Origin of the sequence: Streptomyces sp. NBC_00576 (genome assembly GCF_036345175.1) — a bacterium.
Lineage (GTDB): Bacteria > Actinomycetota > Actinomycetes > Streptomycetales > Streptomycetaceae > Streptomyces.
In genome coordinates this window covers 1,494,731-1,550,647 of the sequence record NZ_CP107780.1, presented here as the reverse complement: position 1 = coordinate 1,550,647, position 55,917 = coordinate 1,494,731, and the positions used below count along the sequence as shown (strand labels likewise).

General features: G+C 70.0%; 51 protein-coding genes and 2 pseudogenes (2 of these 53 only partly in view). 23 read left to right on the top strand and 30 right to left on the bottom strand.

The genetic code is table 11. From position 1 onward, the window contains the following. The 3 genes in view from OG734_RS06550 to modA are tightly spaced (at most 5 nt apart) and all read right to left on the bottom strand, a layout consistent with a single transcriptional unit that may run on beyond the window. Positions 1-674 carry the 5' portion of an ABC transporter ATP-binding protein gene (locus tag OG734_RS06550; protein WP_330286509.1) on the bottom strand. Its footprint begins 415 nt before the window's first position, so only the first 674 of its 1,089 coding nucleotides appear in the window; the start codon lies at positions 672-674; its stop codon lies off the left edge, out of view. Positions 675-679: 5 nt separating this feature from the next. Further along, positions 680-1,552 (bottom strand): molybdate ABC transporter permease subunit, encoded by an 873-nt coding sequence (gene modB / locus OG734_RS06545; protein WP_330286508.1) that lies wholly within the window; start codon positions 1,550-1,552, stop codon positions 680-682. Next, entirely contained in the window at positions 1,549-2,373 is an 825-nt protein-coding gene (modA, locus tag OG734_RS06540) for a molybdate ABC transporter substrate-binding protein (protein ID WP_330293587.1), read from the bottom strand. The genes modB and modA overlap by 4 nt, the downstream gene beginning before the upstream one ends. Positions 2,374-2,585: 212 nt before the next feature. On the opposite strand from modA, the gene OG734_RS06535 reads away from it, so the two are divergent. Then, positions 2,586-3,068, top strand: coding sequence for a molybdopterin-dependent oxidoreductase (locus OG734_RS06535; protein WP_443064833.1), 483 nt, complete (start codon positions 2,586-2,588; stop codon positions 3,066-3,068). Positions 3,069-3,113: 45 nt separating this feature from the next. Here OG734_RS06535 and OG734_RS06530 read toward each other — a convergent pair whose 3' ends face one another. Together OG734_RS06530 and OG734_RS06525 are read right to left on the bottom strand one after the other, a co-directional pair. Continuing rightward, entirely contained in the window at positions 3,114-3,980 is an 867-nt protein-coding gene (locus OG734_RS06530) for a sugar phosphate isomerase/epimerase family protein (protein WP_330286506.1), read from the bottom strand. Next, positions 3,977-4,993 (bottom strand): Gfo/Idh/MocA family oxidoreductase, encoded by a 1,017-nt coding sequence (locus tag OG734_RS06525; protein WP_330286505.1) that lies wholly within the window; start codon positions 4,991-4,993, stop codon positions 3,977-3,979. Before OG734_RS06525 ends, OG734_RS06530 begins: the two co-directional genes overlap by 4 nt. A gap of 185 nt (positions 4,994-5,178) precedes the next feature. Here OG734_RS06525 and OG734_RS06520 point away from each other — a divergent pair, with 185 nt between their 5' ends. Then, on the top strand, positions 5,179-6,180 hold the full coding sequence (locus OG734_RS06520; RefSeq protein ID WP_330286504.1) for a LacI family DNA-binding transcriptional regulator: 1,002 nt from the start codon (positions 5,179-5,181) through the stop codon (positions 6,178-6,180). 5 nt (positions 6,181-6,185) lie between these two features. Here OG734_RS06520 and OG734_RS06515 read toward each other — a convergent pair whose 3' ends face one another. Continuing rightward, positions 6,186-7,190 carry a sugar ABC transporter substrate-binding protein gene (locus tag OG734_RS06515; RefSeq protein WP_330286503.1) on the bottom strand — a complete coding sequence of 335 codons (1,005 nt, stop codon included), beginning with the start codon at positions 7,188-7,190 and terminating at the stop codon, positions 6,186-6,188. A 355-nt stretch (positions 7,191-7,545) separates the two neighbouring features. Between OG734_RS06515 and OG734_RS06510 the strand changes: the two genes are divergently transcribed. Continuing rightward, the gene (locus OG734_RS06510) at positions 7,546-9,600 is read left to right on the top strand and encodes a phosphocholine-specific phospholipase C (RefSeq protein ID WP_330286502.1); all 2,055 of its coding nucleotides are present in this window, start codon (positions 7,546-7,548) and stop codon (positions 9,598-9,600) included. Positions 9,601-9,676: 76 nt separating this feature from the next. Then, a complete protein-coding gene (locus OG734_RS06505) occupies positions 9,677-10,570 on the top strand; it encodes a phospholipid scramblase-related protein (protein WP_330286501.1) in 894 nt (297 codons plus the stop codon). Between the two features lie 28 nt (positions 10,571-10,598). On the opposite strand, the gene OG734_RS06500 is transcribed toward OG734_RS06505, so the two are convergent. Then, entirely contained in the window at positions 10,599-11,633 is a 1,035-nt protein-coding gene (locus OG734_RS06500) for a DMT family transporter (RefSeq protein ID WP_330286500.1), read from the bottom strand. Next, positions 11,630-12,427 carry a phosphatase PAP2 family protein gene (locus OG734_RS06495; protein WP_330286499.1) on the bottom strand — a complete coding sequence of 266 codons (798 nt, stop codon included), beginning with the start codon at positions 12,425-12,427 and terminating at the stop codon, positions 11,630-11,632. Before OG734_RS06495 ends, OG734_RS06500 begins: the two co-directional genes overlap by 4 nt. Positions 12,428-12,677: 250 nt before the next feature. Between OG734_RS06495 and OG734_RS06490 the strand changes: the two genes are divergently transcribed. Continuing rightward, the gene (locus OG734_RS06490; RefSeq protein ID WP_330286498.1) at positions 12,678-13,292 is read left to right on the top strand and encodes a TetR/AcrR family transcriptional regulator; all 615 of its coding nucleotides are present in this window, start codon (positions 12,678-12,680) and stop codon (positions 13,290-13,292) included. Positions 13,293-13,455: 163 nt separating this feature from the next. Here the strand turns inward: OG734_RS06490 and OG734_RS06485 are convergent, their stop codons facing one another. Then, positions 13,456-14,448 (bottom strand): DUF2510 domain-containing protein, encoded by a 993-nt coding sequence (locus OG734_RS06485; protein WP_330286497.1) that lies wholly within the window; start codon positions 14,446-14,448, stop codon positions 13,456-13,458. Between the two features lie 376 nt (positions 14,449-14,824). On the opposite strand from OG734_RS06485, the gene OG734_RS06480 reads away from it, so the two are divergent. Then, entirely contained in the window at positions 14,825-17,506 is a 2,682-nt protein-coding gene (locus OG734_RS06480) for an ATP-binding protein (protein WP_330286496.1), read from the top strand. Between the two features lie 233 nt (positions 17,507-17,739). Here OG734_RS06480 and pcaDC read toward each other — a convergent pair whose 3' ends face one another. Genes pcaDC through OG734_RS06445 form a run of 7 tightly spaced genes read right to left on the bottom strand, consistent with a single transcriptional unit; the run spans position 17,740 to position 24,202 of the window. Then, the gene (pcaDC, locus tag OG734_RS06475; RefSeq protein WP_330286495.1) at positions 17,740-18,882 is read right to left on the bottom strand and encodes a bifunctional 3-oxoadipate enol-lactonase/4-carboxymuconolactone decarboxylase PcaDC; all 1,143 of its coding nucleotides are present in this window, start codon (positions 18,880-18,882) and stop codon (positions 17,740-17,742) included. Continuing rightward, positions 18,879-20,240, bottom strand: a complete 1,362-nt coding sequence (gene pcaB / locus OG734_RS06470; protein ID WP_330286494.1) for a 3-carboxy-cis,cis-muconate cycloisomerase — start codon at positions 20,238-20,240, stop codon at positions 18,879-18,881. Before pcaB ends, pcaDC begins: the two co-directional genes overlap by 4 nt. Further along, the gene (gene pcaG / locus OG734_RS06465; RefSeq protein WP_330286493.1) at positions 20,237-20,809 is read right to left on the bottom strand and encodes a protocatechuate 3,4-dioxygenase subunit alpha; all 573 of its coding nucleotides are present in this window, start codon (positions 20,807-20,809) and stop codon (positions 20,237-20,239) included. The genes pcaB and pcaG overlap by 4 nt, the downstream gene beginning before the upstream one ends. After that, positions 20,809-21,582 (bottom strand): protocatechuate 3,4-dioxygenase subunit beta, encoded by a 774-nt coding sequence (gene pcaH, locus OG734_RS06460; protein ID WP_330286492.1) that lies wholly within the window; start codon positions 21,580-21,582, stop codon positions 20,809-20,811. Before pcaH ends, pcaG begins: the two co-directional genes overlap by 1 nt. Before the next feature lie 9 nt (positions 21,583-21,591). After that, positions 21,592-22,794, bottom strand: a complete 1,203-nt coding sequence (locus tag OG734_RS06455; RefSeq protein WP_330293586.1) for a thiolase family protein — start codon at positions 22,792-22,794, stop codon at positions 21,592-21,594. A 5-nt stretch (positions 22,795-22,799) separates the two neighbouring features. Continuing rightward, positions 22,800-23,447, bottom strand: coding sequence for a CoA transferase subunit B (locus OG734_RS06450; RefSeq protein WP_330286491.1), 648 nt, complete (start codon positions 23,445-23,447; stop codon positions 22,800-22,802). Then, positions 23,447-24,202, bottom strand: coding sequence for a CoA transferase subunit A (locus OG734_RS06445; RefSeq protein ID WP_330286490.1), 756 nt, complete (start codon positions 24,200-24,202; stop codon positions 23,447-23,449). Before OG734_RS06445 ends, OG734_RS06450 begins: the two co-directional genes overlap by 1 nt. A gap of 229 nt (positions 24,203-24,431) precedes the next feature. Between OG734_RS06445 and OG734_RS06440 the strand changes: the two genes are divergently transcribed. Then, positions 24,432-24,896 (top strand): MarR family winged helix-turn-helix transcriptional regulator, encoded by a 465-nt coding sequence (locus tag OG734_RS06440; RefSeq protein ID WP_330286489.1) that lies wholly within the window; start codon positions 24,432-24,434, stop codon positions 24,894-24,896. Between the two features lie 169 nt (positions 24,897-25,065). Then, positions 25,066-25,797 carry an IclR family transcriptional regulator gene (locus OG734_RS06435; protein WP_330286488.1) on the top strand — a complete coding sequence of 244 codons (732 nt, stop codon included), beginning with the start codon at positions 25,066-25,068 and terminating at the stop codon, positions 25,795-25,797. Between the two features lie 494 nt (positions 25,798-26,291). Here OG734_RS06435 and OG734_RS06430 read toward each other — a convergent pair whose 3' ends face one another. After that, positions 26,292-27,311, bottom strand: a complete 1,020-nt coding sequence (locus OG734_RS06430; RefSeq protein ID WP_330286487.1) for a DUF3048 domain-containing protein — start codon at positions 27,309-27,311, stop codon at positions 26,292-26,294. A gap of 202 nt (positions 27,312-27,513) precedes the next feature. Here OG734_RS06430 and OG734_RS06425 point away from each other — a divergent pair, with 202 nt between their 5' ends. The 4 genes from OG734_RS06425 to OG734_RS06410 are packed head-to-tail and all read left to right on the top strand — an operon-like array spanning position 27,514 to position 33,015. Further along, a complete protein-coding gene (locus tag OG734_RS06425; protein ID WP_330286486.1) occupies positions 27,514-29,043 on the top strand; it encodes an integrase in 1,530 nt (509 codons plus the stop codon). Further along, positions 29,040-30,773, top strand: coding sequence for a hypothetical protein (locus OG734_RS06420; RefSeq protein ID WP_330286485.1), 1,734 nt, complete (start codon positions 29,040-29,042; stop codon positions 30,771-30,773). The genes OG734_RS06425 and OG734_RS06420 overlap by 4 nt, the downstream gene beginning before the upstream one ends. After that, the gene (locus OG734_RS06415) at positions 30,770-32,608 is read left to right on the top strand and encodes an integrase (RefSeq protein WP_330286484.1); all 1,839 of its coding nucleotides are present in this window, start codon (positions 30,770-30,772) and stop codon (positions 32,606-32,608) included. Before OG734_RS06420 ends, OG734_RS06415 begins: the two co-directional genes overlap by 4 nt. After that, complete coding sequence (locus OG734_RS06410) at positions 32,605-33,015, top strand: hypothetical protein (protein WP_330286483.1); 411 nt, start codon at positions 32,605-32,607, stop codon at positions 33,013-33,015. The genes OG734_RS06415 and OG734_RS06410 overlap by 4 nt, the downstream gene beginning before the upstream one ends. A 234-nt stretch (positions 33,016-33,249) precedes the next feature. Here OG734_RS06410 and OG734_RS06405 read toward each other — a convergent pair whose 3' ends face one another. Further along, complete coding sequence (locus OG734_RS06405; RefSeq protein ID WP_330286482.1) at positions 33,250-33,540, bottom strand: hypothetical protein; 291 nt, start codon at positions 33,538-33,540, stop codon at positions 33,250-33,252. Between the two features lie 74 nt (positions 33,541-33,614). Here OG734_RS06405 and OG734_RS06400 point away from each other — a divergent pair. Then, positions 33,615-33,757, top strand: a pseudogene (locus OG734_RS06400) (IS21-like element helper ATPase IstB); the annotation flags it as partial. A gap of 313 nt (positions 33,758-34,070) precedes the next feature. Next, the gene (locus tag OG734_RS06395) at positions 34,071-35,090 is read left to right on the top strand and encodes a GNAT family N-acetyltransferase (protein WP_330286481.1); all 1,020 of its coding nucleotides are present in this window, start codon (positions 34,071-34,073) and stop codon (positions 35,088-35,090) included. A gap of 67 nt (positions 35,091-35,157) precedes the next feature. Here the strand turns inward: OG734_RS06395 and OG734_RS06390 are convergent, their stop codons facing one another. The 4 genes and pseudogenes from OG734_RS06390 to OG734_RS06380 form a co-directional block, all read right to left on the bottom strand. Then, a complete protein-coding gene (locus tag OG734_RS06390; protein WP_330286480.1) occupies positions 35,158-36,075 on the bottom strand; it encodes an aminoglycoside phosphotransferase family protein in 918 nt (305 codons plus the stop codon). A 213-nt stretch (positions 36,076-36,288) separates the two neighbouring features. Next, positions 36,289-36,363, bottom strand: a pseudogene (locus tag OG734_RS47895) (integrase); the annotation flags it as partial. A gap of 142 nt (positions 36,364-36,505) precedes the next feature. Further along, the gene (locus OG734_RS06385; protein ID WP_330286479.1) at positions 36,506-37,105 is read right to left on the bottom strand and encodes a DinB family protein; all 600 of its coding nucleotides are present in this window, start codon (positions 37,103-37,105) and stop codon (positions 36,506-36,508) included. Between the two features lie 113 nt (positions 37,106-37,218). Beyond that, the gene (locus OG734_RS06380) at positions 37,219-38,286 is read right to left on the bottom strand and encodes an ATP-dependent DNA ligase (RefSeq protein ID WP_330286478.1); all 1,068 of its coding nucleotides are present in this window, start codon (positions 38,284-38,286) and stop codon (positions 37,219-37,221) included. Positions 38,287-38,360: 74 nt separating this feature from the next. On the opposite strand from OG734_RS06380, the gene ligD reads away from it, so the two are divergent. After that, entirely contained in the window at positions 38,361-39,371 is a 1,011-nt protein-coding gene (gene ligD / locus OG734_RS06375) for a non-homologous end-joining DNA ligase (RefSeq protein WP_330286477.1), read from the top strand. A 135-nt stretch (positions 39,372-39,506) separates the two neighbouring features. On the opposite strand, the gene OG734_RS06370 is transcribed toward ligD, so the two are convergent. Then, entirely contained in the window at positions 39,507-41,666 is a 2,160-nt protein-coding gene (locus OG734_RS06370; RefSeq protein ID WP_330293585.1) for an OmpL47-type beta-barrel domain-containing protein, read from the bottom strand. Positions 41,667-41,722: 56 nt separating this feature from the next. Then, positions 41,723-44,227: a ThuA domain-containing protein gene (locus OG734_RS06365; RefSeq protein ID WP_330293584.1), complete on the bottom strand. Its 2,505-nt coding sequence runs from the start codon at positions 44,225-44,227 to the stop codon at positions 41,723-41,725. Between the two features lie 221 nt (positions 44,228-44,448). On the opposite strand from OG734_RS06365, the gene OG734_RS06360 reads away from it, so the two are divergent. Together OG734_RS06360 and OG734_RS06355 are read left to right on the top strand one after the other, a co-directional pair. After that, positions 44,449-45,462: a multicopper oxidase domain-containing protein gene (locus OG734_RS06360; protein ID WP_330286476.1), complete on the top strand. Its 1,014-nt coding sequence runs from the start codon at positions 44,449-44,451 to the stop codon at positions 45,460-45,462. A 76-nt stretch (positions 45,463-45,538) separates the two neighbouring features. Next, positions 45,539-46,573, top strand: a complete 1,035-nt coding sequence (locus OG734_RS06355; RefSeq protein WP_330286475.1) for a LacI family DNA-binding transcriptional regulator — start codon at positions 45,539-45,541, stop codon at positions 46,571-46,573. Positions 46,574-46,727: 154 nt separating this feature from the next. Here OG734_RS06355 and OG734_RS06350 read toward each other — a convergent pair whose 3' ends face one another. Next, positions 46,728-47,522, bottom strand: a complete 795-nt coding sequence (locus OG734_RS06350; protein ID WP_330286474.1) for a VOC family protein — start codon at positions 47,520-47,522, stop codon at positions 46,728-46,730. A 313-nt stretch (positions 47,523-47,835) separates the two neighbouring features. Between OG734_RS06350 and OG734_RS06345 the strand changes: the two genes are divergently transcribed. Together OG734_RS06345 and OG734_RS06340 are read left to right on the top strand one after the other, a co-directional pair. Beyond that, entirely contained in the window at positions 47,836-48,090 is a 255-nt protein-coding gene (locus tag OG734_RS06345; protein ID WP_330286473.1) for a WhiB family transcriptional regulator, read from the top strand. Between the two features lie 87 nt (positions 48,091-48,177). Beyond that, positions 48,178-48,336, top strand: coding sequence for a hypothetical protein (locus tag OG734_RS06340; protein WP_330286472.1), 159 nt, complete (start codon positions 48,178-48,180; stop codon positions 48,334-48,336). An 18-nt stretch (positions 48,337-48,354) separates the two neighbouring features. Here the strand turns inward: OG734_RS06340 and OG734_RS06335 are convergent, their stop codons facing one another. The 4 genes from OG734_RS06335 to OG734_RS06320 all read right to left on the bottom strand — a co-directional run bounded on the left by OG734_RS06335 (position 48,355) and on the right by OG734_RS06320 (position 52,746). Then, the gene (locus tag OG734_RS06335) at positions 48,355-49,332 is read right to left on the bottom strand and encodes an acyl-ACP desaturase (RefSeq protein ID WP_330286471.1); all 978 of its coding nucleotides are present in this window, start codon (positions 49,330-49,332) and stop codon (positions 48,355-48,357) included. A 200-nt stretch (positions 49,333-49,532) separates the two neighbouring features. Next, complete coding sequence (gene ddaH / locus OG734_RS06330) at positions 49,533-50,309, bottom strand: dimethylargininase (RefSeq protein WP_330286470.1); 777 nt, start codon at positions 50,307-50,309, stop codon at positions 49,533-49,535. 105 nt (positions 50,310-50,414) lie between these two features. Beyond that, a complete protein-coding gene (locus tag OG734_RS06325; RefSeq protein WP_330286469.1) occupies positions 50,415-52,031 on the bottom strand; it encodes an ABC-F family ATP-binding cassette domain-containing protein in 1,617 nt (538 codons plus the stop codon). Between the two features lie 298 nt (positions 52,032-52,329). Continuing rightward, a complete protein-coding gene (locus OG734_RS06320) occupies positions 52,330-52,746 on the bottom strand; it encodes an SsgA family sporulation/cell division regulator (RefSeq protein WP_330286468.1) in 417 nt (138 codons plus the stop codon). Between the two features lie 198 nt (positions 52,747-52,944). Between OG734_RS06320 and OG734_RS06315 the strand changes: the two genes are divergently transcribed. The 4 genes from OG734_RS06315 (at position 52,945) to mmpA (ending at position 55,622) form a co-directional block, all read left to right on the top strand. Continuing rightward, positions 52,945-54,030, top strand: a complete 1,086-nt coding sequence (locus OG734_RS06315) for a WD40/YVTN/BNR-like repeat-containing protein (protein WP_330286467.1) — start codon at positions 52,945-52,947, stop codon at positions 54,028-54,030. A gap of 64 nt (positions 54,031-54,094) precedes the next feature. Further along, on the top strand, positions 54,095-54,421 hold the full coding sequence (locus OG734_RS06310) for a plasmid stabilization protein (RefSeq protein ID WP_330286466.1): 327 nt from the start codon (positions 54,095-54,097) through the stop codon (positions 54,419-54,421). Positions 54,422-54,648: 227 nt separating this feature from the next. Continuing rightward, the gene (locus OG734_RS06305; protein ID WP_330293583.1) at positions 54,649-55,344 is read left to right on the top strand and encodes an endonuclease V; all 696 of its coding nucleotides are present in this window, start codon (positions 54,649-54,651) and stop codon (positions 55,342-55,344) included. Positions 55,345-55,475: 131 nt separating this feature from the next. After that, complete coding sequence (gene mmpA / locus OG734_RS06300; protein ID WP_203690270.1) at positions 55,476-55,622, top strand: morphogenic membrane protein MmpA; 147 nt, start codon at positions 55,476-55,478, stop codon at positions 55,620-55,622. A 40-nt stretch (positions 55,623-55,662) separates the two neighbouring features. Here mmpA and OG734_RS06295 read toward each other — a convergent pair whose 3' ends face one another. Next, positions 55,663-55,917, bottom strand: the final stretch of a protein-coding gene (locus OG734_RS06295) for a saccharopine dehydrogenase family protein (RefSeq protein WP_330286465.1). 933 nt of this gene lie beyond the right edge of the window; the window shows 255 of its 1,188 coding nt (coding positions 934-1,188); its start codon lies beyond the right edge, outside the window; its stop codon occupies positions 55,663-55,665.

Below are 55,917 nucleotides of genomic sequence, written 5' to 3'. Positions count from 1 at the left end.
ACCCGGCCGTGTTCGACGACCACCAGCCGGTCCGCGAGCACCATCGCGTCCAGCGGATCGTGCGTGACCAGGACCGCCACGGCCTCGAAGTCGGCCAGGTGACGCCGTAGTTGGGCGCGGATGCCGAGGCGGGTACGGGCGTCCAGCGCGGCCAGTGGCTCGTCGAGGAGCAGTAGCCGGGGCCGGGTGGCCAGGGCGCGGGCGAGGGCGACGCGTTGGGCCTGGCCGCCGGAGAGCCTGCGCGGCTTGGCGCCCGCCTGTTCGGTGAGCCCCATCCGCTCCAGCCACTCGGCGGCCGTCGCCCGGGCCTCCGCTTTGCTCGCCCCCTGGCAGCGCGGTCCGAAGGCGACGTTGTCGAGGGCGGTGAGGTGCGGAAAGAGCAGGTAGTCCTGGAAGACGACGCCCACGGGTCGGGACTCCGGCGGCGTACGGTCCAACTCCACCCCGTCCAGCCGCAGATGGCCGCCGTCGAGCGGAGTCAGCCCGGCCAGCGCGCGCAGCGCGGTGGTCTTGCCTGCGCCGTTGGGCCCGAGCAGCGCCACGACGTCCCCGGGCGCCGCCGTCAACCGGACGTCGAGCCGGAAGGAGTCCCGGTCGACGACGACACGGGCGTCGAGCCCCCCGCCGGACGCGCTGCCGGAACCGGAGGCGAGGCCGGACTTCGATTCGTCCATGGAGGTCATGATGCGGTCATCCAACGGTCGCGCAGGCCCGCCAGGACCGCGATCGAGACGGCGAGCAGGACCAGGCTCAGGGCGATGGCCGCGGCCGGGTCGCTCTGCAGCGCCAGATAGACCGCCAGGGGCATCGTCTGCGTACGGCCGGGAAAGTTGCCCGCGAAGGTGATCGTCGCCCCGAACTCGCCCAGCGCCCGCGCCCAGGCCAGTACCGCGCCGGCCGCGACCCCGGGGGCGATGAGCGGCAGCGTGACCCGCCGGAACGCGGTGAAGCGGGAGGCGCCCAGCGTCATGGCGGCCTCCTCGTAGCGCGGGTCGGCGGCCCGAAGCGTGCCCTCCACGCTGATGACCAGGAACGGCATCGCCACAAACGCCTCCGCGACCACGACGCCCGCCGTGGTGAACGGCAGCGTGATGCCGAACCACGAGTCCAGCCACTGCCCGACGACCCCGTTGCGCCCGAGGGCGAGAAGCAGCGCCACACCACCGACGACCGGCGGCAGCACCAGCGGCAGCGTCACCAGGGCCCGGACGAAACCGCGGCCGGGGAACTCGGTGCGGGCCAGCAGCCAGGCCAGCGGGACGCCCAGCACCACACTCACCACCGTCGCCGCGGTGGCGCAGAGCAGGGACAGCCGCAGGGCCTGCCACACCTCGGGGCTGGTCAGCTGATCGGGCAGACTGCGCCACGGCGTCCGTACCAGCAGCGCGAGCAGCGGCAGCAGCAGGAACACCAGTCCCACGAGCGCGGGGACAAGGAGCGGAATCGGAACGGCAGACCGACGACCCCGGCCGCGGCCCCGGACGTGCCCGCGCCGCGGTCCACCACCGGTCAGGGTGTCGGCCGCGGCGCCGGACCTGTCGCGTTCGGTCACGGCTTGAGGAATCCGGCCCCGGTCAGGACCTGCCGGCCCTCGGCGGACCGGACCAGCTCGATGAACGCGTTCGCCGCGTCCGCGTTCGGCGCGTCCTTGAGCAGGACGATCGGATAGTCGTTGACGGCGTCGGCCGACTCGGGGAACTCCACGCCCTCCACCCTGTCACCCGCCGCGTTCACATCGGTCCTGTAGACGACGGCGGCGTCGGCCTCTTTCAGCTCGACCTTCGTCAGGGCGCTCTTGACGTCCTGCTCGTACGACACCGGGGTGAGCTTCAGGCCGCTCGCGTCGAGGGCCTTCTGCGCGGCGGCCCCGCACGGCACCTCCTTGTCACAGAGGACGACTTTCAGCCCCGACCCGGTCAGGTCCTTCAGGGAGGCGATCTTGTCGGGGTTGCCCGGCAGGGTCGCGATCTCCAGCTGGTTGCGGACGAAGGTGGCCGGGGTACCGGCGGCGTCCTTCGCGTCGGTGACGATCTTCATCGTCTTGGGGCTGGCGGAGGCGAACACATCGGCGGGAGCGCCGCCGGTGATGCTCGCGGCGAGAGAGTCGCTGCCGCCGAAGCTGAAGGTGACCTTCGTACCCGGGTACTTCTCCTCGAACTCCTTGCCCAGCGACGTGAAGCTCTCCTTGAGGGAGGCGGCGGCGAACACGGTCACCGTGCCGGACAGCTTCGGGGAGGAGGACGCCGGCGCGGAGGAGTCCGGCTTTGCCGGCGAGTCGTCGGAGGAGGAGCAGGCGCTCAGGGCCAGCAGCGCGGCGACGCTCGCGCCGGCCACCCGAAGGGTCCGGCGGGTCCGGCGTGCGGAACGGGTTATCACGGGGCTACTCCCTCTGCTTCTCACGGACATCCCATCAGAACGGTTGCTTCCCCGGTCCGACAGGAAGGCATGCGCCGATGATACTTCCGCAAATGCGAGGGGCAGGCCTCCTGTCACATCGCATGATCCGGGGAGATGCCGAAGTTTCCTTGCATGTGCGTTTGCGCGGGACCGGTGCGCGGGTACGGTCATCCGGGAGGTGGTGGCCAGTGAGTGGGTCCCTCGTGGAACGTGGACGTGCCGCTCATCCCGTCGCGGAACTCACGCTGACCGGCGACCTCGCACGCCCGGCCCGGCTGACGGTGCCCGACCTGCTGGCCTGGCCCCAGCACCGGGTGCGCGTCAGCTTCGAGTGCGTCACCAGCGGCGTACAGCACCACGGCTTCGAAGGGCCGCTGCTGTACGACGTCCTGTCGGCCGCCGGACCCGCCTTCGATCCCGCCCGACGCAAGGACCGCCTGCGCTTCCTGATCGCAGTGACGGGAGCGGACGGGCACCACGCGCTGCTGTCGTGGGCGGAGATCGACCCGGACTTCGCAGGCGCCCCCGTCCTGCTCGCGACCGGCATCGACGACACCCCGCTCGACCACGCCGGCCCGCAGCTCGTCCTGCCCCAGGACCGCTGCGGCGCCCGGCACATCAGCGGCATCAGCGCCATCCGGGTGGGCGGCGGCTACCCGTCATGGATGTGACGCTCGGCCCGCCCCATCGTCAACTCCCGCCGATGGGGCGGACGTTCACGCCCCGAACTCCTTGCGGATGCGGTCGAGCATGAACGCCGAGGACTCGTGGGCCCGTTCCTCCCAGGCGAAGACGCAGGCCGTGGCGACGCCGTCGAAGTCGAGCTCACGCAGGGTGCCGAAGAAGGCGTTCCAGTCGACCTCGCCCTGCCCGATGTCCAGATGCTGGTGAACACGGGCCGTGGTGCCCGGCGGGTTGAGGATGTAGCGCAGGCCCGATGAGCCCTTGTGGTTGAAGGAGTCGGCGATGTGCACATGCTGGAGTCTGTCGCCCGCGTAGCGCATCATCGCCGCGATGTCGGCCGTCGGATCGGCTCCGGACAGATGAAAGGAGTGCGGAGCGCAGTAAAGGTAGTTCACCCAGGGCTTGTTGACGGCGCGGACCAGGTCGACCGCCGGGGCGTTCTCCTCGCAGAAGTCGTCCGGGTGGGCCTCCAGGTTCAGCGCGATGCCCTCCCGCTCGAACAATGGCAGCAGTTCCTCCAGCGAGCGCCAGAACGCGGCCTCGCTCTCGGCGGCGCGGTCGGGTCTGCCGTTGAACTCCGAGTTCATCAGCGGGCATTCGAGGTCGGCGGTGATCTCGATCATCCGCTTCCAGTAGCGGACGGCGGCCTGCCGCTCGGTCTCGTCCGGCGAGGACCACTTGTAGAGGGGGAGTACCGAGGAGAGCCGTACGCCGTGTGTGCGCAGGGAGTTCTTCAGCCCGGCGATGCGTTCGTCGTCGGCCCGCGGATGCAGGAAGAACGGCATGAAGTCGTCGCGTGGCGACAACTCGATGTATTCGTAGCCGAGTTCGGCCACCGTACGCACCATGTCGTCGATCGGCAGCGCGCGGAACATGTACGGGTCGAGGGCGATCTTCACGCGGTACCTCCGTAGAGGGCGGGCCGGGGCTTGAGGTCGGTGGCGACGACGCGGCCCGACTCCAGGGCCTCGACGGTCGCGCTGGTGATGACGGTGGCGGCATAGCCGTCCCAGGCGGACGGACCGGTGGGCCCCGTACCCGCCGCGACGCCGGAGATCCACTCGCGGAACTCGGTGTCGAAGGCATCCGCGAAACGGACCGTCCAGTCCGCAAGGACCTCCGTGCTGTGCTGCCCGGCGGTGCGCACCCCGACCGAGGCGGGGTCGGGCAGCCGGACGAGGCCCTCCTCGCCGACCGCCTCGCACTGGATGTCGTAGCCGTACCGGCAGTTGACGAAGACCTCCAGATCGATGCGGACGCCCTTGGCGGTCTCGAAGAGCATGATCTGCGGGTCCCTGAGGTGGGCGAACCGCTTGCCTGTGGCGCGCGGGGTGACCACCTGGGTGGAGACGATCTCGTCGTCGAGCAGCCAGCGCAGTACGTCGACCTCGTGCACGGCTGTGTCGAGGGCGGCCATGGCCGAGGTGTACGACGCGGGGACGGTCGGGTTGCGGTGGGCGCAGTGCACGATCAGCGGTTCGCCGATCCGGCCGGCGCCGATGACCTGCTTCATCTGCCGGTAGCCGGCGTCGTAGCGGCGCATGAAGCCGACCTGGACCAGTCGGCGGCCGAGTGCCGTCTCGGCCTCGACGATCCGCAGACAGTCCTCGGCGGTGGTGGCGAGTGGCTTCTCGCAGAACACCGGTTTCCCGGCGGCCACCGCGTTCAGTACGTGCTCGGCGTGGGTCGGGCCCCAGGACGTCACGAGGACCGCGTCCACGTCGTCCGCCCCGATCACGGCCGCGCCGTCGGGCAGCACCCGGGCCCCGGCCGGCGCCGCCGCCTCCTCGGCGCGGGCGGCGTCGAGGTCGGTGACCGCGGTGACGCGTGCGCCGGTGACGGTGTCGGTGAGGCGTCGGATGTGTTCCTTGCCGATCCAGCCGGCGCCGATGACGCCTACACGCACAGGCATGGGTGGTGTTCCTTTCCGAGAGGACAGGTCCGAGGGACAGGCAGGGTTTCTTCATCGCTCTGTCGCGCTCTACTAGCGCGCTCCAGTTCGCTGCTGCGAGTACGATGACCCCTGTTCAAATGTCATGTCAATGGCTTCAGAGGGTTGGTTCACAGGTGGATGCATCGGGCAGGCAGCGGCCCACGATGGCGGACGTCGCCGAGAGGGCGGGCGTCTCCCGGGCACTCGTCTCGATCATCTTCCGCAACCAGCCGGGAGCCAGCGAGGAGACCCGGGAACGGGTGCTGCGGGTCGCGGACGAGATCGGCTACCGCCCCGACAGCGCGGCTCGGCTGCTGGCCCGGGGCCGCAGCCGCACCCTCGGCGTGATGTTCACCGTCCACCAGGCCTTCCACGCCGACCTCATCGAGGGCATCTACCCGGCCGCCGAACGCCTCGGCTACGACGTGCTGCTCTCCGCCGCCGCCCAGGGCCGCAGCGAGGCCAAGGCGGTCGAGGCACTGCTCAGTCACCGCTGCGAGGCGCTGATCGTGCTGGGGTCCGACGCCGAGGCGGACTACCTCGACGTACTCGGCCACCAGGCGGTCGTCGTCTCGGTCGGCCGCCGAGTCCCCGGCGCCCGCATGGACTTCGTGCACAGCGCCGAGGGCAAGGGCGTACGGCAGGCCATGGACCACCTCGTCGAACTCGGGCACCGCCGGATCACGCACATCGACGGCGGACGCGGCCCCGGCTCGCCCGACAGGCGGCGCGCCTACCGGGCCGCGATGCGCCGCCACGGGCTGGAGTCCGAGGCCCGGGTGATCCCCGGCGATCACACGGAGCAGTCGGGCATCGAGGCCGGGCGGCTGCTCCTGGCGGAACGCGACCGGGGGCAGCCACTGCCGACCGCGGTCCTCGCGGGCAACGACCGCAGTGCGCTGGGCCTATTGCTGCCCCTGACGCGGGCCGGCGTCGAGGTCCCGCGCGACCTGTCCGTCGTCGGCTACGACGACAGTCACCTCTCCCACCTGATGCCGGTCGGCCTGACCACCGTCCGCCAGGACGCGGTGCTCATGGCCGAGCATGCGGTGGAGTTCGCCGTCCGGCGACTGGAGCATCCGGAGCTGGAGCCCCAAGAGGCGGTCCTGGACCCGAAGTTGGTGGTACGCGGCACCAGCGGACCACCTCCGGAGCAAGCCTCCTGAGGCAGTCAGCGCGTTCCCTTCGCCGCGAACTCTTCGACGGAGTCCGCGTTCTCCTTGGTGATGAAGGCGGGCCCGGTGAGGACCGGCGCCGTCCCGCCGCCACTGAAGTTGCCGTTGGCCCTGTACAGCCACAGGGCGTCGACGGCCAGGTAGCCCTGCAGGTACGGCTGCTGGTCGACCGCGAACTCCACGGTCCCGTCCTGGACGGCTTTCACCAGCTCCTTGTTGAGGTCGAAGGTGGCGAGCCTGGCCTTGCTCCCGGCGTCGGACAGTGACTGGACGGCGGTCAGCGCGATCGGGGCGCCGAGGGTGACCACCTGGTCGATCGAGGAGTCCTGCGTGAGTTTCGCGGTGATCGTCGACTTCACGGACGGCATGTCCGTGCCGTTGACGTAGAGGGTGTCCGTCTTGCCGCTGAAACCCTTCTTCAGGCCGGCGCAGCGGGCCTCCAGAGCGACCTGGCCCTGCTCCTGGACGACGCACAGGGCGTGCTTGGCGCCCAGCTCGTTCAGTCGCTCGCCGAAGGCCCGCCCGGCGATGTTCTCGTCCTGGCCGAAGTACTCCAGCATGCCGAGCTGCTTCCAGTCGTCCACACCGGAGTTGAAGCCGACGACCGGGATGCCGGCCGCTGTTGCCTTGGCGACGACGTCCTTCATGGCGTCGGGCTTGGCGGCGGTGAGGGCGATGCCGTCGACCTTCTGGTCGATCGCGTTCTGGACGAGGTTGGCCTGGTTTCCGGCGCTGGGGTCGCTGGAGTAGACGAGCTTGATGTTGTCCTTGGCCGCGGCGGCCTGGGCGCCCTTGCGGATCAGGTCCCAGAAGGTGTCGCCGGGGGCGGCGTGGGTGACCATCGCGACTGTCATACGCGGGGTGGTCGCCTTCCCTGCCGACGCGGCGTCCGCGTCCTCTTCGGACTTCTTGCCGCCGGAGCTGCTGGAGCAGCCGGCGGCGAACAGGACGCCCGCCAGGACGGTGGCGGTCAGGCCGGCGGCTCGGTGGTTTCTGCGCATGTCCCGTGCACCTCGCTGTGCTGGTCAGGGTGGGATTGGAGCCCTGGAAGGGTGTACTAGAGCGCTTTATTAGCGCGCTCTAGTGGCACGTACTATGTAGCCGCCCCAGGGCGATGTCAACGGGTATGTCAGGACGTCCCAACAAAAGGCCCGGGAGTTGGGTGCGGAAGGCCGTGGGGGTTCGTGGGGGTTTCTTGGGCAGGGCTTGGCCTGCCCCTCATCTCACGTACCGATGACCTTCACTCCGATGCCACCGGACCCTTCCGTGCCGTTCGGTACCCCTGGGAAACTCCAGACGCGCGCACTCCGTCACGTTCCGCTCATCGCCGTCCTCAGGACGAGAGGTCCTTCACCCATGCCCGATGTCAACCGGCGCCGCTTCCTCCAACTCGCGGGCGCGACCACGGCGTTCACCGCGCTCTCCAGCAGCATCGAGCGCGCCGCCGCCCTCCCCGCGCACCACCGCACCGGGACGATCGAGGACGTCGAGCACATCGTCGTCCTCATGCAGGAGAACCGGTCCTTCGACCACTACTTCGGTTCGCTGCGTGGCGTCCGTGGCTTCGGGGACCCGCACCCGGTCGCCCAGGTGAACGGCAAGTCGGTCTGGCACCAGTCGGACGACACCTTGGATGTGCTGCCCTTCCGCCCGGACGCCGACGACCTGGGGCTGGCCTTCATCCAGGACCTCCCGCACGGCTGGAGCGACGGGCACGTCGCCTTCAACAACGGCAAGTACGACAAGTGGATCCAGGCCAAGTCGTCGACGACCATGGCCTATCTGAACCGCAAGGACATCCCGTTCCACTACGCGCTGGCCGACTCCTTCACCATCTGCGACGCGTACCACTGCTCGTTCATCGGCTCCACCGACCCGAACCGCTACTACATGTGGACGGGCTACACGGGCAACGACGAGCTGGGCGGCGGCCCCGTCCTCGGCAACGACGAGGTGGGGTACAGCTGGACGACGTACCCGGAGCGCCTCGAAAAGGCGGGCGTGTCCTGGAAGATCTACCAGGACGTCGGTGACGGGCTCGACGCGGCCGGCTCCTGGGGCTGGATCCAGGACGCCTACCGGGGCAACTACGGCGACAACTCGCTCCTCTACTTCAATCAGTACCGTGATGCCAAGCCCGGCGACCCCCTCTACGACAAGGCCCGCACCGGCACCGACGCCCGCAAGGGCGAGGGCTTCTTCGACCAGCTCAAGGCCGACGTGTCAGGGGGCAGGCTGCCGCAGGTCTCCTGGATCGTCGCCCCCGAGGCCTTCACCGAGCACCCCAACTGGCCCGCGAACTACGGCGCCTGGTACATCGCCCAGGTCCTGGACGCACTCACCTCCGACCCCGAGGTGTGGGCGAAGACGGCCCTTTTCATCACGTACGACGAGAACGACGGCTTCTTCGACCACCTCGTGCCGCCGTTCCCGCCCCAGTCCGCCGCACAGGGCAAATCGACGGTCGACGTCGGCCCGGACCTGTTCAAGGGCGACAGCAGCCACGCGGCCGGCACCTACGGGCTCGGGCAGCGGGTGCCGATGCTGGTCGTCTCGCCCTGGAGCAAGGGCGGGTTCGTCTGCTCCGAGACGCTCGACCACACGTCGATCATCCGGTTCATGGAGAGCCGCTTCGGCGTGCACGAGCCCAACATCTCGCCCTGGCGGCGCGCGGTCTGCGGCGACCTGACGGCCGCTTTCGACTTCTCCCACAAGGACACCAGGCCGGTGGCCCTCCCCGACACCGACGGCTACCGGCCGCCGGACAAGGACCGCCACCCGGACTACGTCCCGACCCCGCCCGTCCACCCGGTCCTGCCCCGGCAGGAGCGCGGCCTGCGCCCGGCCCGCCCGCTCAAGTACGCCCCGTACGTGGACGGTTCGGCCGACCCGGCGGCCGGAAGATTCACGCTCGCCTTCGCCTCCGGCACCCACGCCGGCGCCGCCTTCCTCGTCACCTCCGGCAACCGCACCGACGGTCCGTGGGCGTACACCACCGGAGCCGGCAAGTCCGTCTCCGACATCTGGAACTCGGCGTACTCGAAGGACGCCTACGACCTGACGGTGCACGGCCCGAACGGCTTCCTGCGGGTCTTCAAGGGGCGGGGCAAGGGCGCCGTCGGACCGGAGGTGACCGCACGGCACGTCGGTGACGACCTGGAGCTGACCCTCGCCAACAAGGGCTCCAAGACAGTGGGGTTGAAGCTGAGCAGCGGCTACGGGGGACACACGCGCACGATCAGGGTGCCGGCCGGGGCGACCGTGCGGCACCGGGTGGGCCTGGGGGCCAGCAAGCGCTGGTACGACCTGACCGTCACCTCCGAGGCGGACGCGTCGTTCCTGCGCCGGTTCGCCGGGCACGTGGAGAACGGCCGGGCGGGTGTGAGCGACCCCGCGATCGCGACCTGCTGAGGGGACGGAGAAGCGAACCGGGGCACCTTGACCGGGACATGGTTGCGACTCGGCCACGCCACGGTAGTGTGCCCCGGTGACCACGCAATCGAACATACCTGCAGGTTGGTACCCGGACCCCCACGGAGCGCCCCAGACGCTCCGGTACTGGGACGGTTCCCAGTGGACCGACCACACCAACACCGACCAGCAGCAGGCGCAGCAGCCCCAGGCCCAGCAGCCGCAGGCGGCGCCGGTTCAGCCGTCGCAGCAGGGATTCGCCCAGCCCCAGAAGGGGTTCGGGTCGGCGCAGCCGACCGCCGGTGGCGACCAGCGGGTGCAGCGGCAGGTGCAGCAGCAGGCCGGGGTGGTGGCGGGCGGGGCCGGCGGCGGCACGTTGTTCAGTGAGCCGGTGCTGGTGGTGAACCAGAAGGCCAAGCTGATCGAGCTGACCAACGAGTACAAGGTCATGGACCAGCAGGGCCGGGACCTCGGCTCGGTCGTCCAGGTCGGACAGAGCGCACTGAAGAAGATCCTGCGCTTCGTCTCCAGCCTCGACCAGTTCATGACGCACAAGCTGGAGATCCGGGACGCCCACGGGCAGCCGGTGCTGCTGCTGACGCGCCCCCGGAAGTTCATGAAGTCGCGGGTGATCGTGCAGCGTCCGGACGGTTCGCCGGTCGGTGAGATCGTCCAGCAGAACATGATCGGGAAGATCAACTTCGCGATCAACGCGGGCGGTCAGCAGGTCGGTGCGATCAAGGCGGAGAACTGGCGGGCCTGGAACTTCGCGATCGTCGACCACGCGGAGAACGAGGTCGCCCGTATCACCAAGACCTGGGAAGGTCTGGCGAAGACGATGTTCACGACCTCGGACAACTACGTCCTGCAGATCCACTACCAGCTGCCCGAGCCCCTGCTGAGTCTCGTGGTGGCGACGGCGCTGACCGTCGACACGGCACTGAAGCAGGATTCACGGGGCCTGGGCTGACGGGTCGGTTCACAGCCGACCCGTCGGTTCAAAGTGACGTGAGGTGCCCCGGCTCCGACGGCTGCCGGGGCATCAACGACGGTTCGACGGGCGCCGAACGGGCCTCCAGTGCGAGAACCCACGCCACCGGATGTTCCTCGCCGTCCAGAACCGAAGCCGCGGCCGAAGCCGCCGCCGAAGCCGAAGACGGAATCACGACGCGCTCCGGAGAGACCGGCACGGGAACAGGGTCGGAAACCTGGTCCGGCGTCGACCGCGACAGCGTCACCACACCCCATCCCGCCAGCCCCGCACCCACCAGCGCCAGGAGCAGACCCGCGGCGCCGCCCTGGAGCCGCTCACCGAGCAGCGTCAGGCCGATCACCGCCGCGGCGACCGGATTGGCCAGCGTCACCAGGGCCAGCGGACCGCCGAGACCGCCCCGGTAGGCGGTCTGGGACAGGATCAGGCCGCCCGCCGCGAAGGCCGCGACCAGCAGCGCCACCCCGATCACCTGCCAGCTCAGCAGCGGACCCGAGCTGTCCGTCGCCGCGACCGTGACGGTCTGGGTGAGCGCCGAGGCCACCCCGGACGCCATGCCGGACGCGCTCGCGTGCCGCAGGCCGGGCCGGGCGCCGGGGCGGGCCAGCACCCCGATCAGGACCATCGTCGTACCCGCGACCGCGACGGCCGCCGGGAAGCTGAGAATGTCGTCCGGCGCCGGACCGGACGCCGTGACCAGGATCGCCGCCAGGCCGAGCAGCGTCAGTGCCGTACCGCGCCACTCCACCGCGCTGACCCGGCGCCCGGCGACCCGCGCGCCCAGCGGCACCGCGGCGACCAGCGTGAGCGCGCCCAGCGGCTGCACCACCGTGAGCGGACCGTACTTGAGGGCGACCACGTGCAGCAGCGCGCCCGCAGCGTTGAGCAGCACCGAGCCCCACCATGCGCCGGTCGCCAGCAGCCGCCCTATCCCCGCGTCGGCGTTGCGGGAGGCAAGCCGTTCCTGGGCGACGGCCGCGGCGGCGTAGGCGACGGCGGAGAAGAGGGAGAGGACGACGGCGGCGAGCGTGGCGGCGTTCATCGGCCCGCTCCCACGAGGACGGGCTCGTCGACCGGGGCGAGCCGGCTGCCCTGACCCGCGGTCGACTCGGTGCGGTGCGGCAGGTGGACGACCGCGAGGGCGATGCCCAGCAGGGCCGAGGCCACGATCGCGTCGAGCCAGTAGTGGTTCGCCGTACCGACGATCACCAGCAGCGTCACCAGCGGGTGCAGCAGCCACAGCCAGCGCCAGCGGGAGCGGGTCGCGACGATCAGGCCGACCGCCACCATCAGGGCCCAGCCGAAGTGCAGCGACGGCATGGCCGCGAACTGGTTGGACAGGGTGTCGGCCTCGGGTGAGGCGCCGTAGACCGTCGGCCCGAACACCTGGCCGGTATCGATGAGGCCCGCCTCGCCCAGCAGCCGCGGCGGGGCCAGCGGGAAGGTGAGGTGGATCACCAGGGCCGCCCCGGTGACCAGGGCGAGGACCCGGCGGGCCCAGACGTAGTGGGTGGGGCGCCGCAGATAGAGCCAGACCAGGAAGGCGACGGTGGCCGGGAAGTGCACGGTCGCGTAGTAGGTGTTCGCGAAGTGGATCGCGGTGTCGCTGTGCACCAGCGCCGACTGCACGGCTCCCTCGCCGGGGAGGTGCAGGGCCCGCTCCCAGTCCCAGACGTGACGCGCGTTCTGGAAGGCCTCGGCGGAGTGCCCGGTCGCCAGCTGCCGGCCGAGTTTGTAGACCAGGAACAGCCCTGCGACCAGCAGGAGTTCACGGACGAGCGGCGGCCGTCGTATACCGGCGGGTTCCGCCTTGGCAGGCTCGGTGCGGGCTTCCATCCCCCGACCCCTTCGGTAGTGCGTTATGGGCGTGAACTCGTCTGGACGGGCGCTCAGCTCATCGATACGTTGGTGTACCGATACGAGAGTGTACCGAAACGAACCCGTTCCGGTACACTAGCGTTTCGATGGACTTACGACACACTGGAATCGGGAATAAGCCACCGGGTCGCCCGACAGGAACGACAACCGGAGCACCAGGCCACCAGAACACCGCAACGCCGGATCAACAGGGACAGGGAGCGCAGTCATGACGTCGCAGGCCGCGGAGGGACCGGAACCGGTCGTCGCCTCGCGCCGCTCCAAGATCACGCCGGAGCGTGAGCAGGAGTACTTCGACGCCGTGCTCGTCCAGATCCGCGAGTGCGGATACGAGGCGCTGACCATGGAGGGCGTCGCCGCCAGCGCGCGCTGCAGCAAGTCGACGCTCTACCGGCAGTGGAAGACGAAGCCGCAGTTCGTGGCCGCCGCGCTGCGCGCCAACCGGCGCGCCCGCTTCGCCGACGTCGACACGGGGACCCTCGCGGGGGACCTGCGCGCGGCGGCACGGGCGGCGGGCGAGTGGTCGGGACACGACACCCAGCTGATGCAGGCCCTCGGTCATGCCGTCATGCAGGACCCGGAGCTCCAGGAGGCGCTGCGTGAGGCGCTCATCGAACCCGAGCTGTGCGCGTTCCGCGAGATGATCCGCCGCGCGGTCGAGCGGGGCGAGGTGCCGGCCGACCATCCGGCGCTGGAGTACGTACCGGCGCAGATGATGGGCGTCCTGCGTGTCCGTCCGGTCCTGGAGGGACAGTACGCCGACCCGGACTACCTCATCGGATTCGTGGAGGCCGCGGTGCTGCCCGCACTCGGCGTCACCTGAGACGCAGGCCGCCGTCCGTGGCATGACCGGACGGTGACCTGTCCGCGCCGACCCGTGGGGACGGGGGCGGCGCGCACCCCCCGGCCGGGTGGGGTTCCTCTTGAGCGGAGAGGCGCCCCACCCGGCCGATCCACTGCCGCAGGACCGGGTGCGGATCGACGGATCAGACGTCCTGTCCGCTGCCGCCGGCCGACGAGACCTTGATGCCCGCCGTGATCGAATCGATCACCGACTCCTTCTGGTCGGCGTCGATACCGAAGCGGACGACGACGATCTGCCGGGGATTCGACGGCGCGGGGAAGGCCAGCGACTCGACGATGCCGTCGGCGCCCTTGCTGGTGACCGCCTTCCAGCGGACCAGATAGCCCTTCTGTCCGGCCACGGTCACCGCCTTCGCGGCCAGTACGTCGTGCGAGGTGATCTTCCCGTAGGTCGTACCGCCGTAGGACTCCTCGGCGTTGGCCTCGATGTCCGCCTTGGCGACCGCCTCGGCCGTGCTGCCCGACGTGCCCAGCGCCAGCGCGGGCGCGGAGTACGCCCCGCCCTTCGTGCACGTCTTCGTCGTGTCGCCCGGGCACTTGTACGAGCTGTCCGAGGTCACCTGCCCGCCCACGGCGATCGACTGGCCGTACCAGCCATCGGGTATGGGGATGCTGATCCCGTTGATCGCGTCGGGCACGGAACCGCTGTCGATCTTCGGGCTCTCCGAGGGCTCGGACTGCTGCGGATCCGGCGTCCGCCCGCCCGGGCCGCCGCCGGATCCGCCACCGGGGCCGCCCTGACCGCCGCCGTTCTGACCGCCGCCGTTCTGGCCACCGGCCCCGCCCGGCACCTGCGGCGAGCCCACGCTGTTGCCGCTGCCGCCGTCGTCCTTGGTCAGCGCGTACACGCCGCCGCCTATGCCGGCGAGGACGGCGATCGCCACCGCGACGGCTATGCCTGTGCGCAGCCCGCGCCGGGTGCCCGTCGGCGGATGCTCCGGGTACGCCGGATACGCCCCGCCGGAGGCCAGCACCGGCGGACCCCAGTCGGCGGCCGAGCCCTCGGAACGAGTCTGTTCCGTCCATGCATTACCGTCCCACCAGCGCTCGGTGGCGGGGCCGTCACTTGTCTGCCCGGGGTCGGGATACCAGCCGGGAGGAGTCTCCTGCGTCATGCCCCCACCGTATGAGGCTCGTGTGAAAGGCGGATGAGAGGAGTCCCCTTTGCGCCGGGAACGGCGCAGAAAAGCGGGTCGAGATGCTCAGATAACGGGATACGAGAGGTCGGGACACGAGAGGTCAGGCCTCTTCCACCACCGGCCGTGACGCAGTGGACGCGTGCCTGAGCCGTGACGGAAAACTAGCTTCGTTTCGGGGGCTGTTGACTGTCGACAACTTTCACGACGGCTGGTGGCAGGCCCGCCGCGTCGCCCTGCCGCGCGCCCTGTCACTCGTCCCGGCGGCGTCTGGGCGGACCCCCCTCCAGATCGGCAGCCGGACGGCTAGTCTCGAGTTCTGTACGTCGTTCAGGCGACTTGGGGAGGTAGCGGGATGACGGAGGAACGGCCCGGGGCGGCCGGCTCTGCCGCCCTGTGGGAGCGCGAAGCACAGGTCGCCGCCGTCGAGCAGGCGATCGAAGCGTTGTGTGTCGACAGCTCCTCCTCGGGCAGTCTGCTGCTCTTCACCGGCGAGCCGGGCTTCGGCAAGACCGCGCTGATGGCCGAAACCCGGCGTATCGCCGAACAGCGCAACTGCACGGTGTGGTCGGTGCGCGGTGGCGAGACCCTCCAGTCCGTCCCCTTCAACGTCGTACGACAACTGCTGCAGCCCGCGCTCCTCTCGCTGATGCCGGAGGAGGCCCGCGAATACCTCGGCGACTGGTACGACATCGCGGGCCCCGCCCTCGGCATCACCGAACCCGGCGACCGTCAGGCCGACCCGCAGGGCGTGTGCGACGGCCTGGTCGCGGCCGTACGGCGGCTCGCCAAGCGCGACTGGCCGCTCGTCCTGCTCATCGACGACGCCCACTGGGCCGACCAGGAGTCCCTGCGCTGGCTGGCCGCGTTCGCCGAGCGACTCGACGACCTGTCCATCCTGGTCGTCGTCGCCCGCAGGCCCGACGAGGCCACCGGTGAGTGTGTCGACTACCTCGAATCGGTCGCCCAGGCGGCCGGTCCCGTCGACGCGCTCGACGCCCTGACCCCGGCGGCCGCCGCCGGCCTCACCCGCGCCGCCCTCGGCCCGCACGCCGACGCCCCGTTCTGCCGCGAGGTGTGGGCGGTCACCGGCGGCAACCCGTACGAGACCGTCGAACTCCTGGCCAAGGTCCAGGACGCCGGACTCGCCCCGGTCGAGGCGTCCTGCGGCAAACTGCGCGCGCTGAACAACTCGGCACGCGGCGGCGGCCTCGTCGCCCGTCTTCAGGAGCTGGGCGTCGCAGCCACCCGCTTCGCCCAGGCGGCGGCCATTCTCGGCTCGGGCATCACCGTGGACCTCGTGGCACGGCTGGCCACTCTGGGTCCCAACGAGGCCTACCGCTGCGCCAACCTTCTCTGCACCGAACGCATCCTCGCCGAGCCCGTCCTGACGGCCGGTCAGGTCACCGACAGCGAGCTGGAGTTCGTCCACCCGCTGATCGCCACCGCCGTCTACGACGCCATCCCGGACGGCATGCGCACCGCCATGCACGGTATCGCCGCCCAGGTCGTCACCGAGTCCGGGCGCGGCGCCGCCGCAGCCTCCCACCACCTTCTCCATGTCTATCCGGACGACGACGAGGAACTCGTCGAACAGCTCCGCGAGGCCGCCCGCGAGCACCAGGCGGTCGGCGCCCCCGACGCGGCCCGCCGCTGTCTGGAGCGCGCCCTGCTGGAACCACCCCGGCCCGAGAGCCACGCGCAGGTGCTCTACGAACTGGGCTGCGCCACCCTCCTCACCGCGCCCGCCACCACCATCGGACATCTCCAGACCGCGCTCGCGATGCCCGGCCTGGAAGGCTCCCTCCGCGTCGACGCGATCGTCCGGCTCTCCCAAGCCCTGCTGCACAACGACCAGTTGGAAGAGGCCATCCGCACGGTCGAGACGGAAGCCGCCCGGCACGAGCCGGGGCCGGCGCGGATGCGGCTGCAGGCCGTGCACTTCATGTGGGAGGGCATCTACGGGGGCGACGTGCCCGCGTCGGGCCGCTCCGAGCGTCTCGCCGGCCTCGCCCGCCCCTGCACGGGCCGGGACAACTCCGAGCGCGCGCTGCTCATCCTGCGCGGCTTCGACGCCATGACCCACGGCGAGAACGCCGAGGAGGTCGTGGAGGTGTGCGACCGCGCCCTCGTCAACGGCCGCCTCGCTCCAGGACTCGGCTGGACCGACCCCGAGTGGGGCATCGAGCTGCTGATGATGCTGGCCTGTGCGTACGTCTACACCGACCGCCTCGACCGCGCCGAGTCCCTCTTCATGGACGCTCTGCGCGCCTACGAGACGGCGGGCTGGAGCGGCGGCCACCTCTCCCTCGCCCATGCGTACGTCGGTCTCGGGCATCGCCGGCGAGGCCGTCTCAGAGAGGCCGAGACGTCTCTGCGCGAGTCCCTGCGCCTCGCCGAACGGGTCGGGCGCGGTCTGCCCCTGTACTGGTCGGCGACCTGCAACCTCGTCGACACGCTGCTCGCCCGCGGCCATGTCGAGGAGGCCTGGGCGATCGCCGAGCAGTACGGATTCGCCCCGCCCTACCCGTCCACCATCGTGCTGCCCGAACCGCGCGCCGTCCGCGGCCGGCTGCTCATCGCCGTCGGCCGTACCAAGGAGGGCATCAACGAACTGGAGGCGGCGGAGAAGGCGGCGACCACGCGGGGCTTCCACAACCCGGTGCTCGCCACCTGGGCCGTCGACCTTGCCCGGGCCCTGGCCACGGAGGACCCGCTGCGGGCCGCCGTGCTGGCCGCCGACGCCCGTCGCCACGCCGAACGCTTCGGTACGGACACCGCCATCGGCGAGGCCCTGCGCTGCGCGGCGGCCCTGGAGACCGGCCAGCGTGCGGTACGCCTGGCCGCCCAGGCGGTCGCCTACCTGGAGGCGTCACCCTGCCAGTACGAACACGCGGCGGCCCGCGTCGAGTACGGCATCGCCGCCCGCTCGGTGGCCGAGATCCAACGCGGCCTGACGCTGGCCAAGTCGTGCGGCGCGGACGGCCTGGTCGCCCAGGCGCGGGAGGTCCTGGAGACGGGACGGGGACTGCGCTGACCCGCGGGGCCCGGACTCCCGGGTCACGGGCGCCTGACCGACCGGGCCGAGTGCACGATCCGTGAGGGCGCCCGCCCGGAGCGTCGGCAGCAGGGCGCGGCTGAGGACGACCGGCGCGAGGTGGTGACCGGCGAGCCGCAACTCGTGCCCGTCGACGCTCAGTCGACGGTCGGCGCTGGTGAACCGGCCCCGACGTCCGCGTTGTTGACGGGCACGCCGAGGCTCGGCAGGGTTCAGTGTCCCGAACCGTCCGCCGCCTCGCCGTCCTCCTCGGCCAGTACGCGCTGCGCCGCCGCGAACGCCGAGTTGGCCGCCGGGACCCCGCAGTACACGGCCGTCTGGAGCAGCACCGCGCCGATCTCCTCGGGGGTGAGCCCGTTGCGGCGGGCCGCGCGGACGTGCATCGCCAGCTCGTCGTAGTGGCCGTGGGCGACCAGAGCGGTGAGCGTGATCATGCTGCGTTCGCGGCGGGTGAGCGTCGGGTCGGTCCAGATCTCGCCCCACGCGTAGCGCGAGATGAAGTCCTGGAAGCGGGCGGTGAAGGGCGTCTGCCGAGCCTGCGCCCGGTCCACGTGCGTGTCGCCGAGCACCTGTCGGCGCACCTCCATGCCCCGCCGGGGTGCCGTCCCGAAGTGCGGGCGCAGCGCGGCCAGTACGGCCTCCGGGCACTGCGCGACCGCCAGATGCGAGGCGCCCGCCAGTTCGACGAGCGTGGCCCGCGGCACGGCGTCCGCGATTTCCCGCAGATGCGCCGGGGGAGTGGCCGGGTCCTGCCGCCCGGCGACGAGCAGCGTGGGCGCGCCGATCTCACCCAGCCGGTCGCGCAGGTCGAAGGCGCCCAGTGCGTCGCAGCAGGCGGCGTACGCGTCCGGATCGGCGTTCCGGTGATCCGCGACCAGCTCCGGAACGGTGAAGCCGGGCGTGAACCAGCGCGCGTCGGCACTCTCCGCGAGTCCGGCCAGCCCCTCGCTTCGCACCAGCGCGGCCCGCTCCTCCCACGGCTTGCTGCCGTTGAAGTGGGCCGAGGAGCAGAGAACGGCGAGCGACGACACCCGCTCGGGGTGGTGGACGGCCAGATGCAGACCCACCGCACCGCCCAACGACACGCCCGCATAGGCGAATTGGTCGATCCCGAGCGAGTCGGCGAGCGCCAGCACGAGCGCGGCCAGATCACCGACGGTGGCCCCGGGCCCGATCAGACCGGGCGCCGAACCTCCGTGCCCGGGCAGGTCCCAGCGGACCACCCGGTGGGTGACGGACAGCTCGGGTGCCACCTTGTCCCAGAGGGCGTACGACGTCCCGAGTGAGGGTCCGAGCAGGAGCGGGGGAGCGGTGGCTGAGCCTTCGACGCGGTGGTGCAGCAGCTTGTCGGTCACGGTCGCTCCAGAGCACGGTCGGTGAGGGCGCCGGCGGAGCCGGTGTAACTGGCGGGGTCGGTCAGGTCGTCGAGGGGTAGGTCTTTCAACTCCGGCTCCTCGGCGAGGAGTTCGGCGAGCAGTCGTCCCTCCGTGTAGGCGCGGGCGGCGACTTCGGTGAGTAGGGCCTTCGCGCGGGCCCGGCCCAGCACCGGCGCGAGTTCGGCGGCCAGCCGCTCGGAGACGATCAACCCATGGGTGAGGCCCAGGTGTTGGCGCATCGTGTCGGCGTGGACCCGCAGCCCCTCGGTCAACTCCACGGCGTCCCGGGCGGCACCCCCGGCGACCCGGAGCAGCTCCCTGAGCGGCTCCCACTCGGCGTGCCAGGCGCCGGCCGGCCGCTCGTCCTCGGCGACGAGCGCGCCGTACAGCGTGGCCGCGAGGTGCGGCGCGCGCCGGGCCGCGGCGGCGATCAGCGTCGACCGCACGGGATTGGCCTTGTGCGGCATCGCCGACGAACCCCCGCCGCTGCCCTCGGACACCTCGGCGAGCTCGGTACGGGCCAGCGTCAGCACATCGGCGGCGACCTTCCCGAGGGCGCCCGCCGTGAAGGCGAGCGCCCCGGCGAGATCCGCGACCGGGGTGCGCAGGGTGTGCCAGGGCAACACCGGCTCGACGAGGCCGAGTTCACGGGCGTAGGCGGCGACCAGGGCCCGTGTGTCGACCGGCGCGTCGCCCGCGCCGAACACGGTGAACGCGGCCAAGGTGCCTGCGGCGCCCCCGAGTTGGGCAGGGAGGCGGTGGCGTACGGCTGTCAGACGGTCCCGTGCGTCGAGGACCAGGGAGCGCCAGCCCGCCGCCTTCAGGCCGAAGGTCGTCGGTACGGCGTGCTGGGTGAGCGTGCGGCCCGGCATCGCGGTGTCGCGGTGGTCGGTGGCCAGGCGGGCGAGGGCCCGCGCGGTGCGGTCCAGGTCCGCGAGGGCCAGGTCCAGGGTGCGGGCGGCGACCAGCATCGTCGCCGTGTCCAGGATGTCCTGGCTGGTCGCACCCCGGTGGACGTACGGCCCGTACTCCGCGCCGACCGCCGCCGTCAGGTCCGCGACCAGCGGGATCACCGGGTTGCCGCCTGCCCGGGCGCGCAGCGCGATCGACCGCACGTCGAAGGCGGCTGCCCTGCGGGCCGCAGAGTCGACCGCCGTGGCCGCTTCTTCCGGCGCCAGCCCCAGCCCGGCCTGCGCGCGGGTCAGCGCGGCCTCCGCGTCGAGCAGGGCCCGCAGATACGCGGTGTCGCTCGTCGCGGAGGCCGCCGGGGATCCGGCCCACCCGGGGGAGAGCAGGCCGGTGTCGGCGTCGGACTCGCCGGTGGAAGGTGGTGTCACTCGAACTCCAGGAAGACCGTTTCGCCCTCGCCCTGAAGGCGGATGTCGAAACGGTACGTGCGCCGCTCGCCCTCGGCGGCGACCAGCGTGGCGCGCCGCTGTGCCGGCAGGGAGTCGAGCAGCGGATCGGCACCGTCCGCCAGATACGCGCGCGTGTACAGGTGGGTCAGCAGACCGCGCGCGAACACGCACACGCTGATGTACGGCAGACCGGCGTTGCCCGGCGGCAGCGTGTACAGCGCGTAGTGCCCGTCGGCATCGGTGGCGACCCGTCCGAAGCCCGTGAAGTCGGTGCCGTTGCGGCCCAGGAAGCCGCCGGTGACCGGGTCGCGACGCAGCGAACCGGGGGCGCCGGCGAGAGACCCGTCGGGCGCCGCCTGCCAGAACTCCAGCAGGGCGTCCGGGATCGGGTTGCCCTCGCCGTCCAGCACGTACCCGTGGAGGGTGATCGTGTCCGGATGGCCCTTGGGTGCGACCTGCTCGCCCTCGGGGAAGGGGAGCGCGTAGCCGTAGAAGGGGCCGACGGTGTGGGAGGGGGTGGGGAGAAGGTTCTCGGGGGAGACGCTCATCAGTCGCGGCCTTCTTCGATCCAGGTGGCGGAGGGACCGTCGAGGACGATGTCCCACTCGTAGCCGAGCGAGAACTCGGGCTGGGACAGGTCGTGGTTGTACTCGGCGACCAGACGGCTTCGGGCGGCATCGTCGGTCACCGAGCGCAGGATCGGGTCGTAGCGGAACAGCGGGTCGTTCGGGAAGTACATCTGCGTCACGAGCCGCTGGGTGAACGCCGTGCCGAAGACCGAGAAGTGGATGTGCGCGGGCCGCCAGGCGTTGGTGTGGTTGCGCCACGGGTACGCGCCCGGCTTGATCGTGGTGAACCGGTACCGCCCCTGATCATCCGTCAGGACCCGCCCCACGCCGGTGAAGTTGGGGTCGAGGGGCGCCGGATGCTGGTCCCGCAGATGCGCGTACCGGCCGGAGGCGTTGGCCTGCCACAGTTCGATCAGCTGACCGCGTACGGGCCGCCCGTCCCGGTCGAGGAGCCGTCCGGAGACGGTGATGCGTTCGCCGAGCGGCTCGCCCTGGTGCTGGATGGTGAGGTCGCTGTCGATGTCGGTGATGTCGGTGACACCGAACACCGGCCCCGACAGCTCGACCGTCTCCGGGTCCCCGCCGCTCACCGCGACCAGCGGCTGCTTCGGGTAACGCAGCACCGAGCTGCGGTAGGGGGCGTAGTCGCGCGGCGGATGGTTCTGTACGGGGGCGCCTTCGGCGACCGCCTTGTCGTAGGCGTCCTGGAGGTCGCCCATCTCGTTGTCGATGTCCGACTGGGTGAGAGCCATGGGGGGTTCCTAGCGTTCGAGGACGAGGGCGAGGCCCTGGCCCACGCCGATGCAGAGGGTGGCGACACCAACTCCCGTGCCCTTGCGGGCGAGTTGATGGGCTACGGTGCCGGCGAGCCGGGCACCGGAGGCGCCGAGGGGGTGTCCGAGGGCGATGGCACCGCCCTGCGGGTTGAGGACCGCCGGGTCGAACTCGGGCCATTCGGCGACGCAGCCGAGGACCTGGGCGGCGAACGCCTCGTTCAGTTCGAGAGTTGACAGGTCGTCAAATGTCCTGCCCGCCTTGGCGAGTGCCCGGTTGACGGCTTCGACGGGGGCGAGGCCGAAGTAGTCCGGGTCGATCGCCGAGACCCCGGACGCGGACACGCGGGCGAGGGGCTCGCGGCCGGTGGCCTTCAGGCCCTCCTCGTCTACCAGGAGGAGGGCGGCGGCGCCGTCGTTGAGGGGGGAGGCGTTGCCCGCCGTGACCGTGCCGCCTTCCGTACGGAAGGACGGCTTGAGGCGGGCCATGGCCGCCAGGGACGCGTCGGCGCGTACGCACTCGTCGGCGGCGAAGGCGACCGGGTCGCCCTTGCGCTGCGGGATCGTCACGGGCGCGAGTTCGGCGTCGAACAGGCCCGCCTGCTGCGCTGCGGCGGCCTTCTGGTGGCTGGCGAGGGCGAACTCGTCCTGCTGCTCGCGGGTGATCTTGTGCTTGTCGGCGATGAGTTCGGCGGACTCGCCCAGCGGGATGGTCCACTGCGGGTCCATCTTCGGGTTGGTCATGCGCCAGCCGAGCGTGGTCGAGTACAGCTCGGTGTGCCCGGCGGGGAAGGGCCGGTCGTTCTTGGGCAGGACGTACGGGGCGCGGGTCATCGACTCCACTCCGCCGGCCACGGCGATGGAGGCGTCCCCGACCGCGATGGCCCGGGCCGCCTGGATGACCGCCTCCAGGCCGGACGCGCACAGCCGGTTGACGGTGACGCCGGGGACCGAGGTGGGCAACCCGGCGAGGAGCCCTGCCATACGGGCGACGTTGCGGTTCTCCTCGCCGGCGCCGTTGGCGTTGCCGAAGTAGACGTCCTCGATGAGGGAGGGGTCCAGGCCGGGCGTGCGGGCGAGGAGTTCACGGATGGCGTGGGCGCCGAGATCGTCCGGGCGGATGCCGGCCAGGCCACCGTTGTAGCGGCCGATCGGGGTCCGTACCGCGTCGACGATGTAGACGTTCTTCAGACTGCTCACGGCTGGATCTCCTCGGGGACGCTGACCTTCGCGGCCGTCTTCGCCACGATCTCCTCGACCGTGACACCCGGCGCGGTCTCGACGAGCACCAGCCCGTCGCCGGTGACATCGAGAACACCCAGATCGGTGATGACCCGGTTCACACACGCCTTGCCGGTGAGGGGCAGTTCACACTGCTCCAGGATCTTCGGCGAGCCGTCCTTCGCGGTGTGCGTCATGACGACGATGACCGTGCGAGCCCCGTGCACGAGGTCCATCGCCCCGCCGATCCCGGTGATCAACTTGCCCGGGATGGCCCAGTTCGCCAGGTCACCCCCGGCGGACACCTGCATCGCGCCCAGCACGGCGACGTCGATGTGCCCGCCCCGGATCATCCCGAAGGACAGCGCCGAGTCGAAGAAGGAGGCGCCCGGCAGGACGGTCACCGTCTCCTTGCCCGCGTTGATCAGGTCCGGGTCGACCTGGTCGTCGGTCGGGTAGGGGCCGGTGCCGAGGATGCCGTTCTCCGACTCCAGGATCACCTCGACGTCGGCGGGCAGGTAGTTGGGGATCAGCGTCGGGAGGCCGATGCCCAGGTTCACGTACTGCCCGTCGCGCAGTTCACGCGCGGCCCGCGCGGCCATCTCTTCCCTGTTCCAGGCCATCAGCTGCTCACCGTCCGCTGCTCGATCTTCTTGTCGGCCGCCTGCTCGGGCGTCAGAGCGATCACCCGTTGCACGAAGATGCCCGGCAGATGCACGGCGTCCGGGTCGATCTCGCCGGGCTCGACCAGTTCCTCGACCTCGGCGACCGTGATCCGGCCGGCCATGGCCGCGAGGGGGTTGAAGTTGCGGGTGGCCTTGTTGAAGACGAGGTTGCCGTGCCGGTCGCCCTTGGCGGCGCGGACCAGCGCGAAGTCGGTACGGATACCGTGCTCCAGCACGTAGTCCGTGCCGTCGAACTCCCGGACCTCCTTCGGCGGCGAGGCCAGCGAGACGCCGCCGGAGCCGTCGTACCGCCAGGGCAGTCCGCCCTCCGCGACCTGCGTACCGACCCCGGCGGGCGTGTAGAAGGCGGGGATGCCCGCGCCACCGGCGCGCAGCCGCTCGGCGAGCGTGCCCTGCGGGATCAGCTCGACCTCCAGTTCACCGGCCAGATACTGGCGGGCGAACTCCTTGTTCGCGCCGATGTACGAACCGGTGACACGGGCGATCCGGCCCGCCGCCAGCAACACCGCGAGGCCTGACTCCATGGCCCCGCAGTTGTTGGACACCACCGACAGGCCCGAGACCGCGCGCTCGTACAGCGCCTGGATCAGCACGTTCGGCACACCGCTCAGCCCGAAACCGCCCACCGCGAGCGACGCGCCGTCCGGCACATCGGCCACCGCCTCCAGGGCTGTGGCGACCACCTTGTCCATCCGTGAAGCCCCATCTCTTCATCTCTGCCGAGCGCAATTACTCAGGGCACTGAGTACTTCAGCGAGGCTCCTTCACGCTGCCACTCGATGCTCGCGTCGTCAAGAGACAGCGGAACATGTCAGGTGGAGGCTATGTGTCAGGGCAGGAGACAAGGGTGGTGGCGTGCCGGTACCGTCAGTACACAGACGGAATTCATTATCCGACGCAGACAGACCCCCAGGAGCGGACATGGCCGCGGTGGACCTCTCCACCCACCCCGGGCACCTCGCCCGGCGACTGCAGCAGGCGCACTACCTGCTGTGGAACACGATGGTCTCCGAGGAGATCACCTCGCCGCAGTTCGCGGTACTGAACGCGCTGGTCGGCGAACCGGGCCTGGACCAGCGCACGGTCGGGGAGCGGGTGGGCCTCGACCGCTCCACGGTCGCCGAGGTCGTCAGCAGGCTCGGCCGCCGGGGCCTCATCGACAAGGTGCGCGACCCGGAGGACGGCCGTCGCTCCCTGCTGCGCCCCACGGACGAGGGGGTGCGCACGCACCGCAAGCTGACCGTGCGGACGGCCCGGATGAACCAGGTCTTCCTGGCCCCGCTCTCCGCCGACGAACAGACCGTGTTCCTCGAACTCATCCAGCGTGTCTCCGACGCGGCGGAAGGGCTGCGCAACCCGGCGGAACCGCTCGCTTCCCAGCGCTGACAGCACCCCCGCAGCAGGCCGGGTCCGCTCAGCGGACCTGGAGCGGATACCGTGCGGGGGCGAGACCGCCGCCCGGACCACGGGGCGGTCCGGAGCCGAGGGGGTAACAGGGATGGCAGCCGGAGGGTCCGGGGCAGGGCCGGCCGCAGGGGAGTCCGAACCCGCGGGGATGCGTACCGTCCAGCGGGCCATCGACGTTCTCGGGCTCTTCGACGAGGTCCGGCCCGCGCTGTCCCTCCGCGAGATCGTCAGCGCCTCCGGGCTGCCGAAGACCACCGTGCTGCGACTGCTCCAGACCTTGCGGATCAACGGACTGCTCTGGGTCGACGAGCACGGCCGGTACATAGCGGGCCCCGCGCTGCTGCGCTGGTCCCGGCTCGCCGAACAGGCGTGGCGACTGCCGGCCGCGGCCCAGGGGCTGCTGCGCGACCTCGCCGCCGAGCACAAGGAGACGGTGCATCTGTATGTGCGCCGGGACATCCACCGCGTCTGCATCGCCCAGGAGGAGGGACCGCAGGCACTGCGCCAGGTCGTCCGGGTGGGCGACGAACTCCCGCTGTGGGCGGGCGGCGTGGCCAAGGCGTTGCTGCTGGACGCCCCGGACCCGCTGCTGCTTCGGATCGCGGAGGCCTCACCGCGCGGGGCCGGACATCTGGCGACCCTGCGTACCTGGATCGAGGAAGCCCGCGCCCACGGGTACGCCGTGAGCCACGGAGAGCGCGAGGAGGGGCTGTCGGCGGTGGCCGTGCCGGTATGGGGGAGAAGCGGGGCCGTGCTGGCCGCGCTGTCCTTCGGCGGGCCGAGTACACGGTTCACGCCGGAGCGGGTGACCCGGTTCGCGGCGGCGCTGCGCGGGGCGGCGGAGGAACTGGCGCGGGCGGGGCTGCCGTTCGAGGCATAGTGCTCCGCTGGATGTGCTGCGGCCGCCACAGGTTCGGTGTGGCTGATCGCGTCCTTGCCGCGCGGCGGCGCTGTGCGGGGCGGTGGGGGAGTTGGCGCGGGCGGGGTTGGCGTTCGAGGCATTGTGCTGCGCTGGATGTGCTGCGGCCGCCACAGGTTCGGTGTGGCTGATCGCGTCCTTGCCGCGCGGCGGCGCTGTGCGGGGCGGTGGGGGAGTTGGCGCGGGCGGGGTTGCCGTTCGAGGCATTGTGCTGCGCTGGATGTGCTGCGGCCGCCACAGGTTCGGTGTGGCTGATCGCGTCCTTGCCGCGCGGCGGCGCTGTGCGGGGCGGTGGGGGAGTTGGCGCGGGCGGGGTTGCCGTTCACGGTGGCGTGATGCGGCCACCGCGGGTCCCCTGTGGCTGGTCGCGCCCGCGCGGCGGAGCCGCCGTTTTCGGCGTCGACTGGGCCGACATCGGAGGACCGCCCCGCACATCAGACATCAGGCCGTACGCGTCACGCCGTCGCGAACACCACCCACACCTGGCCCTTCGCGAAGTTCACCGGTGTACCGTCCGCCGTCGTGAAGTCCGTTCCCTCCGCGGCCGACCCGCGCCGCCACTCCACGTCGAACGCCCGCCCGTCGCGCAGGACTTGGGCCCGGCCCGAGCCGACGGACTGGGTGTACGGCGAGTTGTTGCCGAGGACGTCGTGGAATTTCGACTCGCGCACCTTCACGTACTGCACGACGACCGTCGCTGCGGCGATCCGCTTGTCGTCGGTCGTGTTGTCGTCGGTCGTGACGGTCGGGGTGCCGTCCATCGACACCAGCCAGCCGTGCCGGTCGGCGGACCAGGTGAACGTGAAGCGCGCCGACGGGAAGCGGACGGTGCGCGATTCCGCTGGAGTCCCGCCCGCGGGTGCGGCGCCGTAACGGAAGCCGGTCGTCAGCGCGTCCGGTCCCGGCGCGGCGGCGATCAGTCGTTGCGGCCGCAGGTACAGGTTGTGCGGCGCCGCTCGGTCCGCGCCCCGGTAGTAGACGCCGGACGCCGCCGACTCCGGGGACTCGGCGTTCAGGGGAGCCCGGTCGATCAGTGGCAGCAGCTTGCGCTGGGCCCCGGAGAAGGCGAGCGTCGGGTCGTCGAACTGGCGCAGCAGCTCCAGATCGGTCTCGCGTGCGCTGCGCACCGGTCCGACGGCCTCCGGCAGCCGGGTCGCGTAGACCGCCATCAGCCGGCTCAGACCGCCCTCGACCTGCTCGGCGTACACGATGTCCGCCGCCTCCAGGCCCGTCTGGGGGCGGGCCGCGTGGACGTTGTCGATCTTCACTGCGAGGACGGAGCCGACGCTCGGGGTGTGCGATTCGCGGTGGTCGGGATCCTGGCTCCGGCTGTGGGTCTGTCCGCGCCCGTCGTCGGAGGGGCGGTCATCCGATGTGCAGCCGGCCATCAAGGAGGCCGTGACAGCGGCTGCCAGCAGCGCCGCCGTGGTCGTTCCACGGCGCCGCGTCCCTATCGTTCGCGCTATATGTCCCATGTCCACCGTCGCCACCAGGTCCGTACCTACGATTGTGCGCTTATCAGGTCATAGGTGGCTATACCCTGATCGGTCCTGCTTGCGCCCGCTGAAGAGGCCGAACGGTTCACGGAGGAGGTGCCCGACGGGTGTCCTCAGCCCTGCGGGCCGAGGACGTCTTCCCTGATGCTTGAGTGTGTTCAAGCATCAGGAGAGGTGTTCGTTGAGCGAGTGGCGTGTGGTGTGGGTGCCTGATCCGGGGCGGTGGGGGACGCTGCGGACGAAGGGCGTCTTGGGGGTACAGGATCTGCCGGGGGCGGTGGCCCGGATCGGTCTGCGGCCGGGTGATCCGGTGTTCTTGACGCCGGATTGCACGGTGGACCGGGTCTTGCTGGAATACGTTCGGTCTGCTGAATTTCAGTTATTGGAGCGGGAATCAAAGCGGAATTACGCGTCGGACACCAGGCTGCTTCTGACGTTCCTGTCCTCGCGTGGGGTGCCGTGGCGGGAGGCAACGAGACAGGATCTGAGGGACTACCGGCATTGGAGATGTCGGGCTCCGGAGAATCCGGGCCGGATCGGCGGATCGAAGTGGGACCGTGAGGCGGCCGCGTTCACCAAGCTGTTCAAGTGGGGGAGGGTCTACCCGCTGCCTGTGGACGTCTCGCGTTCCGAGGACCGGGCTGCGGACTCGGTGAGTTCGCGGGTGTCGTGGCTGACGCCGCGGACCTGGGGTTTGTGGTCGGACGTCGGGCTGCGGGGCCACGCCCGCGTCGGGATGGCGCTCCCCGGGTGGGAGTCGCGGACGGAGCTGCGCAACACCAGCTTTGTGCAACTACTACTCAGTTCAGGTCTGCGCCGTCAGGAGGGCGGGGCCCTGCTGGTCTTCGAGTTGCCCACCCAGCGACTTCGTTCCGGCCGTTACCTGCACGGCCGCGTTGCGGGGGCCTTGACCAGGGCGAAGAAGAGCCGGACGTACTACGCTTCCGTGGACGCGGTCGGGCAGGTTGAGGCCTATGCCATGTCGGAGCGGGCGTGGGCGGTGCAGCGAGCCCAGGCGGCGGGCCGCTATGAGCGGCTGCCCATGATGCGGCTGGTCACGAAGGTGACGCGTGGCCTGAAGCCGAAGGTCGAGTGGGTGGAGCGTGATGGCGTTGTCGGCGGGCAGGAACTGAGCCGACTGGACTGGCGTGAGCGGCAGTGGTTGTTTCTGGAGGGTCCGGATGGGCCGGAGCCTGCGTGGTTGTGGCTGACCGAGGAAGGCCTGCCGATGGCCCCGGACCGGTGGAACGGCGTGTTCAGGAACGCGAACCTGCGCTGCGAGGAAGTCCTCCTCGCCCCAGAAGAGCTGGAGATTAAGCGGGAGTTCCGGCTCTCGGAGGTTCGCGGCAAGAGCCCGTACGCGACACCTCACTCGGCGCGCCACTCGATGGCCCTCTACATGCTGATTCTGCTGAACGAACTGTTCGAGTCCCGCTATGGGCTGACGAAGAAGGACCGGCGGGACTTCGCCCTGTTGTTCGGCGACCCGTGGTGGCTGGTGAAGACGCTGTTGGGGCATTCGGATGTGGAGACGACGAAACGCCACTACCTCGCGCCTGTCGCCCACCTGCAGCTGGAGTCGATCCTCGCTGCTGCGGAGACCTCGGACGAGGGCAAGGAAGTTGAGGACCTGGACGGCATCTTCACGAGGTTGGCTCGGGAGTCGGGGAGCATTCAGGACATCGACGCGCTCCTTGAGGGGACCTCGTGACCGGCCGTGGCCGGCTGGCCGTCTTGCCCCCACCCGATCATTGCACTGACCCCCCGCTGGCCCTGCGCGAGCTGGTGGTGACGGTCGTCAACAAGGCCGGACTCAAGAAGGAGTACGACTTCGCCGATCTGCCGGTCCCGGAACCGATGCAGCGCTCCTTGGCCGAAGTTTTCGCCGACCAGTCCCGTTGCTGGACAGCCCATGCATCCGCGACCACCTTCTGGGAGAAGCTCCTGGTGTTCGCGCGGTTCCTGTCCGAGCAGGAGAGCCCGCCGCAGGATCTGGACGGCTTGACCGCGGCCATGCTCAAGCGCTGGCGGGCTCGGCACATCGCCACCAACACCGGCAGACACACACTGCAGATGATTCGCCAACTGCTGCTGCGGGACTTGCGGCTGATCAGCGGTCCAGTGGCGGAGGAACTCGCACGCCGCGTCCCGGCCCCGGTCCCCAGCAAGCAGTCGTACGGAAAGGAGGAACGGGAACGGGTGCTGTTGGCCGCGCAACGACAGTTCCGCGCGGCCTGGATGCGAATCCGCGAGAACACCCAGTTGCTTGAGCGCTGGCGGGCCGGGGGCCTGGACAGGAAGAGCCGTGAGTGGCGCCTCGGCCAGGTGCTGGACCATCTCGCACAGACCGGCGACGTTCCCCGGGGGCAGCTTCCCGGCGGCCAGAGCTACCTGAAGGACCGCGGGCTTCTGGGTGGAACGAAGCGCGAGCTGACGTGGGGACGGTTGTTCGCGACCCGCGGGGAGCTGACGGCGCTGACAGTGCTGCTGACAGACCGGTTCGGGTGGAACTTGTCCGTCTACGACCACATGCCTGCCCCGACTACGGCACCATCCGCCGGGGACGCCAAAGCGGTGACCTACGAGGTGAGGCTGGAGAAGCGCCGGAGGGGAAGCGGCCACTGGTTCTCCACGGAGAACATCACTGACTCCGGCGCGGACTCTCCAGGGCGGCTGATCACCCAGGCGCTGGAGGCCACCATGCATGGACGCGCGCTGGCCGCCGTCCTGGCCCCGGGCACCGACCTGCTGATGACCGGCCGGTCTGGCAACGTGGGGCGCGGCCACCAGGACCTGGATCGGCCCCAGCCGATCGGCCCGCTGTTCTTCGGCATCTCTGGCGGCGACGGACAGGCATGGGCCCAGCGTCACCAGTTGGGCGGGGCGCCGTTCCAGCGGACCCGGCGGACGACAGTGACGCGTGAGGGCAGGCCACTGCAGCACACCCAGGGCACCCACGAGAGCGTCTACGTCCTGCCTGACGAGCACGTCCAGCGCGCCTCCCAGAAGGTCTTCGAGGACGGCGTCAAGGAAGCTCTGGAACAGGCCCAGGCCGCCGTCTTCGGCGGTCGCCTGACCGTGGCTCCGGACACCGCCCACCAGGAAACCGCCACTGCGGACTGCTCGGACGAGACCACCAGTCCCTGGCCGAGCCCCGATGGCGGCTGCGGGGCAGACTTCCTGCTCTGCCTGGCCTGCCCGAACGCGCACGTTCATCCCGGCCACCACCCCCGCCTCGCCCACCTCCACCAGAAGATCCGGAGTCTGTGCTCCACCCTGCCCGACCATGCATGGATCGCGCACTGGCGAGACCACCTGTTGCGGTTGGAGGACCTGCGCGACAAGCTCGGTCCTGCCGCCTGGGCGGCTGCCTTGACGCAGGTCAGCGGGGCCGACCGGGCCCTCGTCGCGCTGCTGCTGAAAGGAGACCTGGCTCCGTGACCGTCCCGGTCGCTGAGGACGACCCGTATCTGCTGCCGATACCCACCCCGGACAGCCCCGTCGTGCTGCCGAAGTGGATCAGCCCCGGCAACGTTCACCCTGTGTCCAGCTACCAGGACCTCGTCTGGTCGCTCGCCCCGCTCATCGACAATCCCAGCACCAGCCTCTGCAAGGTCGACTGGATGAAGTGCCCCGAGGAGCTCCGCAGTCAGGTGAGGGTGACGGCCTGGACGATGATCAACGGCGAACTCAGACCCACCTACCTCAAGACCCGCCCAGCGACAGCACGGGCCCGCGGTTCCGTCGAGGACATGCAGGACACATGCCGCCAGTGGATACGGCTGGCCCGCTGGCTGCGCGCACGTGGCATCACCGACCTCGCGGCCTGCACCGAGGACGAGTGGCGCGCTTACGCGACCGAACGCTGCACCAGTGGGATCGGCCGCGTCCGAGCCGAGAGAATCCTCGGCCAGCTGACAGATCTGTGGGCGTTCGACCAGCTCTCCGCTCACCCCTTCGGGTTCACCCGGCCCCCCTGGGAGTTCGAAGGCATCGATGACTTCCTCCCAGGAGCTGACGCCGAGACCGCTGGGGAGAACACGACCGAGCCGCTGGATCCCCAGGTCATTGGACCGCTGCTGGTCTGGGCGATCCGGGTCGTCGAGGATCTCTCCCCGGACATCATGGCTGCCTGGGGCGAGAACCGCCGGTTGACCGCACTCGCGGCCACCACCAGCGCCAGCCCGGCGGGAAGAGCTGCCTTGGAGGCATACCTGCTGCCGCTCATCCGCAGAGGCTCGCCGCTGCCGGCACACGACACCCATCGTCCGACCGCCGTGCTGGCTCGTGCGTTCATCGCAGCCACGACGGGCGCGAGCGTCAACCAAGTGGATCAGTACGCGAAAATGCACGGGCTGGCCGCGCTGGCAGCCGAACGGCCTGGCCCGTGTCTGCTGCAGCTGTCAGTAACCGGGCGGATCCACGGACAGCCCTGGCGTCGCCACCTGGAATTCGCCGAGGCCGCAGCCTTGATGCGGCATCTGGGCACCGCTGCCATGATCATCTGCCTCTACCTGACAGGTATGCGCCCGCAGGAAGTACAGGGACTGCGGTCTGGCTGCTGCCCTGACCCCGAGCCCAACCCCGACGGCACCCCGGGGCGGCACCTGATCCGCAGCCACCACTACAAGAACGTCACCAACACCGACGGCCACCACGTCTCCGCCGGCGAGGAACGCAAGGTCCCCTGGGTCCAGTACGGGCACATGCGCACGGTCCTGGACGCCCGCGCCTCCAGCGGTTACGCGAGCCGCAGCCGCGGCGGCATCCACAGTGTTCTCGACATTGAGACCGCCCTCGCTGCCGCCGACAGCGCCGCTCGCCTTCGCGACCGGCTCGCCGCCGGGGAGAAGATCTCCGGCCCTGCCACCCGCCGGGCCCTCACAGCCGCCGCCCATACACCCCGCTTCGAAGGCCGCATCGTTCCCAGGACGTTCGCGAAGAAATCGGCGGCCTTCCTCGCCCGGGACGGCGTCGTGCTCTATGACAACCCCGACGCGTTCCTGATCTGCGCGTTCAAGCACGACAACGCGCTCTGCGAACCTGACCCGGGCGTCACCGCTCCCAGGCAGTACGCCTGCCAGCCCGGCTGCGGCAACACGGTCCGCACCGACACCCACGCCCGCCAGCTCCGTGAACGCGCCGATGAGATCGACCAGTTGGCCTCCTCGGCCCCCGACCGGATCGCCAAGCGACTACGAGCCAACGCCGACCAGCTCCGGGCCGCCGCGGACGCCCACGACACCACCGCCCAGACCGCCGAGGCCCTCTCATGAACCAGCAGCACCAAGGCGAACGCACCCGCATCCGCGAAGCCATGGATCGCCTCCTGACCGGACAGGCCACCGCCTCCAACGGCAGCCTCACCGTCGTCGCTCTCGCCGCCGAAGCCGCCGTCCACCGCATGGCTATCCTCAAGCGGCACGCCGACCTGAGAAACGAGTTCTACGAACGCGTCCGCAACGAAACCCAGCAGATCCCGGAAACCGAGAAGCGACTCCGGGAAACCGTCACCAAACTCAAGAAGACCGTCTCGAACCAGAAAGCCGAGATCGAAGAACTCCGCCAGCTGGTCACCAACCTCACCCTCGCCAACGCCGTTCTCACCCAGAACGCGGACGCTCCAACAGAACCTGACCCGGTTCCCGACAACATCGTCCCGTTCCGCCGACCCACCACCTGAAGCCCTCCCGCAGGCGGGGCCGCTCTGGTGCTCTCAGATCGGGTCGGCCTCCCCTCCTGCCCGCTTATCTAGGGGGCGAAGGGCCTCTGCACAGCTCAGAAGCATGATCGACAATGCGGGCAAGTGAGGCACAGCGTCTGTTACCGCAAGTCTTGAACCTCAGACAGGGTCGCCGCTGTGACCGTAGGCCATGGCCGCTCGGACCGTGTCGAGGTGGTCCGGGCATGAGAAGTATTACTTCGGTCGCTTGAAAAATCCGAGGCGTTTGGTCACGCGGTGGGTCGCGTGCCCTGAGAGCGTCCCTTCCATGTCCAACTCCGCGAGTCCTGCCAACTCCGCAGGCACGTAGTCGCATCCCTTGACATCGCAGGTGGGAGCGCCGTCAATTTCCGGGATCCGAAACCAATCCATAGCGATTACGTCGCGCGCCGTGATGCCGCGCACTGCCAGGTCGGCGTCACTGGCATAAAGGATCTCCTGAGGGCGTATCCGCTGGCCGTTGATGAGGTCGATATGTTGGGGCATGCCGGGACCTTACCCAGGACCGTTGGATTCTCCGCCGCTGCCACCGGAACTCCAGTGAAGCGGCCCGGGGGGCGGGCCTGAAAACGTTCACGGACTCGCGACTCTGCGTGGCCATCGTTGACAGGCTGACCTTCAACGGCGCCATCACCAAACCGGCACTGAGACCTACCTCCTCGCTCACACCAAGGCACAGGCCGAGCGGGTCGAAGCCAGCTGAACGACACCGCAAGCTGGCTCTGAACGGCTTCTCTGGCCCCAAAGGAACGAGTCCGGTGGCCCCATGAGGGTTGATCGGGAAATGAATGTTCGTCAGAATTGGCCCCAGGGGCGGTTTTGCGGTGCGAGCATCGTTGTGCTTCCGACAGTCAGGGGGCCTGGATGGACGGCCCAGTGCCGTGTCCGGATAGGTTCGCCAGTTGCCTCGGGATCGCTCCAAAGAGTCGCCGGGTACGCTCCTTCAGTCCTTGATCGAGAGGAGTTGCTCAGTGGCCCGGTTAAGCGGACCCGTTCTGCGCACCCAGAGGCTTGTGATGGAGCCGATCCGCCGCGGGGACAGCGACGATCTCTTTGAGGCCGTGGTCAGTCAGGACAGCGTCATGCGATGGCTGGCAACCGGCCGGGCGGACAGTCGATCCGCGGCCGAGGCCATGTGCGACGACCACGTCGCCCACTGGACCAGACACGGCTACGGCGACTTCGCGGTCAGGGATGCCGCAACGCACGCGTTTCTCGGCCGGGTGGGACTGCGTAATCGGGCCCAGCACGGAGTTGACCTCGGTTTCGCCGTGCACCCACGGGCCCAAGGCCGTGGGATCGCCGGCGAGGCGGGCGGTGCGTGCCTGGACCTGGCGTTTCGCCGCCTCTCGCTCCCAGCCGTTTTCGCGTTCGTCCTGCCCGGCAATACGGCCTCGATCGCGGTACTGCGCCGCCTGGGCGCCCAGGCGGACGGGACGGTACAGTCCAGTGGCCTGCAGTGTCTGCGCTACCGGTTTACCCCCGCCGCCACAGCCGCTGCGGAGCATGTGGTGGACGACGGTGGCGCGAACCTCCAGCTGATCCATGCGCCGGGCCCCGGTTCTCCGGAGGACAAAGCCGTCCGCGATGGCCTGCCCGACCCATCCGGGGTGAATGGCTTCGGTCTGGTGTGGGCTGACAAGCAGCACACCCTCACCGCTGTCTCCGAAGGCCGGCCGGTAGGTTCCATGGGATGGCTGCTGCGGGACATGGCCTTCGATGGATTGCCGCGCCGCGCCGCGGGGCTGGGCGGTGTGCTGGTGCACCCCGCCCATCGAGGCCGGGGCATCGCCCGGACGGTGATCAGCGTGGCGGTCGAGCACGCACGAGCGGCCGGCGCCGAGACGATGGTTCTGCTCTGCCGCCCGGACCTGGTCCCGCTCTACACGCAGCTGGGATGGAGCCGGCTCTCCGTGCCCGTCACCGTCCAGCAGCCCGACGGCGCACGGACCTCGCCACTGACCACCATGATCTACGACCTGGCCGGCCTGCCTCATCCCACCATCAGTGTGGACCTGTGGGGCCTGCCCTTCTGATGCTGAGCAGGATTCACTGTGCGGTCAGGCCGCTGGCATCCGCCTCGCTTCGAGATGGGAGCGGGGCCTATGCGGGAGAGGGCCAGCGCAAGTCGGATGTCAGAACACGATCGAGCGCCGCCCGGCCTGCGGGCCCCCAGGTCGGCTTGCCGCCAGGAAGGCCCCGCTCCCCGTTCTGCCCCATGAGCATAAGGAAGAGGCTCTTCATAGCGGCCAGCCCGCGGGCGCGCCGGATCGCCGCCTCGTCCGCATGCGCGTACATGTCGAAGAACCGCGAGGCTGTGCCCGCGGGGAGCAGCACCCATGCGGCGGCGAGATCCCATGCCGGATCGCCAGCGAACATGGCACCGAAGTCGACGATGCCCGAGAGTGTTCCGTCCGAGACGACGACGTTCGCGGGATGAAGGTCACCGTGCACCCACACCGGCGGGCCCTCCCACTCGGGGGCCGCAACGGAATCGTCCCAGACGGCCCGGACCTCGTTGGCAATGCCGCCGGGGACCACGGCTTCAAAGAAGTAGTCGAAGCCGTCCGTGCACTTCTTGGGGTGAGCGCCGAAGTCCGAGCTGATCGGCGCCTCGGCGGGCGCCTCCACGTGGAGAGCCCTGAGGAAGCCCGCCAGTGTGTCGGCCGCGTGGGCGCCGCGGCTGATCGAGCCGTGGTCCAGCGGCTCGCCGGGAACCCACGTCATGACGGTCCAGTGCTTGGGGAAGCGCTCGGACGGTTCGCCGAACCGCACCGGGGTCGGCACCGGGAGCGGCAGGCGCGGGGCCAGCACGGGCAGCCACCGCCGCTCCTTGAGCTGGAGCTCCGGGGTGGGGTCCATGCGCTGCATGCGCACGGCCAACTCGTCCCCGAGGCGCCACATCTGGTTGCCCCAGCCGCCCGCCACCTCGCGGATGGCCAGCTCTGCAAGGTCTGGATGTTGCTCCTGCAGCAGGTCGCGGACCAGGTCTGCGGTGATCTCGATCTCGGCTGCGGTCATGCGAAGCCACAGTACGTGAGACAGGCGGAGCAGACTCTCACTCTCCGGAATGCCCACCGCCACGCCCGTTCCGGGCGGTCCTCTCCAGAGCAAGAGGACGCCACGCTACCCGCGGGCCTGCTTCGCGGCTGGCGACCACACATGGTCACCAACAGGCTGGATTCCTCGGGGAACCGGCGACAGTTGAATACGAGCGCACACCAGTACCGAGGGCCCCTTCTCGCTGCGGATGCGGGCGCGCTCGCGGCGTTGGGCAGCCAGCACGTCGGGGTGGCGGGCATTGGCGTTGGGCTCAGGTGGAGCCAATTGACTCGTTCACGGGGGGCCCGAAGATCGCTAGCCGGGGCCAGAAGACTCGTTCCTCTGGGGCCAGAAGACTCGTTCGAAGCCACCACAAGCCGACGCCAAGGTTGGCGACAGCAGAGTGAGATCAGCCGTTACCGGCTTCCCGCGCCACACGCTCCAGACGGCTCCAGTAGCCCTCCCGCCATGCCTGATCACCTGGTGGCATGTTGTCCTTGCCCTGCAAATACCCGACGGATCCGTCAATGAGTTCCCGCACGATGTCGGCGTGGCCGGCGTGCCGCTGTGTTTCGGATATCACGCGTACCAGGATGTGGTGCAGTGTCACCTCTTGGCGTTCCTCCGGCCACCACGGGACGTGACCGATCGCGTCAAGCGTCAGCGTCGCGATCGTGCTGTTGGAGTGCCCCCACGCCTGGTGATACAGCCCCACGATCTCTTCGCGCGACTCGTCTACAGAGGCCCACATGTCTGATTCGGGTTCTGCATCCTCCGTATACCACCAGGGCGGCGGCTCTTCATTGAAGAACGGCCGCCCGAACGTGTCGCCGAAGTACCCAAGCTCCACGCTGGCGACATGTTTGACCAGCCCCAACAGGTTCGTGCCCGTGGGGGTCAGGGGGCGCCGGATGTCGTACTCCGAGAGCCCATCGAGCTTCCACAACAGGGCGCCACGCGCCTCTTGCAGATATCGGAGAAGGTCCGCTTTCGGGTTCGGTTCGATCATGCCGGGCAGTCTTGCACCCGGCACTGACAACCGGATTCCACAGTTGCCCCGCACACCGATGGCCCGCCCGAGACAACCCTGGCCTTCGGAACAGCCTGAGGAGCTGAACACACTCACTTGACAGAGAAGATCTCCGCGAGGTCGTACCCCACCGGCTCCTCCAGCTGGTCGTACGTGCAGCTGTCGGCCGTACGGTCCGGGCGCCAGCGGCGGAAACGAGCCGTGTGCCGGAAGCGGACCCCGTTCTCCATGTGGTCGTACGCCACCTCCGCCACCAGCTCGGGCCGCAGCGGGATCCACGAGAAGTCCTTCTTCGTCGACCACCGGCTAGGCGCCCCCGGCAGCCGCGCCGCCTCGTGCGCCGCCTCATCCGTCCAGGCGGCCCACGGATGCTCGCCCACGTCCGCCAGCCGGAGCGGCTCCAGCTCCTCGACGAGTTCGGCCCGCCGTCTCATCGGAAACGCGGCGCTCACCCCGACATGCTGGAGGATGCCCCGGGCGTCGTACAGCCCGAGCAGGAGCGAGCCCACGATCGGTCCGCTCTTGTGCAGCCGATACCCGGCCACGACGACATCCGCCGTCCGCTCGTGCTTGACCTTGAACATCACCCGCTCGTCCTGCCGGTAACGCAGGGTGAGCGGCTTGGCGATGATGCCGTCGAGGCCCGCCCCCTCGTACTGCTCGAACCACCGCTGCGCCACCTCGATGTCGGTGGTCGCCGGCGCCACATGAACAGGCGGGGTTACGCCCGACAACGCCATGGTGAGCAGCGCGCGCCGGTCGGTCAGCGGGGCGTCGAGGAGCGACTCGTCGCCCAGCGCCAGCAGATCGAACGCGACGAACGAGGCCGGATTCCGCTCGGCCAGCGTCCGCACCCGGGACTCGGCGGGGTGGATACGCTCGGTCAGCGCGTCGAAGTCGAGACGCCCACCGAGCGCGATCACGATCTCCCCGTCCACCACACACCGCTCGGGCAACCGCTCCCGCAGTGTCGCCACCAGCTCGGGGAAGTACCTGGTCAGCGACTTGGTGGTGCGACTCGTGACCTCGACCTCGGCGCCGTCACGGAACGCGATCGCGCGAAAGCCGTCCCACTTCGCCTCGTACTGCATGTCCGGGGGGATCTTGGCCACGGACTTGGCGAGCATCGGTTTCACGGGGGGCATGACCGGGAGATCCATGGTTCGATTCTGCGCGCGCCCGACCGTGATCGCCCGGTGTGCGAGCTTCGCGCGGTACGCCTACCGTGGCTCGCATGGGCGAAGCGGTGGAGCTGGAAGCGTTTGGTCGGACCGTGCGGCTGTCCAGCCCGGACAAGGTCTTCTTCCCGGAGCGCGGCTTCACCAAGCTCGACCTCGCCCAGTACTACCTCGCCGTCGGCCCCGGCATCCTGCGTGCGCTGCGTGACCGGCCCACCACCCTGGAGCGCTATCCGGACGGAGTGACCGGCGAGAACTTCTTCCAGAAGCGGGCGCCCAAGAACATGCCCGACTGGATTCCGACCGCCCACATCACCTTCCCCAGCGGTCGCAGCGCGGACGAGATGTGCCCGACCGAGGTCGCCGCCGTGCTGTGGGCCGCCCAGTTCGGCACCCTCACCTTCCACCCCTGGCCGGTGCGCCGCGCCGATGTCGACAGCCCCGACGAACTGCGCCTCGACCTCGACCCGCAGCCCGGTACGGACTACGGCGACGCGGTGCGCGCCGCGCACGAACTGCGGGCCGTACTCGACGAGTTCGGGGGTCTGCGCGGCTGGCCCAAGACCTCGGGCGGGCGGGGGCTGCATGTCTTCGTGCCGATCGAACCGCGATGGACGTTCACGCAGGTGCGGCGGGCGGCGATCGCCGTCGGGCGGGAGCTGGAGCGGCGGATGCCGGAGCAGGTGACCACCAAGTGGTGGAAGGAGGAACGCGGGGAGCGGATCTTCGTCGACTACAACCAGACCGCACGAGACCGCACCATCGCCTCCGCCTACTCCGTACGGCCCCGGCCGCACGCTCCGGTGTCGGCGCCCCTGAAGTGGGAGGAGGTCGGCGACGCGCGGCCGCTCGACTTCGACCTCGCGACGATGCCCGGCCGGTTCGCCCAACTCGGCGACGTCCACGCGGACATGGACGACCACGCCTTCTCCCTCGACGCCCTGCTCGAACTCGCCCGCCACGACGAACACGAGCACGGACTCGGTGACCTGCCGTATCCCCCGGAGTACCCGAAGATGCCTGGCGAGCCCAAGCGCGTACAGCCGAGCCGGGCCCGAAAGGACTGACGACGGCGATCCCGCTGGTCAGGGGACCGGGAGGCCCAGCCCCCAGCCCCCTGACCATGACGGTGACGCGCCGGACCGCCGCCTTCGCCCCCTAACTCGCCTTCATCAACACGGCAGTTGGGGACATCGTCCGCCTCACAGTTCCTTGATCCGGATGTCCCGGTACGAAACCACATCGGTCGTGCCGTGCACCTGCAGCCCGATGTACCCGGACGCGAACCGCCGCCCGTCCGTGCCCGGGTCGTCCGAGCGCGGCGGGGTGAAGTCCTGGCCGCCGGTGTTGTCGAACTCGTTGAGCAGCACGCCGTTGCGGAACACCGAGTAGTGCTGGTCGACCACCCTGATCTCGTAGTCGTTCCAGGTGCCCTTCTGCGTGACGCCCGCCCCGGCGAGCCCCACCCGGTCGAATCCGTAGAGCGAGCCCGTCTTGTACATGTCGCCGTCGGGCCGGTCGAACACCTGCACCTCGTGCCCGTACTTGATGGCGACCCACTCCGGCCGGGCCTCCTCCGGGTGACCGTGGACCCACGGGAAGCGCACGAACACACCGGAGTTGGCGTTACCGGTGCCCGGTGCGTCGTCGCGCCACTGGAGCTTCAGCGAGAAGTCGCCGTACTTCCGCTCCGGGAACCACAGCATGCCCAGGCCCTCGACCGTCGTGCCGCTGGTGATCGTCCCGTCGCCGTTCGGCGCGAACGAACCGCCGCCCACCTGCTGCCACTTGGCGAAGGACGCGGGCGTGCCGTCGAGGATCGTGCGGTACCCCTCGGTCTGGCCCGGCTTGCCGATGCCGGACGCACGGGCCGCCTCCTCGATCGCCGCGTCCTCGCGCTCATCCACGGCACCGTCCTTGAACAGCCGGTCGAGAACGGTCCGTACGTGCTTGAGGAACAGGGCGTGGGACGTCCACTCCCGTTCATCCTCGATCAACTCTCCTATCCGGCAACGGTTGTTGGTGACCCGGTTGGGAACCCCCGAGTCGACCGTGCCGACGATCACCGTCAACCGCTCGTCGTACTCCGGGCAGTTGGGCGCCGGAACCCCGCCGCCCGCCACGACCGTCAGGCTCACCGAGCGTGCGTCGCTGGTGTTGCCCGCCTTGTCGCTCGCCCGGTACGCCACGGTGTGCGCGCCCGCCCGGTCGACGACCACCGGTGCGCTGTACGCCAGATAGGGGCCGCCGTCGAGCGAGTACTCGACCGTTGCGACACCCGAGCCGCCGTGATCCGTCGCGCTGACGGTCACCTTGGCACTGTTGACGTAGGCGCCGTTCGCGTTCCGGGTGCCCTCGACGGTCACCCCGGTCACGGGCGGGACGGTGTCCTCGGCGGGCTGCGCCACGACGGTGAACGCGACGCTCTTCTCGGCGGAGACGTTGCCGGCCTTGTCGGTGGCGCGGTAGCGGACGCTGTGACTGCCCACCAGATGCACCATCACCGGGCCGGTGTACGGCTGCCAACTCCCGCTGTCCACCGCGTACTCGACCGTGTTGACCCCGGACCCGGTGTCCGAGGCGGAGACGGTGACCGTCGCCATGTCGAGATACGCCCCGGCCGGATCCTGCTCGCCGCTCACCGTCGCCGAGGTCTCCGGCGGTGCCTTGTCGTCCGTCGGCGGCGGAACCACCGTGAACGCGACGCTCTTCTCGGCTGCCGCGTTGCCCGCCTTGTCGAACGCCCGGTAACGCACCGAATGGCTGCCGATCTGGTCGATCACGACCGGTGCGGTGTACGCCTGCCAGGCGCCGTCGGTGCCGATCGCGTACTCGACCCGGTCGACGCCGGAGCCCTCGTCACTCGCGCCGATCGCCACACTCGCCGAACCGACGTACTGGCCCTGTGAGTTCTGCGCACCGGTGACATTGGCGGAGGTCTCCGGGGCCGTCGTGTCGGCGCCGCCGCCCTCCGTCACCACGAGGATGCCCTGCATCTGACCGTGGCCCGGAATCGTGCAGTAGTAGCGGTAGCGGCCGGGGGTGAGCGTGACCTCGGCGGTGTGCCGGCCGCCCTGGTCGTCGTTCGGGTTGGCGAGGATGTTCAGCGGGACATCGTTGTTGTACTCCGGGTCGGAGACGTCGAACGTCAACGTGTGGGGCATTCCCATGGTGTTGCCGGTCGCCGCACTGTTCTCGAAGACGATCGTCGTCGCGCCCGCCACCGCCGTGGCCGGTACGGAGGCGTACTTGGTGATGTCGTCGCCCGCCGTCCAGGTGAGGACCTGAGCAGCGGCGGTCGGCGCGGTGGCGGGTTCGGCAGCGGTGCGTGCCCCTGCCGCCGACGTCAGTCCGAGGACCATGAACAGGGACGCCAACAGGGCCGTCCAGAGCTGCCTGCGTCTGCGCACTGCTCGCACTACTCCGCTCCCCTCGCGAGATCGCCGACCGCGGGCGTGGGGCCGCCGCCGGTGTAAGTGACCCGCCACAGCGCCGACTTGGCGTCCGAGGTGAAGAAGCCCCGGCCGTAGTCGAGGACATAGAGCGAGCCGTCGGGACCGAACTTCCAGTCCATGAGGTTCTTGATGCCGTCGTTCCCGATCGGCACGATCTTCTTCAACGACTCGGCGTGGATGGGCAGTCCGCCGTCGCCCTGGGTCTTCAGGTCGGTCAGTACCGCGTTGCGCGGCTGGTCGGCGTCGTAGAAGTCGCCCACGAACCACTTGCCGTCCCAGTAGGCCGGCCACTTGGTGGTGCTCGCGCTCGCCGCGTCGTAGCGGTACACCGGCCCGTTCATCGCTGCCTGGCCGCCGCCCTTCAGCCACGGCAGCAAGTACGAGCTCTCCGCCTGCTTGTAGGACGGGATGCCGTTCGCGTCGCGCGGGAAGTCGGGGGCACCGCCCTGGGGCGAGTACCAGATGTTGTTGCCGGTGACGGGCGGCAGGTTGACCAGGCCGTCGTTGTTCGGCGACTCGTTCTTCGGGTGGTCGCAGTCGTACCAGCCCAGCGGCTTCGACGGATCGGGCAGATTACGGTCCCGATAGGGCTGCTTGTTGCCCATGCAGTACGGCCAACCCCGGTTCCCTGCCCGGGTGATGGCGGCGAACGTGTCGTACTTCGCCGGACCCCAGGTCGTGGAGGGCGCGCTCGCGTCCGGGCCGACCCAGCCCGCGTACAAGGTGTCGGTCGCTTTGTCGACGGAGATGCGGGCCGGGTTCCTGACCCCCATCACATAGATCTCGCCGCGAGTCCTGCCGCCGCCCTCTTCGGTCTCCCGGCCCGTGAAGAGGTTGCCCGAGGGGAGCGTGTACGTGCCGTCGGACTCCGGATGGATGCGCAGGATCTTGCCATTGAGGTTGTTGGTGTTGCCGGCGGTGCGCCGGGCGTCGGCGAACGACACGCCCTTGTAGGCAGGTTGGGGGTTGTTGCCGGAGTAACCGTCGCTGAACTGGCTGGAGTTGTTGTCACCGGTGGCGATGTACAGGTTGTCCTTTGAGTCCCAGGCCATCCCGCCGCCCGAGTGACAGCAACTGTGGATCTGCACCGGCCACTTGAGCAGCACCTTCTCGCTGTTCAGGTCGAGCCGGTTGGTGGCGAGGTCGAGGGTGAAGCGGGAGACGTACCGCTCGGCCATCCTGGTGTCGCGGTTGATCCGCGAGTGGGGCGTGTAGTGGAGATACACCCAGCCGTTGCGCTCGAAGGACGGATCGAGCTCGATGCCGAGCAGCCCCTCCTCGACCTTGATCAGCTCGTCCCCGCCCCCCTTGTTGCCGAAGACGGTCAACTCGCCCGCCAGAGTGACCTTCTTGGTCCGCGGGTCGTAGACGTGGATCTGGCCCTTGCCCTTGCCGATGGCCGGGTTGTTCCAGTCGGTCACCACCGGCTGGGAGGAGTCGGCGCCGCCCCGGCCGATGTAGAACACGCGTCCGTCGGGCGCGGTCACCAGCCCGTGCGGCTCACCGATCTGGTCGCTCTGCCCCGGCTGGTTGGGCTGCGTCAGACGCTCCGCCTTGTAACTGGCGTTGATGGTGGCCTTGCAGTCGGCCTGTGCCAGCCGGGTCGTCCACAGCAGCGCCCCGCGCAGATGGCTGCGGAAGTCCGTCTCGTCGTACGACGACACCGTGCCGCCCATACCGGTGTAGAAGGAACGTCCGCCGTCGTAGTCGCGGCACCAACTCACCGGGTGATCCCAGCCGTTGGCGCTCGCGCCGGGCTTGTACGTCGACTCGCGCACCCGGGCCACGGTGTGCACATCGCCGGAGGGGTTCTTCACCCAGTTCAGCCACTGGTCCGGCCGCTTCCACTGCGTCGGCAGCTCCTTGGTCGCCGGATGCCGCCGGTCGCCGACCTCAACGGTCGCTCGCTGTACGGCTGTTGGGCTGTCGGCCGCCGGTCGGGCGCCCAACAGGCCGGTGAACCAGTCGGAGTACGGTTCCGCCCGGGCCGCGTCATGGATGCCGACGAAACCACCGCCGGCCTCCATGTACGTCTCCAGCCCGGCTTCCTCCTCGGGGTCGAGGACATCACCGCCGCCGGTCAGGAAGACGACCGCGTTGAAGGTCCCGAGCCGGGGCCCGTCCGTGAACACGGAGGCGTCGTCCGTCGCCTCGACCTCGAAGCGCTGTTCCGCCGGGCCGGACAGCCCGATCCGCTCGATCGCCTCGATCCCGGCGTTGACGACCGGCGACTCGTCCCCGGCCGCCGCCGAACCGTGGAAGACCAGTACGCGCACGCCACTGCCGCCGGGCGGCGATTTGACGGACATCGTTGTCACCGACGGTTCGGGAGCCGGCCGCGCGCTCGCCGCGGGCCCCGACAGCAGCCCGGCGGTGACGACCGATGCGGCAACGGTGGCTGCCCAGGCCCGTCTCCGTCCGCGCCCGCTGCTTGCTCTGCTCCTCGCGCTCAACTCCCGTAAACGCATGGACTCTCGATGCGATGTGAACCGCATGTGGTCACCCACCCCTCCTCGGTCACAGCAAACGCAAAGGAAGCTAGACCTCTTTGGGCGACTCGCCAAGAGGTATGACCGGGATCGCACGAACTTTGTCCTGAGTGTGGATAAACGAGGCCGGTGTCGCTACCGTCTCACCGGTTCCTCTTGTTCCCGCTGCGCATCTTCCGTACCAGGGTGGGGAGTTCGGCATGGACAGACGTGACTTCAACCGGCGGGTGCTGCTGGGCGGCGCGGCCGTCGCGACATCGTTGTCGGTCGCTCCGGAGGCCGGCGGTGCGACCGCCGCGACCTCCGCAACCGCCGCACTCGCAAAGACGGCTCCGGCCGGCGGCGAGGTGCGGCACATCCAGCTGTACGCCGAGCGGCTCGCCGACGGGCAGATGGGCTACGGCTTCGCGAAGGGTACGGCGTCGGTTCCCGGCCCCCTGATCGAGCTGAACGAGGGCGACACGGCGCACATCACCCTGGAGAACACGACGGACGTGGCCGTGAGTCTGCACGTCCACGGCATGGACTACGAGATCTCCAGCGACGGCACGAAACTGACCCGCAGTGACGTCGAACCCGGCGGCACCCGGACCTACACCTGGCGCACCCACGCCCCGGGCCGCCGTGCGGACGGGACCTGGCGGGCGGGCAGCGCGGGCTACTGGCACTACCACGACCATGTCGTCGGCACCGAACACGGCACCGGCGGCATCCGCAAGGGCCTCTACGGCCCGGTGATCGTCCGGCGCAAGGGGGACATCCTCCCGGACACCACCTACACGATCGTCTTCAACGACATGACGATCAACAACAGGCCCGGCCATCAGAGTCCCGACTTCGAGGCCACTGTGGGGGACCGCGTCGAGTTCGTGATGATCACCCACGGTGAGTACTACCACACCTTCCATATGCACGGTCACCGCTGGGCGGACAACCGAACCGGCCTGCTCACCGGCCCCGACGACCCCAGCCAGGTCGTCGACAACAAGATCGTGGGCCCGGCGGACTCCTTCGGTTTCCAGGTGATCGCGGGGGAGGGGGTCGGGGCGGGCGCGTGGATGTACCACTGCCATGTGCAGAGCCACTCGGACATGGGGATGGCGGGGCTGTTCCTGGTGCGGAGGACGGACGGGACGATTCCCGGGTACGAGCCGCACGGTGCTGCGGGTGCTGCGGGGAGGGCGGGGGAGTCGCAGTCGTCGCACGAGCACTGACGAGGCCCCGAGAGCGCTCTCATCCGGTGCGGGCCGGGACTATCCTGATCGGCAACCGCCGATGAGGAGCCCCGAAGTGACCGAGACCGCGTCGCGTCCCACCCTGGAGGCCGTGGCCGCGCGGGCGGGGGTCTCCCGGGCCACCGCGTCGCGCGTGGTCAACGGTGGGGACGGCGTGCGCGAACCGCTCGTCGAGCGGGTCAGGCAGGCCGTCGAGGAACTCGGGTACGTGCCCAACCAGGCGGCCCGCTCCCTGGTCACCAGACGGCACGACGCCGTCGCCGTCGTCATCGCCGAACCGGAGACCCGGGTCTTCGCCGACCCCTTCTTCGCCCTCCAACTCCGGGGGATCAGTAAGGAGTTGACCGCTCACGACTCCCAACTCGTGCTGCTGCTCACCGAAGGTCGCGACGACCACTCCCGCGTCGGCCGGTATCTCGCCGGCGGGCATGTCGACGGCGCCCTCGTCTTCTCCCTGCACCTGGACGACCCGCTGCCCGGCCTGGTCCAGCGCGCAGGCATTCCCACCGTGTTCGGCGGCCGCCCAGGCTGGAGCGACGGCACCCACGACGCCGTGTACGTCGACAGCGACAACCGGGGCGGCGCCCGGACGGCCGTACGGCATCTCGTCGCCCTGGGGCGGACGCGGATCGCGCACATCACGGGCCCCCTCGACCAGACCTCTGCCGCGGACCGGCGTGACGGGTTCCTGGACGTCGTGCCCGACGCCGACCCACGACTGATCGTCGAGAGCGACTTCACCCCGGCGGGCGGGGAACGCGCGATGCGTGAACTCCTCGACCGGTGCCCGGACCTGGACGCCGTGTTCGCCGCCAACGACCTCAGCGCCTCGGGCGCCCTGCGGGTCCTGCGCGAAGGCGGCCGGCGCGTGCCCGAGGACGTCGCCGTGGTCGGCTTCGACGACATGCTGCCGGTCGCCGAACAGGCCGACCCGCCGCTCACCACGGTCCGTCAGGACATCGAGGAGATGGGCAGGCTGATGGCCCGCCTGCTGCTGGGTGCGGTTGCCCCCGGCGGCGAGGGTGGTCGGGCGGGCGCGCCGTCCAGCGTGGTCCTGTCGACCACGCTGGTTCGTCGCGCCTCGGCGTAGCCCTCCGCGGGGGTAGGCGGTTCGTTTGCCGCGGGCCGGTGGGGCTGGTCGCTCCCCCACTCTCGGCTTCGCTCGAGCGGGGGGACCCCCATCGCGGCGGAGCCGCGCAATGACACAGCCCCGCGCCCCTTCGGGGCGCTTCTCGCCCCCTCCCTTACATCTGTGCCGGTGCGCTCTTGATCACCGCGAAGCGTGCCCCGTACGGGTCGGCGAGCTTGGCGATGCGGCCGACGCCCTCCACGTCCGTGGCCGGCATCCGGACCTGCCCGCCGCGTTCCTGGGCCGTGGCGACCGTCGCGTCGGTGTCGGTCACCTCGAAATAGGGCAGCCAGTACGGAGTGGTCTCCGTGCCCGTCGGGTCGTCGGCCACGTCGATGACTCCGCCGAACATCCCGTCCTCCCCCTCACCCGCCGGGTTCACGCATGTGTACGAGCCGCCAGGGAACGGCACCGCCGAGGTCTCCAGGCCCAGCACCGTGCCGTAGAACGCGGCGGCCTTCGGTACGTCCGTCGTGTAGAGCTCCACCCAGCACAGGGAGGCAGGGTCGCCGGCCACTTCGAGGCCCTTGATCCGGGCGGGCTGCCACAGCCCGAAGACGGCGCCCGCGGTGTCCGTGAGGATGGCCATGCGGCCGGCGTCCATGACGTCCATGGCCGGCATCGGCGCGCCGCCCCCGGCCTGCTCGGCGGCCTTGACGGTGGCGTCGACGTCCGGGGTCTGGAAGGACACCGTCCAGGACGGCGGACCCCCCTGCTCCTCCGTCATCTGCATGCCGCCCGCAGTGGTTTTCCCGCCCAGCTGGAAGAAGCCGTACCCGCCGGCTTCGGCGCCCGCCGACCGGAAGTCCCAGCCGAAGAGCGCACGGTAGAAGGCGGTGGCACCCTCGATGTCGGGGGTGCCGAGATCGATCCAGTTCGGAGCGCCGGTGACGAAACGGGTGGTGAGCATCGTTGCCCTCCTCTGTGGGCCCCGTCCTCGGTGAGGGACCCGTTGCCTGTTCTGCCGAGTCTTGCACCGCCCACTGACAATTGCTGCCGGACAGGCCATGAGGGCGCGGGCGCCGGAGGCGGTCACCCTGGGTGAGGGAGAAGACGCGCCTTGTTCCAGGACACTCCGCGCGCCGCCGTGCGCTCGCGCACCCGGCCGGAGCATCATCGGGCGACCGGTGAGAGTTACCCGGGCCGCGAGACTGGCGCGACCGGTACCCGGCGTTGATCGGACGTTGAGCGAACGTTTTTCGCCGCCCGGCACGATCTCACCCATGCACTACGAGACGATCACCCCGATGGACAGCGCCTGGCAGGCGCAGGCCCTGTGCGCGGAGACCGGGGCAGACTTCTTCTTTCCCGAGCCGGGCAGCTCGGTGCGTGAGGCGAAGCGCATCTGCGGGATGTGCGAGATGCGCCCCGCCTGCCTGGAGTACGCGCTCAGCAACGACGAACGGTTCGGCGTCTGGGGCGGCCTCTCCGAGAAGGAGCGGCTCAACCTCCGGCGCACCTCCCACCCGTCCCGCTGACCGTTCAGACGGTAGTTCCCGTACTCCGACCGGAACAGGAGGGCGACGCCGGCGCACTGCTGGCCGAGGTCGGCCGGCTGACCGCCCATGGAGGCCATGCCGAAGGGCTGCTCGCGTCGCTCTCACGGGGCGCTGGGCGGCCGTACGACGGGGCCGCGCCCTGGCGTGAGGCTGAAAGCACTGCGCCGCCACCCCGTGGCCGACGTGCGGGACGCGGCGCTGGACGAGGTGACGGCGTACGAGTGAGTGGTGTTCCGGAGCGGATCAGCCGGCGGCGCGGGCCGCCATGCGGGCCTTGCGGGCCGCGAGCTTCTCGTCGAACTTGGAGGCCTCCGCGTCCAGGCCACCCATGTACATGCCCAGTTCCTCCTGGGCCTGGAGACCCTCGCCACTGAGGTCGCTCATGTCCATGACCTTCAGGTGCCGCAGGACGGGCTGGAGGACGTCGTCGTGGTGGATGCGCATGTTGTAGACCTCGCCGATCGCCATCTGCGCGGCGGCCCGCTCGAAGCCGGGCATGCCGTGACCGGGCATGCGGAAGTTGACGATCACGTCCCGGACCGCCTGCATGGTCAGGTCGGGCGCGAGTTCGAAGGCGGCCTTCAGCAGGTTCCGGTAGAACACCATGTGGAGGTTCTCGTCGGTCGCGATGCGGGCCAGCATGCGGTCGCAGACCGGGTCGCCGGACTGGTGGCCGGTGTTGCGGTGCGAGACACGGGTGGCCAGCTCCTGGAAGGCGACGTACGCCACCGAGTGCAGCATCGAGTGCCGGTTGTCCGACTCGAAGCCCTCGGCCATGTGCTGCATACGGAACTCTTCGAGCTTGTCCGGGTCGACGGCGCGGGAGGCGAGCAGGTAGTCGCGCATCACGATGCCGTGCCGGCCCTCCTCCGCCGTCCAGCGGTGCACCCAGGTGCCCCAGGCGCCGTCACGGCCGAACAGGCTGGCGATCTCGTGGTGGTAGCTGGGGAGGTTGTCCTCGGTGAGGAGGTTGACGACCAAAGCGATCCGGCCGAGCTCGGTGACCTTGGACTGCTCCTTGCCCCAGGCCTCGCCGTCCTCGAAGATGCCGGGGAAGTTGCGCGCGTCGCTCCACGGCACGTACTCGTGCGGCATCCAGTCCTTGGCGACCTTCAGATGCCGGTTGAGTTCGGTCTCGACCACTTCTTCCAGGGCGTACAGCAGCCGGGCGTCGGTCCAGGCGCCGGACGGGCTGCCGATGTGCGGAGAAGTGATCGTCATGAATGCTCCAGAATGACGTTGCGAGCGGGTGAGCGGACTGCCGATAACCAACCTACGGCATCGTAGGCTACGTTCCCGTAGGTTACGCGACCGTAGGTTAAGGGTGTTGTAAAGATCGCTGATCAGCGGATTCGTACCAGAATGCGGTAAGGCTCCGGACTCGCAGGTCCCGGGGCCGAACGGGTACCGCGATCGCCCGGTCAGACGTACAGCTCCCGCAGCCGCACCGAGAGGCATGTCACACAGCCTTCGAGCTTCTCGAACTCGCTGATGTCGACGAGCACCGGCTCATGGCCGAGATCGGCGAGCAACTCGGCCGTCTTCGGCGCACTCGCCGCCATCAGCAGCTTCCCGCCGTCCAGCAGCACCACGTGCGCCCCGGACTCCTCCGGCACCGGCAGGAAGCGCGGGAAGAGGGACGGAGTGTCCACCAGCGGCGCGTGCCCGATGACGGTCCCGTCCGGCAGCGCGGTGACCGCCGACTTCAGATGCAGCACACTGCTCACCGGCACGGCCACGACCCGGGCGCCGAGCGGCTCGAACACGGCCTTGAGCTGCTGCACCCCGGCGGCGTTCGTCCGCCCGCCCCGCCCGACGTAGATCGTGTCGCCGACCTTGAGGACGTCACCGCCCTCCAGGGTGCCCGGCTCCCAGACCCAGTTCACCGAGCAGCCGAGCCGGGCCACCGCCTCCTCGACGCCGCCGGTCTCCGCGCGCCGGGACTCGGCGCCGGGCCGCGCGATCAGCGCGACGTTCCGGTAGACGACCACCGCGTCCTCGACGAACACCGAGTCCGGGCAGTCGTCCGCCGGATCCACCTCGACGGTCTCCCAGCCGTGCGTGCGCAGCGCCTCCGCGTACGCCTCCCACTGTTGGCCGGCGAGGTCGGCGTCGATCTCCTCGCGCTCGATGTGCGTGACGAGGCCCTCGGCCAGGCGCGGGCTGGGGCGGCGTATGAGGGCCTTCTTGCTGGGCACGAGTGGAACTCCGTCTCGGAAGGGGGTGTCCGCGCACATCATGCAGGGCGGGCCCCGCGGACAAAAGCCCCGGAGGTCAGACCGGGGCCCGAACCCCTCTGCCGATCACTCCACCTCCTCCGGCGCGATCTCCCTCAGTTCCCCGTCCAGCAGCAGCCATCGGGTGATCCCGATCGACTCCAGGAACGGCAGGTCGTGGCTGGCCACGATCAGTGCGCCCTCGTACGAGTCCAGGGCTGTCGTGAGCTGTCGTGCGCTCGCCATGTCCAGGTTGTTGGTCGGCTCGTCCAGCATCAGGAGCTGGGGTGCCGGCTCCGCCAGCATCAGGGCGGCCAGGGCGGCGCGGAAACGCTCGCCGCCCGACAGGGTCGCCGCCTGCTGGTCGGCGCGGGCACCCCGGAACAGGAAGCGGGCCAGCCGGGCGCGGACCCGGTTGTTGGTGGCGCCCGGCGAGAACCGGGCCACGTTCTCGGCGACCGTGAGCTCGTCGTCGAGCACATCGAGCCGCTGAGGCAGGAAACGCAGCGGCACGTGCGCGCGTGTCTCCCCGGAGACCGGTGCCAGGTCCCCCGCGATCGTCCGCAGCAGGGTCGTCTTGCCCGCCCCGTTGCGCCCGATCAGCGCGACCCGCTCGGGCCCGCGCAGGTCGAAGGAGCCCGCGCTCGCTCCGTACGCCAACTCCAGGTCCAGGAGCGTGAGTACGGTACGGCCCGGCGGTACGGCCGTGTACGGCAGGTCGACGCGGATCTCGTCGTCGTCCCGTACGGCGTCCACGGCCTCGTCGAGCCGTTCCTTCGCGCCGGCGAGCCGCTCCTCGTGCATGATGCGGTGCTTGCCCGCCGACTCCTGGGCGGACCGTTTGCGTGCCCCCATGACGATCTTCGGCTCGCGCTTCTGCTCGAACATCTTCTGCCCGTATTTCTTGCGGCGGGCCAACTTGACCTGGGCGTCGACCAGTTCGCGCTTCTGCTTCTTCAGGTCGGCCTCAGCGACGCGCACCATGCGCTCGGCCGCCTCCTGTTCGGTGGCGAGCGCCTCCTCGTACGCCGAGAAGTTGCCGCCGTACCAGGTGACCTCTCCGGAGCGCAGATCGGCGATCTGGTCGACCAGGTCCAGGAGTTCGCGGTCGTGGCTGACCACGATCAGCACGCCGGGCCAGGAGGAGACGGCCGTGTAGAGGCGTCGGCGTGCGTACAGGTCCAGGTTGTTGGTCGGCTCGTCCAGCAGGAGCACGTCCGGTCGGTCGAGGAGCAGCGCGGCCAGCCGCAGGAGGACCGCCTCGCCGCCCGAGACCTCGCCGACCGTGCGGTCCAGATCGATGTGGCCGAGCCCGAGTTCGCCGAGTGTGACGAGGGCGCGTTCCTCGACGTCCCAGTCGTCGCCGATCGTCTCGAAGTGCTTCTCGGCCACGTCACCCGCCTCGATGGCGTGCAGCGCGGCCCGTTGGGCCGAGATGCCGAGTACCTCCTCGACGCGCAGGGCGGTGTCGAGGGTGACGGTCTGCGGGAGGTAGCCGATGTCGCCCGCGACTCGGACGGTGCCGTCGGCGGGCGGCAACTGACCGGCGATCAGTTTCAACAGGGTCGATTTTCCTGATCCGTTGACACCGACGAGCCCGGTGCGGCCGGGGCCGAAGGCGGCGTCGAGGCCCTCGAAGACGGCGGTGCCGTCGGGCCAGGCGAAGGACAGGGAGGTGACGGAGATGGAGGTGGTGGCTGACATGCGGCCTCGCGGTTGCTTGATTCGGTCGGGGCAAACGCGTGTCGAGACACCGACGGGCGGCGGAAGAATCCTGGTGGCACGAGAAAGGCCCTGCTCCGGAGGGAGGAACGGACGGCTCGAACACCGAGGTCGCACGCTACGCAGACACACCACTGGAGGGTGTGGGGCGCGGTGTCTCAGGACCTCAGTAGAGCAACGTCCTTCTCCAATCGACGGCAACAGGACCGCTGCAAGCGTAGGAAGAGGCGTTTCAGGCTGTCAAAGGATTAAAAAGGGGGCTGTCACAGGGCGGGGGCTGTCACAGGGCGTCGCGCATCAGCTCCGCGAGGTCGCGGTCCAGGTCCGTCTGGAGATGCTCCAGGCCGACCGGCACCAGCTCGGTGGTGGCCGCGAGGAAGTGCCGCAGCTCGCCCGAGCGGACATGCACGACCGCGGTGCCTTCCGGGGCGTGGAACTCCAGGACCGTGCGGTCGTAGCCGTACGGCCGCACGCGTACGTCGCCATGGCCCTGCGCCTGGAGCATGCCGTCCGCGAGGAGTTCGCGGGCGAAGGTCCAGCGAACCTCCACGCCCTCCAGAGTGGCCGGCGCGGGGAAGGTCATCCGGACGGCGAACGGGTCGGTCCGGTCGTAGGTGAGGGTCGCGGGAATGCTCGTCATCCGCGGTGCGGCGGCGACGAGACGGGCCTCTACGAGCTGCTCGATGACGGTGGACAACGGCTTGCTCCCTTGTGACGGTTGGCCGGACTGTGGGATGGAACGGTCCGCACACTGAGAGAGACGCTGGAATGAGCCAAACAGTGCACCTGAATTTCGAGTGACCTCTGTCACCGAGTTCATTCGCTGCTACCTTCGCCCGCCATGAGGATCATGGGGATGCAGCGACAGAACAGGCGTACGAGTCGGACGAGGCGAATGGTGACGGCAGGCGCGTACGCGGCGGCGCTCGCCGCCGTGGCCGCCGGACTGGCCGCACCCGCGCAGGCGTTCGAGGGGGCGGGCGCCGTCTCCGGGGTCGGACATCGCACGCCGCACTGGGCGCCGAAGGACAGCGGCGCCACCGACGTCCGCTTCCGGGGACTGTCCGCCGTCAGCCGGAACACCGCCTGGGTCGCCGGCACCCAGGGCACCGTACTGCGCACCACCGACGGCGGAGCGAGCTGGCGAAACGTCTCTCCGCCGGGCGCGGCCGAGCTCCAGTTCCGGGACATCGAGGCGTTCGACGCCCGTCGCGCCGTGGTTCTGGCCATCGGCGAGGGCGAGGCGTCCCGCGTCTACCGCACCGACGACGGCGGCCGGACCTGGACCGAGTCCTTCCGCAACACCGACGCCAGGGCCTTCTACGACTGCCTCACCTTCTTCGACAGCCGTCATGGCCTCGCGATGAGCGACCCGGTGGACGGCAAGTTCCGCATCCTCTCCACCAGCGACGGCGGACGCTCCTGGAAGGTGCTGCCCAGCGACGGCATGCCGGCCGCGCTGGAGGGTGAGGCGGGCTTCGCGGCGAGCGGACAGTGCCTGGTCAGCTCGGGGCCACGTGACGTGTGGCTGGCCACGGGAGGGGGTGCACGCGCGCGCGTGCTGCACTCCGCCGACCGCGGGCTCACCTGGAGGGCCACCGACACCCCGATACCGGCGGGCGACCCGGCCCGCGGCGTCTTCGCGCTCGCCTTCCGCGACCGCACGCACGGACTGGCGGTCGGCGGCGACTACGGCGCCGACCAGGCCTCACCACAGGCGGCGGCGGTCACCGCGGACGGCGGTCGCACCTGGACGACGGCTGCCGCGTCCCCGCCCGCATACCGCTCAGGCGTCGCCTGGCTCCCGTACAGCCGCACGGCGGCGCTCGCGGTCGGCCCGACCGGCACGGACCTCACCACGGACGCCGGGCGCACCTGGAAGACCGTCGACACGGGCTCGTACGACACCGTGGACTGCACCACCGACCTGGGCTGCTGGGCCGCTGGCGAGAAGGGGCGGGTGGCACGGCTCGAATCGTGAGGCATGGGTACCCGTTCACCGATCAAGCCCGAGAGGACAGCGCGAGCGAAGGAAGTGAACGGTCATGCCACGCGGTGCGAGCCCGAAACGGGAACGTCAGTACGAGCACATCAAGGACAGTGCGCTGGACCGGGGCGAGAGCGAGAAGCGCGCCGAGGAGATCGCCGCGCGGACCGTCAACAAGGAACGCGCCCGGTCCGGCGAGTCCAAGACCGCCAGCCGTACCTCCCTCCAGGACATGTCGTCCAGCAAGCGTGGTGGTCAGCGCTCGCACCAGGGAGCCCAGGGGCCGACGTACGACCAGCTCTACGAGGAGGCCAAGAAGCGGAACGTCCACGGCCGCTCGGACATGAACAAGTCGCAGCTGAAGAAGGCCCTCGGCGACAAGTGACCCAGGGCCTGTCCGGCGGATCAGGTCGGAGGGCAGCTGCGGCGCCAAATGAGCGGCGTGAGCGGGGCTTGGTGCGTGCAGATGCAAGGCGGAGGCGGGCGTCGACGTGATGGGGGTTCCCTCTGGGAGAGCGCGTGCCAAGCCCCGCGTCTCCAGCATGATCCGCCGGACAGGCCCTACGGCGGGAGGCCGGTGAGCCGGCCCGTACGCTCGGCGTCACCATGAAGATGACGACGGCGACCGTACCCATTCCGGCAGGCTGGCCCGCGACCGAGGAGCGGGCCCGTGCGGTCCAGGACGAGCTGCGGCTGCGGGTCGTCCTGGACGAGCCGGGACCGCCGCCAGGGACAGGGCATGTCACGGGTGTCGATGTCGCCTACGACGACGAGCGGGACCTCGTCGTGGCCGCCGCCGTCGTCCTGGACGCGGCGACCCTAGACGTCGTCGCCGAGGCCACGGCCGTCGGGCGGGTCCCCTTCCCGTATGTGCCCGGCCTGCTCGCGTTCCGCGAGATCCCGGCCGTCCTGGCGGCCCTGGAGGCGCTGCCCGTCCCGCCTGGCCTCGTCGTCTGCGACGGCTACGGCCTGGCCCACCCACGCCGCTTCGGCCTCGCCAGCCACCTCGGTGTCCTCACCGGCCTCCCCACGATCGGCGTCGCGAAGAACCCGTTCACCTTCGCGTACGAGGAGCCGGGCACCCGGCGCGGATCGGCGTCCCCGCTGCTGGCGGGCGTGGAGGAGGTCGGCCGGGCCGTGCGCACCCGGGACGCGGTCAAGCCGGTGTTCGTGTCTGTCGGCCACCGCACCGCCCTCGACACGGCCTGCGCCCACACCCTGGCGCTCACCCCGGAATACCGCCTCCCGGAGACGACCCGCCGGGCGGACGCCCTGTGCAGACGGGCCCTGAAGGAAGCGACCGCCTGACTCCGCGACCGTCTGAAGGAAACGACCGCCCGAGGTGATCAGGTGATCCGGTGGTCAAGTGATCATCTGAGTACGTGTTCTGAGTACCTGTACGGATGTCGGCGGGCCGGAGCTGTCGGCAGGCTGTGCCCATGACCACGCACCGAGCCCCGAAGCCCGTCGCCAGCCCCGCCCAGCCCGTCGAGCGCGCCGTCACGGCCGCACTGATCGTCGCCGTACTGGCGGGACTCGCCTGGATCGTCGGCATGATCTACACGGTCACGGGCTGGGCCCAGTAAGCCTCCGGGAGTCCCCGGGAGCTTCTGGCGACCCGACCGGTCACCTGCCGGCCGCGACCCGGAACGTGATTCCCGCCTTGCGCAGGCGTTCGATCAGCGCGTCGCCCATCGCCACGGCGGTGGTGACCTGTCCGGCCGTCGCCGGGAGGTCGTCGAAGGCCAGGGAGAGCGCCGACTCGGCGAACATCTTCGCCGTCTCGTCGTAGCCGGGGTCGCCGCCCGCGACCTCCGTGAACACCCGCTGTCCGCCGCCCTCGCCCACGAACCGCACCGAGAACCAGCTCTTGGCGCGCCG

What these genes read in the sequence shown, in the direction of transcription:
- OG734_RS06525 (WP_330286505.1), bottom strand. Translation starts at nt 4,993, where the DNA reads ATGCCTGTGCGTGTAGGCGTCATCGGCGCCGGCTGGATCGGCAAGGAA.
- OG734_RS06520 (WP_330286504.1), top strand. Translation starts at nt 5,179, where the DNA reads ATGGCGGACGTCGCCGAGAGGGCGGGCGTCTCCCGGGCACTCGTCTCG.
- OG734_RS06515 (WP_330286503.1), bottom strand. Translation starts at nt 7,190, where the DNA reads ATGCGCAGAAACCACCGAGCCGCCGGCCTGACCGCCACCGTCCTGGCG.
- OG734_RS06510 (WP_330286502.1), top strand. Translation starts at nt 7,546, where the DNA reads ATGCCCGATGTCAACCGGCGCCGCTTCCTCCAACTCGCGGGCGCGACC.
- OG734_RS06500 (WP_330286500.1), bottom strand. Translation starts at nt 11,633, where the DNA reads ATGAACGCCGCCACGCTCGCCGCCGTCGTCCTCTCCCTCTTCTCCGCC.
- OG734_RS06495 (WP_330286499.1), bottom strand. Translation starts at nt 12,427, where the DNA reads ATGGAAGCCCGCACCGAGCCTGCCAAGGCGGAACCCGCCGGTATACGA.
- OG734_RS06490 (WP_330286498.1), top strand. Translation starts at nt 12,678, where the DNA reads ATGACGTCGCAGGCCGCGGAGGGACCGGAACCGGTCGTCGCCTCGCGC.
- OG734_RS06485 (WP_330286497.1), bottom strand. Translation starts at nt 14,448, where the DNA reads ATGACGCAGGAGACTCCTCCCGGCTGGTATCCCGACCCCGGGCAGACA.
- OG734_RS06480 (WP_330286496.1), top strand. Translation starts at nt 14,825, where the DNA reads ATGACGGAGGAACGGCCCGGGGCGGCCGGCTCTGCCGCCCTGTGGGAG.
- pcaG (WP_330286493.1), bottom strand. Translation starts at nt 20,809, where the DNA reads ATGAGCGTCTCCCCCGAGAACCTTCTCCCCACCCCCTCCCACACCGTC.
- pcaH (WP_330286492.1), bottom strand. Translation starts at nt 21,582, where the DNA reads ATGGCTCTCACCCAGTCGGACATCGACAACGAGATGGGCGACCTCCAG.
- OG734_RS06450 (WP_330286491.1), bottom strand. Translation starts at nt 23,447, where the DNA reads ATGGCCTGGAACAGGGAAGAGATGGCCGCGCGGGCCGCGCGTGAACTG.
- OG734_RS06445 (WP_330286490.1), bottom strand. Translation starts at nt 24,202, where the DNA reads ATGGACAAGGTGGTCGCCACAGCCCTGGAGGCGGTGGCCGATGTGCCG.
- OG734_RS06440 (WP_330286489.1), top strand. Translation starts at nt 24,432, where the DNA reads ATGGCCGCGGTGGACCTCTCCACCCACCCCGGGCACCTCGCCCGGCGA.
- OG734_RS06435 (WP_330286488.1), top strand. Translation starts at nt 25,066, where the DNA reads ATGCGTACCGTCCAGCGGGCCATCGACGTTCTCGGGCTCTTCGACGAG.
- OG734_RS06430 (WP_330286487.1), bottom strand. Translation starts at nt 27,311, where the DNA reads ATGGGACATATAGCGCGAACGATAGGGACGCGGCGCCGTGGAACGACC.
- OG734_RS06410 (WP_330286483.1), top strand. Translation starts at nt 32,605, where the DNA reads ATGAACCAGCAGCACCAAGGCGAACGCACCCGCATCCGCGAAGCCATG.
- OG734_RS06405 (WP_330286482.1), bottom strand. Translation starts at nt 33,540, where the DNA reads ATGCCCCAACATATCGACCTCATCAACGGCCAGCGGATACGCCCTCAG.
- OG734_RS06395 (WP_330286481.1), top strand. Translation starts at nt 34,071, where the DNA reads ATGGAGCCGATCCGCCGCGGGGACAGCGACGATCTCTTTGAGGCCGTG.
- OG734_RS06390 (WP_330286480.1), bottom strand. Translation starts at nt 36,075, where the DNA reads ATGACCGCAGCCGAGATCGAGATCACCGCAGACCTGGTCCGCGACCTG.
- OG734_RS06385 (WP_330286479.1), bottom strand. Translation starts at nt 37,105, where the DNA reads ATGATCGAACCGAACCCGAAAGCGGACCTTCTCCGATATCTGCAAGAG.
- OG734_RS06380 (WP_330286478.1), bottom strand. Translation starts at nt 38,286, where the DNA reads ATGGATCTCCCGGTCATGCCCCCCGTGAAACCGATGCTCGCCAAGTCC.
- ligD (WP_330286477.1), top strand. Translation starts at nt 38,361, where the DNA reads ATGGGCGAAGCGGTGGAGCTGGAAGCGTTTGGTCGGACCGTGCGGCTG.
- OG734_RS06370 (WP_330293585.1), bottom strand. Translation starts at nt 41,666, where the DNA reads ATGGTCCTCGGACTGACGTCGGCGGCAGGGGCACGCACCGCTGCCGAA.
- OG734_RS06365 (WP_330293584.1), bottom strand. Translation starts at nt 44,227, where the DNA reads ATGCGTTTACGGGAGTTGAGCGCGAGGAGCAGAGCAAGCAGCGGGCGC.
- OG734_RS06360 (WP_330286476.1), top strand. Translation starts at nt 44,449, where the DNA reads ATGGACAGACGTGACTTCAACCGGCGGGTGCTGCTGGGCGGCGCGGCC.
- OG734_RS06350 (WP_330286474.1), bottom strand. Translation starts at nt 47,522, where the DNA reads ATGCTCACCACCCGTTTCGTCACCGGCGCTCCGAACTGGATCGATCTC.
- OG734_RS06345 (WP_330286473.1), top strand. Translation starts at nt 47,836, where the DNA reads ATGCACTACGAGACGATCACCCCGATGGACAGCGCCTGGCAGGCGCAG.
- OG734_RS06340 (WP_330286472.1), top strand. Translation starts at nt 48,178, where the DNA reads ATGGAGGCCATGCCGAAGGGCTGCTCGCGTCGCTCTCACGGGGCGCTG.
- OG734_RS06335 (WP_330286471.1), bottom strand. Translation starts at nt 49,332, where the DNA reads ATGACGATCACTTCTCCGCACATCGGCAGCCCGTCCGGCGCCTGGACC.
- OG734_RS06325 (WP_330286469.1), bottom strand. Translation starts at nt 52,031, where the DNA reads ATGTCAGCCACCACCTCCATCTCCGTCACCTCCCTGTCCTTCGCCTGG.
- OG734_RS06315 (WP_330286467.1), top strand. Translation starts at nt 52,945, where the DNA reads ATGGTGACGGCAGGCGCGTACGCGGCGGCGCTCGCCGCCGTGGCCGCC.
- OG734_RS06310 (WP_330286466.1), top strand. Translation starts at nt 54,095, where the DNA reads ATGCCACGCGGTGCGAGCCCGAAACGGGAACGTCAGTACGAGCACATC.
- OG734_RS06305 (WP_330293583.1), top strand. Translation starts at nt 54,649, where the DNA reads ATGACGACGGCGACCGTACCCATTCCGGCAGGCTGGCCCGCGACCGAG.
- mmpA (WP_203690270.1), top strand. Translation starts at nt 55,476, where the DNA reads ATGACCACGCACCGAGCCCCGAAGCCCGTCGCCAGCCCCGCCCAGCCC.